At 45.3% G+C, this 57671-nt stretch carries 50 protein-coding genes (1 of these 50 running past the window's edge); 20 read left to right on the top strand and 30 right to left on the bottom strand.

Features of this window, described 5'->3' with window-relative positions:
• The 6 genes from NL643_RS02150 to hrpB all read right to left on the bottom strand — a co-directional run.
• Window positions 1-129, bottom strand: partial view of a P-II family nitrogen regulator gene (locus NL643_RS02150; protein ID WP_005396729.1) — the start only. 210 nt of this gene lie to the left of the window's left edge; the window shows 129 of its 339 coding nt (coding positions 1-129); its start codon is at window positions 127-129; its stop codon lies beyond the left edge, outside the window.
• Between the two features lie 188 nt (window positions 130-317).
• Window positions 318-686 carry a YacL family protein gene (locus NL643_RS02145; RefSeq protein WP_012841428.1) on the bottom strand — a complete coding sequence of 123 codons (369 nt, stop codon included), beginning with the start codon at window positions 684-686 and terminating at the stop codon, window positions 318-320.
• Window positions 687-785: 99 nt separating this feature from the next.
• The gene (acnB, locus tag NL643_RS02140; RefSeq protein WP_253643831.1) at window positions 786-3383 is read right to left on the bottom strand and encodes a bifunctional aconitate hydratase 2/2-methylisocitrate dehydratase; all 2598 of its coding nucleotides are present in this window, start codon (window positions 3381-3383) and stop codon (window positions 786-788) included.
• Window positions 3384-3651: 268 nt separating this feature from the next.
• Window positions 3652-5982: a patatin-like phospholipase family protein gene (locus tag NL643_RS02135; protein WP_109169475.1), complete on the bottom strand. Its 2331-nt coding sequence runs from the start codon at window positions 5980-5982 to the stop codon at window positions 3652-3654.
• 122 nt (window positions 5983-6104) lie between these two features.
• Window positions 6105-8477, bottom strand: coding sequence for a penicillin-binding protein 1B (gene mrcB, locus NL643_RS02130; RefSeq protein ID WP_253643830.1), 2373 nt, complete (start codon window positions 8475-8477; stop codon window positions 6105-6107).
• A complete protein-coding gene (gene hrpB, locus NL643_RS02125; RefSeq protein ID WP_253643829.1) occupies window positions 8470-10938 on the bottom strand; it encodes an ATP-dependent helicase HrpB in 2469 nt (822 codons plus the stop codon). The genes mrcB and hrpB overlap by 8 nt, the downstream gene beginning before the upstream one ends.
• A 66-nt stretch (window positions 10939-11004) precedes the next feature.
• On the opposite strand from hrpB, the gene sfsA reads away from it, so the two are divergent.
• The 7 genes from sfsA to panC all read left to right on the top strand — a co-directional run bounded on the left by sfsA (window position 11005) and on the right by panC (window position 16951).
• Window positions 11005-11721, top strand: coding sequence for a DNA/RNA nuclease SfsA (gene sfsA / locus NL643_RS02120; RefSeq protein WP_253643828.1), 717 nt, complete (start codon window positions 11005-11007; stop codon window positions 11719-11721).
• Between the two features lie 136 nt (window positions 11722-11857).
• Window positions 11858-12304, top strand: coding sequence for an RNA polymerase-binding protein DksA (dksA, locus tag NL643_RS02115; protein WP_005386584.1), 447 nt, complete (start codon window positions 11858-11860; stop codon window positions 12302-12304).
• Window positions 12305-12400: 96 nt separating this feature from the next.
• Window positions 12401-13264, top strand: coding sequence for a tRNA glutamyl-Q(34) synthetase GluQRS (gene gluQRS, locus NL643_RS02110; RefSeq protein WP_203343400.1), 864 nt, complete (start codon window positions 12401-12403; stop codon window positions 13262-13264).
• A gap of 101 nt (window positions 13265-13365) precedes the next feature.
• A complete protein-coding gene (gene pcnB / locus NL643_RS02105) occupies window positions 13366-14733 on the top strand; it encodes a polynucleotide adenylyltransferase PcnB (RefSeq protein ID WP_046875073.1) in 1368 nt (455 codons plus the stop codon).
• Window positions 14730-15215, top strand: a complete 486-nt coding sequence (folK, locus tag NL643_RS02100) for a 2-amino-4-hydroxy-6-hydroxymethyldihydropteridine diphosphokinase (protein ID WP_048625962.1) — start codon at window positions 14730-14732, stop codon at window positions 15213-15215. The genes pcnB and folK overlap by 4 nt, the downstream gene beginning before the upstream one ends.
• Before the next feature lie 24 nt (window positions 15216-15239).
• Window positions 15240-16034, top strand: a complete 795-nt coding sequence (gene panB, locus NL643_RS02095) for a 3-methyl-2-oxobutanoate hydroxymethyltransferase (RefSeq protein WP_005396718.1) — start codon at window positions 15240-15242, stop codon at window positions 16032-16034.
• A gap of 11 nt (window positions 16035-16045) precedes the next feature.
• The gene (gene panC / locus NL643_RS02090; protein ID WP_005396717.1) at window positions 16046-16951 is read left to right on the top strand and encodes a pantoate--beta-alanine ligase; all 906 of its coding nucleotides are present in this window, start codon (window positions 16046-16048) and stop codon (window positions 16949-16951) included.
• Between the two features lie 55 nt (window positions 16952-17006).
• Here the strand turns inward: panC and NL643_RS02085 are convergent, their stop codons facing one another.
• From NL643_RS02085 to NL643_RS02070, 4 genes are all read right to left on the bottom strand, one after another.
• Entirely contained in the window at window positions 17007-17936 is a 930-nt protein-coding gene (locus NL643_RS02085) for a Kdo(2)-lipid IV(A) acyltransferase (RefSeq protein ID WP_253643827.1), read from the bottom strand.
• Between the two features lie 127 nt (window positions 17937-18063).
• Window positions 18064-18834: an ABC transporter permease gene (locus tag NL643_RS02080; protein WP_253643826.1), complete on the bottom strand. Its 771-nt coding sequence runs from the start codon at window positions 18832-18834 to the stop codon at window positions 18064-18066.
• A complete protein-coding gene (locus NL643_RS02075) occupies window positions 18835-19752 on the bottom strand; it encodes an ABC transporter ATP-binding protein (RefSeq protein ID WP_047008973.1) in 918 nt (305 codons plus the stop codon). It abuts the gene before it with no gap.
• Between the two features lie 252 nt (window positions 19753-20004).
• Window positions 20005-21675, bottom strand: coding sequence for a SulP family inorganic anion transporter (locus tag NL643_RS02070; RefSeq protein WP_114323662.1), 1671 nt, complete (start codon window positions 21673-21675; stop codon window positions 20005-20007).
• 277 nt (window positions 21676-21952) lie between these two features.
• On the opposite strand from NL643_RS02070, the gene can reads away from it, so the two are divergent.
• Window positions 21953-22621, top strand: a complete 669-nt coding sequence (can, locus tag NL643_RS02065; protein WP_005379996.1) for a carbonate dehydratase — start codon at window positions 21953-21955, stop codon at window positions 22619-22621.
• Between the two features lie 77 nt (window positions 22622-22698).
• On the opposite strand, the gene hpt is transcribed toward can, so the two are convergent.
• Window positions 22699-23229: a hypoxanthine phosphoribosyltransferase gene (hpt, locus tag NL643_RS02060; protein ID WP_005379995.1), complete on the bottom strand. Its 531-nt coding sequence runs from the start codon at window positions 23227-23229 to the stop codon at window positions 22699-22701.
• Window positions 23230-23547: 318 nt separating this feature from the next.
• Here hpt and opaR point away from each other — a divergent pair, with 318 nt between their 5' ends.
• Entirely contained in the window at window positions 23548-24162 is a 615-nt protein-coding gene (gene opaR, locus NL643_RS02055) for a transcriptional regulator OpaR (RefSeq protein WP_031780576.1), read from the top strand.
• Window positions 24163-24308: 146 nt separating this feature from the next.
• Here the strand turns inward: opaR and lpdA are convergent, their stop codons facing one another.
• From lpdA to ampD, 5 genes are all read right to left on the bottom strand, one after another.
• Window positions 24309-25736, bottom strand: coding sequence for a dihydrolipoyl dehydrogenase (gene lpdA, locus NL643_RS02050; protein ID WP_005379993.1), 1428 nt, complete (start codon window positions 25734-25736; stop codon window positions 24309-24311).
• 267 nt (window positions 25737-26003) lie between these two features.
• Entirely contained in the window at window positions 26004-27896 is a 1893-nt protein-coding gene (gene aceF / locus NL643_RS02045; protein ID WP_253643825.1) for a pyruvate dehydrogenase complex dihydrolipoyllysine-residue acetyltransferase, read from the bottom strand.
• A 19-nt stretch (window positions 27897-27915) separates the two neighbouring features.
• Entirely contained in the window at window positions 27916-30579 is a 2664-nt protein-coding gene (gene aceE / locus NL643_RS02040) for a pyruvate dehydrogenase (acetyl-transferring), homodimeric type (protein WP_005396679.1), read from the bottom strand.
• A 48-nt stretch (window positions 30580-30627) separates the two neighbouring features.
• Window positions 30628-31395, bottom strand: a complete 768-nt coding sequence (gene pdhR, locus NL643_RS02035; RefSeq protein WP_005396680.1) for a pyruvate dehydrogenase complex transcriptional repressor PdhR — start codon at window positions 31393-31395, stop codon at window positions 30628-30630.
• Between the two features lie 406 nt (window positions 31396-31801).
• Window positions 31802-32353, bottom strand: coding sequence for a 1,6-anhydro-N-acetylmuramyl-L-alanine amidase AmpD (gene ampD / locus NL643_RS02030; protein WP_253643824.1), 552 nt, complete (start codon window positions 32351-32353; stop codon window positions 31802-31804).
• Window positions 32354-32445: 92 nt separating this feature from the next.
• Here ampD and nadC point away from each other — a divergent pair, with 92 nt between their 5' ends.
• The 8 genes from nadC (at window position 32446) to yacG (ending at window position 39668) form a co-directional block, all read left to right on the top strand.
• Window positions 32446-33333, top strand: a complete 888-nt coding sequence (nadC, locus tag NL643_RS02025) for a carboxylating nicotinate-nucleotide diphosphorylase (RefSeq protein ID WP_151515107.1) — start codon at window positions 32446-32448, stop codon at window positions 33331-33333.
• A 261-nt stretch (window positions 33334-33594) separates the two neighbouring features.
• Entirely contained in the window at window positions 33595-34053 is a 459-nt protein-coding gene (locus tag NL643_RS02020; protein ID WP_047008977.1) for a pilin, read from the top strand.
• A gap of 14 nt (window positions 34054-34067) precedes the next feature.
• Window positions 34068-35753, top strand: a complete 1686-nt coding sequence (gene pilB, locus NL643_RS02015; protein ID WP_253643823.1) for a type IV-A pilus assembly ATPase PilB — start codon at window positions 34068-34070, stop codon at window positions 35751-35753.
• 23 nt (window positions 35754-35776) lie between these two features.
• Entirely contained in the window at window positions 35777-37000 is a 1224-nt protein-coding gene (locus NL643_RS02010) for a type II secretion system F family protein (RefSeq protein ID WP_074191781.1), read from the top strand.
• 64 nt (window positions 37001-37064) lie between these two features.
• On the top strand, window positions 37065-37934 hold the full coding sequence (locus tag NL643_RS02005; RefSeq protein WP_253643822.1) for an A24 family peptidase: 870 nt from the start codon (window positions 37065-37067) through the stop codon (window positions 37932-37934).
• A complete protein-coding gene (gene coaE / locus NL643_RS02000; protein WP_253643821.1) occupies window positions 37935-38549 on the top strand; it encodes a dephospho-CoA kinase in 615 nt (204 codons plus the stop codon).
• Window positions 38550-38576: 27 nt separating this feature from the next.
• Window positions 38577-39317 carry a cell division protein ZapD gene (gene zapD / locus NL643_RS01995; protein WP_012841416.1) on the top strand — a complete coding sequence of 247 codons (741 nt, stop codon included), beginning with the start codon at window positions 38577-38579 and terminating at the stop codon, window positions 39315-39317.
• Between the two features lie 156 nt (window positions 39318-39473).
• Window positions 39474-39668 carry a DNA gyrase inhibitor YacG gene (gene yacG / locus NL643_RS01990; protein WP_005396692.1) on the top strand — a complete coding sequence of 65 codons (195 nt, stop codon included), beginning with the start codon at window positions 39474-39476 and terminating at the stop codon, window positions 39666-39668.
• 666 nt (window positions 39669-40334) lie between these two features.
• On the opposite strand, the gene rplS is transcribed toward yacG, so the two are convergent.
• From rplS to ffh, 5 genes are all read right to left on the bottom strand, one after another.
• On the bottom strand, window positions 40335-40688 hold the full coding sequence (gene rplS / locus NL643_RS01985; protein ID WP_005379971.1) for a 50S ribosomal protein L19: 354 nt from the start codon (window positions 40686-40688) through the stop codon (window positions 40335-40337).
• Between the two features lie 41 nt (window positions 40689-40729).
• Window positions 40730-41473, bottom strand: coding sequence for a tRNA (guanosine(37)-N1)-methyltransferase TrmD (gene trmD, locus NL643_RS01980; RefSeq protein WP_085342646.1), 744 nt, complete (start codon window positions 41471-41473; stop codon window positions 40730-40732).
• 27 nt (window positions 41474-41500) lie between these two features.
• Entirely contained in the window at window positions 41501-42049 is a 549-nt protein-coding gene (gene rimM / locus NL643_RS01975) for a ribosome maturation factor RimM (protein WP_005379964.1), read from the bottom strand.
• Between the two features lie 29 nt (window positions 42050-42078).
• Window positions 42079-42327: a 30S ribosomal protein S16 gene (rpsP, locus tag NL643_RS01970; RefSeq protein ID WP_005379962.1), complete on the bottom strand. Its 249-nt coding sequence runs from the start codon at window positions 42325-42327 to the stop codon at window positions 42079-42081.
• Window positions 42328-42536: 209 nt separating this feature from the next.
• Window positions 42537-43919, bottom strand: coding sequence for a signal recognition particle protein (ffh, locus tag NL643_RS01965; protein ID WP_253643820.1), 1383 nt, complete (start codon window positions 43917-43919; stop codon window positions 42537-42539).
• A gap of 224 nt (window positions 43920-44143) precedes the next feature.
• Here ffh and NL643_RS01960 point away from each other — a divergent pair, with 224 nt between their 5' ends.
• Both NL643_RS01960 and NL643_RS01955 read left to right on the top strand, forming a co-directional pair.
• On the top strand, window positions 44144-44938 hold the full coding sequence (locus NL643_RS01960) for an inner membrane protein YpjD (protein WP_005396694.1): 795 nt from the start codon (window positions 44144-44146) through the stop codon (window positions 44936-44938).
• A 124-nt stretch (window positions 44939-45062) separates the two neighbouring features.
• Window positions 45063-46331, top strand: coding sequence for an HlyC/CorC family transporter (locus tag NL643_RS01955; RefSeq protein WP_005396696.1), 1269 nt, complete (start codon window positions 45063-45065; stop codon window positions 46329-46331).
• A gap of 103 nt (window positions 46332-46434) precedes the next feature.
• Here the strand turns inward: NL643_RS01955 and luxS are convergent, their stop codons facing one another.
• From luxS to NL643_RS01910, 9 genes are all read right to left on the bottom strand, one after another.
• Window positions 46435-46953, bottom strand: a complete 519-nt coding sequence (gene luxS / locus NL643_RS01950) for an S-ribosylhomocysteine lyase (protein ID WP_048625973.1) — start codon at window positions 46951-46953, stop codon at window positions 46435-46437.
• A gap of 84 nt (window positions 46954-47037) precedes the next feature.
• The gene (locus NL643_RS01945) at window positions 47038-47643 is read right to left on the bottom strand and encodes a hypothetical protein (protein ID WP_170903315.1); all 606 of its coding nucleotides are present in this window, start codon (window positions 47641-47643) and stop codon (window positions 47038-47040) included.
• A gap of 24 nt (window positions 47644-47667) precedes the next feature.
• On the bottom strand, window positions 47668-49236 hold the full coding sequence (gene gshA, locus NL643_RS01940; RefSeq protein WP_046875082.1) for a glutamate--cysteine ligase: 1569 nt from the start codon (window positions 49234-49236) through the stop codon (window positions 47668-47670).
• A 156-nt stretch (window positions 49237-49392) separates the two neighbouring features.
• The gene (locus tag NL643_RS01935) at window positions 49393-52236 is read right to left on the bottom strand and encodes a pitrilysin family protein (RefSeq protein WP_104974814.1); all 2844 of its coding nucleotides are present in this window, start codon (window positions 52234-52236) and stop codon (window positions 49393-49395) included.
• Between the two features lie 9 nt (window positions 52237-52245).
• The gene (locus tag NL643_RS01930; protein WP_005396704.1) at window positions 52246-52707 is read right to left on the bottom strand and encodes a YqaA family protein; all 462 of its coding nucleotides are present in this window, start codon (window positions 52705-52707) and stop codon (window positions 52246-52248) included.
• A complete protein-coding gene (locus NL643_RS01925; RefSeq protein ID WP_253643819.1) occupies window positions 52701-53651 on the bottom strand; it encodes an NADP-dependent oxidoreductase in 951 nt (316 codons plus the stop codon). The genes NL643_RS01930 and NL643_RS01925 overlap by 7 nt, the downstream gene beginning before the upstream one ends.
• A 123-nt stretch (window positions 53652-53774) precedes the next feature.
• Window positions 53775-54905: a sodium ion-translocating decarboxylase subunit beta gene (locus tag NL643_RS01920; RefSeq protein ID WP_005396706.1), complete on the bottom strand. Its 1131-nt coding sequence runs from the start codon at window positions 54903-54905 to the stop codon at window positions 53775-53777.
• Between the two features lie 9 nt (window positions 54906-54914).
• Complete coding sequence (oadA, locus tag NL643_RS01915) at window positions 54915-56699, bottom strand: sodium-extruding oxaloacetate decarboxylase subunit alpha (RefSeq protein ID WP_203346923.1); 1785 nt, start codon at window positions 56697-56699, stop codon at window positions 54915-54917.
• Between the two features lie 31 nt (window positions 56700-56730).
• Entirely contained in the window at window positions 56731-56988 is a 258-nt protein-coding gene (locus NL643_RS01910) for an oxaloacetate decarboxylase subunit gamma (RefSeq protein ID WP_005379932.1), read from the bottom strand.
• 541 nt (window positions 56989-57529) lie between these two features.
• Here NL643_RS01910 and NL643_RS01905 point away from each other — a divergent pair.
• Window positions 57530-57671: DUF4277 domain-containing protein (locus tag NL643_RS01905; RefSeq protein WP_253643918.1), on the top strand; the 142-nt coding region annotated here is incomplete at its 3' end.

Below are 57671 nucleotides of genomic sequence, written 5' to 3'. Positions count from 1 at the left end.
CGTGTGGCCTTTTTGACGACCAAACCCTTTAACTTCTGATACCGTCATCCCTTCGATACCGACGTTAGCCAATGCTTCTCGCACATCGTCTAATTTAAACGGCTTAATAATGGCATTGATTATTTTCATTCAATTCTCTCCGAAGCTTTCATCCTGAAACACTTCTAATAATCCAATCTACGTGCCAAGTTTTTAAGTCATTGAATAATAAAAACTAACGTCAATTTACATATCTATAAACAAAAAGGGCGCACCATATCGGTGCGCCCTTTTCACAAATTTAAAGCAACAGAAGGAAAGTTACCCAAAACTGTGCACTAAATGTTCAAAAAGTCTTTCCATCGCTCGATAAGAATCATGAAGTCCTCTATTCCACAGCTTGCTGTACTTTCTGCATTGTAGAAATCGAATTCACTTTCCATCTCAACATCATGGTCATGGGCCAATGCGTTTTCTTGCACTAGGACTTCATCGCCCTGAATCATCAAGCTAATTTCTGTACCTGTTAGGTTATGCTCTTGAGAAGGCGCTGAAAATGACTGCTCAATTAGCTTTTCAACCTGAGCAATCTTCATAGGATCTTTGCCAATTTCTTCTTGTAGCCAGCGCCCAACAATCTCATGCCCCATGCTGCATTTTACGTAGTACTCGCCCATCAACGTGTTACGGATGAATTCAAATTCCATCGAGATTGCCTTTTCGTATCAATTTGGTGCGGAGTATAGCGAATTGCGCCCATAAAAAAAGCACCTCGTTTGAGGTGCTTTTTAATTGTGCAGTTAAACTTATGCAGGCTCTTGGAAGATCACTTCATCCGCTTTCTTGGTGTACTGATCCATTTTATGGAAGTTCAAGTAGCGGTAAGTATCTGTAGCGGTTGCATCAATTTGCTTCGCATACTCCAAGTACTCTTCTTTAGTTGGAATCTTACCAAGGATTGCACCTACGGCAGCTAGTTCCGCAGACGACAGGTAAACATTCGCACCAGTACCTAGACGGTTCGGGAAGTTACGCGTTGAGGTCGACATCACTGTTGATTTGTCTGCAACACGCGCTTGGTTACCCATACACAGTGAACATCCTGGTGTTTCGATTCGAACCCCAGCACGGCCAAAGATACCGTAATAACCCTCTTCCGTTAGCTGATCCTTGTCCATCTTCGTTGGCGGAGCGATCCATAGACGAGTTGCAAGCTGTCCGTTGAACTTATCTAGCAGCTTACCAGCAGCGCGGAAGTGACCGATGTTCGTCATACAAGAACCGATGAACACTTCATCAATCGCTGTGCCTTGTACTTCAGACAACAAGCGAGCGTCATCCGGATCATTCGGTGCACATAGTACTGGCTCATTGATTTCAGCCATATCGATTTCAATAACATGTGCGTATTCAGCGTCTTTATCAGCTTGCATCAGCTCAGGATTTGCTAGCCACTCTTCCATCGCTGTAATACGACGTTCGATAGTACGGCGGTCACCATAACCTTCAGAGATCATCCACTTCAGCATTACAATGTTAGAGTTTAGGTACTCTTCGATCGACTCTTGCGACAGTTTCACAGTACAACCTGCCGCCGAACGCTCTGCAGATGCATCAGAAAGCTCAAATGCTTGCTCAACAGTTAGCGTTTCTAGGCCTTCAATCTCAAGGATACGGCCAGAGAATTCGTTGATCTTGCCCGCTTTTTCTACCGTTAGTAGACCTTGCTGAATCGCGTAGTAAGGGATGGCATGAACAAGGTCACGCAGTGTGATACCCGGTTGCATTTCACCTTTAAAACGAACCAAGATTGACTCTGGCATGTCTAGCGGCATAACGCCTGTCGCAGCTGCAAAGGCAACCAAGCCCGAGCCGGCTGGGAATGAAATACCTAGAGGGAAACGAGTATGCGAGTCACCACCCGTACCGACAGTATCCGGCAGTAGCATACGGTTTAGCCATGAGTGGATAATACCGTCACCAGGACGAAGAGATACACCACCGCGGTTCATAATAAAGTCCGGAAGTGTGTGGTGCGTGTTTACGTCTACTGGTTTTGGGTACGCAGAGGTGTGACAGAAAGACTGCATGACAAGGTCAGCAGAGAAGCCGAGACAAGCCAAGTCTTTAAGTTCATCACGAGTCATAGGGCCAGTAGTATCTTGCGAGCCTACTGTCGTCATCTTCGGCTCACAGTAGGTACCAGGGCGAATGCCTTCTACGCCACACGCTTTACCAACCATTTTCTGTGCAAGCGTGTAACCCTTGCCAGAATCTGCAATTTCACCAGGTTTACGGAATACATCCGAAGGCTCAAGACCTAGCGATTGACGCGCTTTGTCTGTCAAACCACGACCGATGATCAATGGGATACGACCGCCAGCACGAACTTCATCAATCAGTACTTCCGTTTTCAGCGAGAACTCAGCTAAAACTTCACCTGTTTCGTGATTACAAACTTTACCTTCATATGGGTAAACATCGATAACATCGCCCATGTTGAGCTTAGTCACGTCGACTTCGATTGGTAGTGCGCCCGCATCTTCCATTGTGTTGAAGAAGATAGGTGCAATTTTACCACCAAGCACATAACCACCAGCACGTTTGTTTGGAACGTAAGGGATATCATCTCCCATAAACCAAAGTACTGAGTTGGTTGCAGATTTACGTGAAGAACCAGTACCAACAACATCACCAACGTAAACCAATTGGTGACCTTTTTCTTTCAATTCTTCAATTTGCTTGATCGGACCAATATTGCCCGGTTGATCAGGATTGATGCCTTCACGCTCGTTCTTCAGCATCGCAAGTGCGTGCACTGGGATATCAGGACGAGACCAAGCATCAGGTGCAGGTGAAAGGTCATCCGTGTTCGTTTCACCTGTTACTTTAAATACAGTTAGAGTGACTTTTTCTTCAAGCTTAGGCTTAGAAAGGAACCACTCAGCATCAGCCCATGACTGAAGTACTTTCTGTGCATGCGCATTGCCTGCTTTTGCTTTCTCTTCTACATCATAGAAAGCATCAAACATCAGAAGTGTATGAGACAGTGCTTCTACAGCAATCTCTGCCTGTGCTTCGTCATCAAGTAGCTCAACTAGCGGCTCGATGTTGTAACCACCTTGCATAGTGCCTAGCAGTTCAGCCGCTTTTTCACGACTCACTAATGGTGATTTAACTTCACCTTTTGCTACTGCTGTTAGGAAACCCGCTTTAACATAAGCGGCTTCATCTACACCTGGTGGGATGCGGTTTTCAAGTAGGTCAAGAATGAACTCTTCTTCACCTTGCGGGGGATTTTTCAGAAGTTCTACAAGTCCAGCAACTTGTTCTGCGTCTAGCGGTTTAGGAACAACTCCTTCAGCAGCACGCTCTTCGACGTGTTTACGGTAGGCTTCAAGCACGACTTTTTCCTCTCATTGCGGTTCCTCCTCTATTATTACTATTGTTAAAGTAAAGGAGTGAACATCCTTGGAAACTTGGCTCTCCATTGCCCTTGTTTTCATTCAATTATGATTGAGAAACAGCGCCGTAGAGGCCAAACTGTGGGCAAAATAATAGCAAATTTAACCTTAAATTAAAATCTTATCATTTTGACCAACATAGCAACTTACGACTAAAGTTCTGCTAATTTTGACCAAATATGCCAAGTTTTTGCTTTCTTATACCCGGTTAATTAAACGACGTTCCTACGATCAAATACACAGCATCCATATCCTGCTCAGTACGACCATAAGCCAGCATAATTGGCCCGATTGGTGAGTCAACACCAAAGAAAATAGAGCCAGCATTGTAAAGTGGCGCTTCATTCAGCTTCAGATCATTATCTGACCAAACTCCACCGTATTCCACTGATGCACCGAGGTAGACTGGCGCTTCAAATAGTCCAAAGTCATTGTCGAACCATTTGTATCGGTACACCAGGCTACTAAAAAACAGGTTCTGTCCAATCAAGCTATTTCTTGGGATGCCAGATAGGTTTAAAAAGCCGCCTAACTCTCTCGGATCAAGTGGAACCGATGAATTTTTACTTTCTACAAAGCTATATTCTGCATGTCCGACTAAAGTATGACGCTGATGACTGACCGCACCTTTGAATCGCGCGGAGATTTCATACACAGTATCTTCAATCATCTTTTCCGTGTCGAGCAGAGTGATGCCTTCCGGACTCTTGTCATGAGATACGAAATATTCAAGATCGACCAGCAGTCCGCGAGTAGGAAATGCAAAATCATCAAGCGTATCGAGTCGATAGCTCGCAAATATACCTTTGCGCTCGAAGTCTAGCTGCCCTGCCGAGGCCAAGGTAGACAGCTCAATATCTCCTGTAGAGTAACGAGCACCAAGGCGCAACTCTTGCCATAACGTAGGTTGAATGCCAATAGCCAGTTCTGAAGCAAAGTCATTATAGGAAACGGGTAAGAAGTCGTTAACTGAGCTGAGGTCCGGGTTTTCAAACTCGCTAAAAGGTAAGTTTCTATCTTCACTGCTGTATCCAACACGGCCAGCAACAAAAAGCGTTTGGCTAGATAAAACAGGCGAATACAACTCAGCTTCTATCAGCTTATCCGTGCCCATTTCTACGTTGAACGCCAACTCCGCACCATGCGAATTTAAATTAGTAAAATTGGTCGACATACCGATGCCGTATTGGCTATCCGTATCGAAGTCATCTTCAAGGAAAAATCGAAAGTTAACGTAATTTGGCCCCCACGACTTTTCGTTAACATCAAAAACCAACAATGTTTTACCATCAACATCTTCAAAGTGATAAGTGATTAACTCAAAACGATCCAACGCATAGAGATTTTCAACGGCTTTTTCTATTTCAGCCGTTGGAATACGACGACCTGTTTTCAATTGAATACGGTTAGTAAGTAATACATCGCTGTAGTGGGTGTTATTCACTATCACAATGTCATCAACAATGCGTTTATCACCGTAAACCAGCGTCTTACGTACCTCTTGCTTGTGATCGATGTACTTTTGGTATTCTGCGTTCGATAAACTTAGACCAAGCAGCTTATCTTCAAGCTGCTTGGTAATATCGTAACCCGCTTGAAAAGCCCAAGGCATTTTGTCGAACTCGACCGTTTCCATGGTGCCCACATTGGGACGAATATAAATATCTTGAGGTTCAAGCTCGTCCACTTGCTGTTGCGTACTGCGACGGACTAGGTAATTAGAAAGTTGATCCGCTACAGTAAACAGCCCAGTAAACTCATCTTCGGTTTTGTAGTCGGTGCTAATATCAACAGCAATAACAACATCTGCCCCCATAGCGCGAGCCACATCGACAGGCATGTTATTGACCACGCCGCCATCGACAAGCATATGGCCATTGAGCTTATAGGGAGGGAGCGCTCCTGGTACAGACATACTGGCCATCATGGCGTCCACGAGGTAACCATTGCCAAGAACCACTTCCTCTAGCGCAAGAATATCTGTCGCCACAGAGCGATAAGGAATGGCAAGATCATCAAAAGAATCGAATCGCCCTAAGTTCCCTGTAGTCTCTCGCAATACGCGCAACATGTTCTGGCCTTGCACGACACCCGTTGGGGCACGAACCTCACCAAATCTTAAGCCGAGGTCAGTGTTAATTTGATAGCGGTCTTCATACTCTTTATCACGAACTCGGCGTTGACTGCGGTCGACACGATCTCGATAACCACTGCTCCAATCGACGGTGTAGATAAAACTTTCAATTTCATCAGCGCTCATCCCCGTAGCATAGAGACCACCGACATAAGCGCCCATACTGGTGCCCGTTACGATATCGACCGGGATCTGCATCTCTTCTAACGCTTTGAGGACGCCGATATGCGCAGCGCCTTTTGCTCCGCCACCGGCGAGCACAACTGCCACCTTTGGACGAGGCTCCACGTCATCCGTTTTTGCTAGAGAGTTGGCGAGGGAAACTGAAGGAGTGGTGATCAAAAAGGCACTAACCCAAAGCGCGAAATGGCGAGTCGACGGGCTTGATAACAGCTTTTTGAACATTCACTTCTTCCTTTGTTGAATTTCTTATCAAGTAGGGCGTGCTAGCAGCACCGCACTAACACGCCCTAATATGTACTAAGAATTGACCAGAGAGACAAGCTAATGTTGTTGATTTGGCGATGCTACCAATCAAATAAGCTGTTAAGCCAGTTTGATTTCTTCTCACACTGCTGCTTTATTTGACCCGTTTTATCCCAAACTGGCAGTTTATAATCACTACGACAGTTCATTTCTAAACCACCATCTGATGTCGGCTTAAATCCTAACGTGGTGATCTCTCTTGGCCATGGAAGCTCTAAACGCTCAGGAATGCGTTGCTTCAAATACTCTGCGTACACTCGTAATGCACCGCTCGATCCCGTTAGATGAACCGGTTTGTTATCGTCGCGGCCTAGCCAAATTGTCGTCACTTCACGGCCATCAACACCGACAAACCAGCTATCGCGGTTATCGTTACTGGTACCCGTTTTTCCTGCCAGTGCAGCCCAACCAAACTGGCTTTGCAAGAAGCGGCCTGTACCTTGAGCAACCCCCTGCTTCATCGCGTAGGTCGTTAGCCATGCTGCTTGCTCATCCACGGCTCTTGATGAACGAGGCAAGGATTGATATAGCACGTTGCCTTCCATATCCATCACTGAGCGCAGAGCAGTCAGTTTCGCACGTTTGCCTGAGTTCGTCAGTGTCTGATACATCTGCGCGACTTCAAACGGCGTCAAAGAAAACGAGCCCAAAAACATCGAAGGCACTGGGCGGATTTCGTCTTTGTTGACGCCCAAACGTTCTAAAGTATCGGATACTTCTGGGATACCAAGCGCCATGCCTAAGCGCACAGTTGGCACGTTGAGCGACTTCGCTAAAGCAATATAAAGTGGCACATCACCACGGTATTTTCGGTCGTAGTTGCGCGGTGTCCATACATTACCTTTACTGCTTTTCAGGCTTAGCGGCGTGTCGTGCAGCGTCGTGCCTAGGTTATATTTTTCCGGCTGTTCTAGAGCCGTCAAGTAAATCGCTGGTTTAACTAGAGAACCAATTGGACGACTGGCATTGAGCGCGCGGTTAAAACCTTCATAACCAACACGTTTACCGCCAACCATGGCACGGATTTCACCACTATGACGATCAACCGCAACAGCGGCAGCTTCCAATTCTTTACCGCCTCGTTTAGCTAGCTCCGGGATCTTTTTCGCGATGGCTTGCTCCATTTTGCTTTGCGATACCGGATCCAGAGACGTAAACACGCGCAGTCCGGTTTCCGCTTTAAATCGCTCCCCCACTTTTTCTTTCAATTCAATGCTCAATTGTTGGAAATAAGCGGGCTGACGGCTCGCAATACGTGGTTTGCTCTGCGTATCAAGCGAACGACTGACGGCTTGCTCATACTGCTCAGATGTCAGCATGTTTTGCTGCATCAACAAACGTAATACAAGATCGCGGCGCTCTTTCGTGCGCTCAGGATAACGAATTGGATTGTAGTAAGACGGTCCTTTTACCATCCCAACTAACATCGCCAGTTGATCGATTCGCAGCTCTCGGATCGGTTGTCCAAAGTAATAACGCGATGCCAAGCCAAACCCGTGGATCGCTTCACCACCACTTTGCCCTAGATACACTTCGTTAAGGTAGGCTTCCAAAATACGATCTTTGCTGTAACGGTAATCCAAAATTAACGCAATATACGCTTCTCTAACTTTGCGCCACAGCGTCTTATCACGGGTCAAAAACAGGTTTTTCGCCAACTGCTGAGTTAGCGTACTACCGCCTTGAACAGTACGACCCGCTTTAATGTTTGCAACCATTGCTCGTGCAATCGCGAGTGGAGACACCCCATCGTGTTGATAAAAATCCCGGTCTTCGGTCGCAAGCAGTGCATCAACTAAAATTTCTGGGAACTGATCACGACGCAAGAACAGACGCTGCTCATCTTGATCTTTCTCCAGCATACCCAACATCTTAGGCTCTAAGCGTAAGTAACCAAGATCGCCTCGGGACTCTAAAGACTGAATACGCTGTAAGCCAGAATCTGAAAAATGGAGCATCACGTGACGATCCGGTTCAGGACCATCGGCAAATTCAAATGGACGACGGATCAGCTCAATACGAGTGGAAGAAGAAGAGTACTCACCAGGATAGCGAGGCTGACTTACCTTACGGTAATTCAGTACATCCAGCTCGTTACGAAGTTCTTGAATGGTGATATTTTCACCCGGATTTAAGTTCAAGATGCGAGCATAAACCACCGTTGGCAGTTCAAACAGCTGGCCTTCAAAGCGCTCTTTCACAACACTATCTAAATAAATACCCACAAACAGCAAAACAGCGGCAAGCGCAACACCGGCTTTCCAGCTAAATGACCACAAAACTTTCAGCCACGAACGTTTCTCGTTAGCCGGCTTTTTACTCGGTGTGCGTCGAGTCGGTTTTGTCGTTCCTTTATTGGTTGTACTTTTCTTCGCTGGCGCTTTTTTCGCGCTAGGCTTCTTGCTGTTAGTCATTATTCAATTGTCTTTTTGTTTTAGTAGTTGCTACATGATTGGCAGGATCATCTGGCCAAACGTGTTTTGGGTAGCGCCCTTTCATCTCTTTTTGAACGTCTTTATAGCTTCCATTCCAGAAAGCCGCCAAGTCAGACGTCACTTGCAATGGACGTTGTGCCGGTGAAAGCAGTTCAAGCACCAAACGCTTGCGACCAAGTGCTACCGTAGGAGAGCCACTCTCACCAAATACCTCTTGCATACGCACCGATAATTTCGGCTCATGGCCATACTGGTAACGGATACGCTTCTTTGAACCTGTCGGCAGTTGGTAATGCTCTGGTAACCATTCATCCAGTTGTTGATTGAGTGGCCATCCTAATCGAGCGTTCAGCGCTTCGACCAAGTTTATCTTGCTCAAATCGTTAACCGAACTGACGGACGTCATGTACGGCTCTAACCACTCTTCTAATGAATCCAACAAACTGGCTTCATCAAACATTGGCCATGATTGCTCGGGTAACCATTCCACCGCACAACGAATCCGAGCCAACAAGCTCTCCGCTGCCAGTGTCCAGTTTAGACTCTGTAAGCCCTGGCGGCGGACATACGTGAGTAAAGCTTGTGTCATTTTTTCTTTGCCAGGGCTTGGCAAAGGCTCGCGTTCAACCACCAGCTGACCGAGTTTTGTTTGTCGCTCAGCCATTAGACGCCCTCTTTTTTCATCCCAGTCTACAACTTCTTCAGACGAAAATAGCGCTTCAAAGGTCGCTCGCAATATATTGACATCCAATTCACATGCCGAATGAATTTGACTGGAGTTAGAATGAGAACGCATTAAGTCAACGGCAACCAAATAGTCACAGCCACCTAGCATGTCTTCCTGACGACATTCTGCACCATGACCATTAGCCAAAGTAAATCGCCCAAATTGATTTGTGCGCTGCTGCGCAATGCGATCTGGAAATGCCAAACTTAACACCAGCGGTAATGCTTCTTCATCCACGCCTTTCAGGTCAAATACCGTATCCAATTTGTACGCTAGAGATTGAGCACGCTTGAACAACAGCGACTTTTTTGGATGAGTACCAACAAGCCAACGATGCAAGCTATGAGCGATATTGGTAACGTTTCTCTCTGGCTCTTCAATCAGTGCGACCGCCGCCAAAGCAGCATTTAACATCTTATCACTGTAAGATTGCGCTTTAATTAGCATCGCAGCCGCACGAGGCTCAACGCCTAGTTCATGCGCCTGTTTTCCTTCGGACGTTAATTGCCCTTTTTCCGTCAGTAGTCCCAATGACACCAATAGCTGCTTCGCTTGTTCCAATGACGCATTAGCAGGAACATCAAGCCACTTGAGATCGTGGATATCACTCGCTCCCCAAAAGGCCAGCTCCATGACTAAGCTCGATAGATCGGAATGCAAAATTTCAGGTTGGGGAACCAGCGGTTGCTGCTTGAACTGACTTTCAGAATAAAGACGAACACAAATGCCCTCTTCGATCCGCCCTGCTCGTCCTGCACGCTGAATCGCTGAAGACTGTGCAATGCGTGTTTGCTCTAAGCGTGTTAAACCGTTTTTCAAATCAAACCGGGCAATACGCTCTAACCCAGAATCAACCACAAGGCGAATGCCTTCAATCGTCAGTGAAGTTTCTGCGATGTTGGTCGCGAGTACGACTTTACGCTTGCCGTGTTCTGCCGGCGTGATGGCTTTTTGTTGCTCAGTAAAGCTCAGTTGCCCATAAAGCGGACACACTTCAATATCATCCGCCAAATGAGATAAACGTTCTTCGACTTGTTTAATGGCCCCAACGCCCGGTAGGAAAGCCAACAAAGAGCCGGACTCTTTGTTCATAAGACTTTCTATTGTTTTTGCCATACTCGTAGGTAAATGATCATTCACACCTAACGGTTGGTAACGCATGTCTACGTCGAAACTGCGTCCTTCTGATTCAATGTAACTGGCTTCCGGCAACAACGACTGTAAGGCTTGTTGATCAAGCGTTGCCGACATTACCACCAGCTTGAGATCGTCTCGCAATGCCTCTTGAACTTCTAAACTGAATGCCAAAGCGGTATCGGCATGAATGCTGCGTTCATGAAACTCATCAAAGATCAGCAGTTCAACACCATCCAGTTCAGGGTCAGTTTGGATCATCCGAGTCATGATCCCTTCGGTTACGATCTCCAGCTGCGTTGCAGAACTTACCTTTGCCTCGCCACGAACTCGATAACCCACGCGTTGCCCTACTTGCTCTCCCAATTGCTCAGCAAGATAACGGGCAATGTTACGCGCCGCGAGTCGTCTTGGCTCAAGCATGATGATTTTTCCAGCAACCGAATGATTTAAGAGTAACTGCAAAGGGAAGTAAGTCGACTTACCGGCACCAGGCGCCGCTTTTAAGATCACTTGATGTTGATTTTTGACCGCCGTCAGCAACTCAGGCATCACGGCTTCAATCGGCAATTGTGACAAAGGAAATACCTTGTGGTGTAATGGTGGCAACATTGTACATAAAAAAATTTTTGTCTAAATAAGCAAATGCATTTCACACCCACTTTAGAGTCCGCCACTCTACTCAAACGCTATAAACGCTTTCTTGCCGATATCGAACTCGATACCGGTGAAGTTCGTACTATCCACTGCGCAAACACTGGCGCTATGACAGGTTGTGCGACACCGGGAAACAAAGTTTGGTTTTCCACTTCCGACAACCCGAAACGAAAATACCCCAATAGTTGGGAGTTGAGTGAAACCGAACAAGGCCACCGTATTTGTATCAATACCGCGCGCGCCAACCAATTAGCCGTTGAGGCTATTGAAAATAATGTCATTTCAGAGCTTTGTGGTTATGACACACTTCAAACTGAGGTGAAATACGGTAATGAAAATAGCCGAATTGATATCTTGCTCAGCGCAGACAACAAGCCAAAGTGCTATATAGAAGTGAAAAGCGTCACTCTTCTTGATGAGACCGACTCTACTGGACAAGGATACTTCCCAGATGCGGTCACGACTCGGGGACAAAAGCACCTGAGAGAGCTCACAGAAATGGCACAAAATGGAAGTAGAGCCATACTTTTATTCACTGTTTTACATTCAGGTATTGAAAAAGTATCCGCGGCGCACCATATAGACGCGAAATATTCACTATTACTCAAACAAGCACAAGACGCTGGAGTGGAAGTTCTCTGCTACAAAGCTGAACTGAGCGATACTGGAATGAAGCTGATTTCCGCTATTGATTTTATCAATTAAGAGAAAAAATGATGTCGTCTTCACATTGACGATAACTTTGCGATTCAGTATTTGCTTGCACCGCCTCTTTTTGCTATAGATACCCGCCTTAAATTGACTGCGTAGCAGTTGACTAGGTGTAAGTAGGAGATGCTGTATGCCAGAATCAAAGAAGAAAACGATAGGCATCCTAGCCATTGCCGGCGTGGAGCCATATCAGGAAAAACCTGGTGAAGAGTACATGTCACCAGAGCAGGTTGAACACTTTACGAAAATCTTAACAGCTTGGCGCGACCAGCTGAGAGCTGAAGTGGATCGTACCGTTCACCACATGCAGGACGAAGCAGCAAACTTCCCAGATCCAGTTGACCGCGCCTCTCAAGAGGAAGAGTTCAGCCTAGAACTGCGTAACCGCGACCGCGAACGCCGTTTGATCAAGAAGATTGAAAAGACTTTGGATAAAATCAAAGAAGACGATTTTGGCTTCTGTGAGTCTTGTGGCGTAGAGATTGGCGTTCGCCGTCTTGAAGCACGTCCAACCGCTGACCTATGTATTGACTGTAAAACACTTGCAGAAATCAAAGAGAAGCAAATGCAAGGTTAATCAACCAAGCATTATGATTATTGAAGGGAGCTCAGGCTCCCTTTTTGTTTTGACTACCTTTTCATTCCATTTGTTTACTAAATTCGAGATACACGCATGACACGCTATGTAGGTCGATTCGCCCCATCTCCTTCTGGTCCTTTACATTTTGGTTCACTGATTGCCGCTCTTGGCAGCTATTTTCAAGCGAAAGCACACAACGGAACCTGGTTAGTACGTATTGAGGACTTGGACCCACCAAGAGAAATGCCAGGTGCGGCGCAACTTATCCTAGATGCGCTCAAAGCCTACCAGCTGCATTGGGATGGAGAGGTGGTATACCAGAGTGAACGTCATGACCTTTACCAAGCCCAAATAAACACATGGCTCGAAAATGGTGAGGCCTATTATTGCCAATGTACTCGAAAGCAAATTAAAGAGCATGGCGGGTTTTATCCTGGCACTTGCCGCGATAAAAACTTGAAAGACGGCGCGATTCGCCTAAAAATGACCAAGCCTGTCGCTCATTTCTTCGATCAGAAGCGTGGAACAATTAAGATTCCAGAGCAACTCGTTAATGAAGATTTCATTATTAAACGTCGAGATGGATTATTTGCTTATAATCTTGCGGTAGTATTGGACGACATCGACCAAGGCGTCACAGAAGTCGTGCGTGGTGCAGACTTAATCGAGCCAACAGGGCGTCAAATCAGTCTGTACCAGATACTTGGGCAGCCTGAAGTCAGCTACTTGCATTTACCATTGGCGATGGACAACAACGGCAATAAACTGTCGAAACAAAATCACGCGACGGCTATTGATATAGAAACACCAAAGCCTACTCTATTACGCGCCATGACATTTTTGGGTTTCGAGATACCGGAAGCCATAAGAGCGGCCAACATAGAAGAGATTCTTCGTTGGGGCAGCGAAAACTGGCGCTTGGAACAGCTTCCAACAGAGATCGAGATCACAGCGTGATTCTCAAATGGCATTGTGTAGGCTATCATTAGCCGCAAATTAGGCCCTAGAGGCGCAAAAACTAACCAAAGCAAGATTGGACTAAACCCAGTTATTGCCAGATGCACATGAATACAAACGACTATACACCAAGCGAACCTGCCACTATTCCAGAGCTCGCTCTCAATGTAATAACTCGTGAAGAGCACAACATTTCGCGTAAGCAGATCAGTGATAATGCACTGAAGGTACTGTACCGCCTAAATGGTGCTGGTTTCGATGCTTTTCTTGTGGGTGGCGGGGTTCGAGACTTACTGCTTGGACAGAAACCAAAAGATTTTGACATTGCGACCAACGCAACGCCGGAACAGATCAAACAGCTATTTCGTAACTGCCGTTTGATTGGTCGCCGCTTCCGCTTGGCTCATATTATGTTTGGCCGAGATATCATTGAAGTAGCGACATTCCGCGGTCACCACCAAGAGCAAAAGAATAAGAGCATCTCTCAGCAATCGAAAGAAGGAATGCTGCTGCGGGACAATGTCTACGGCACCATCGATGAAGATGCTGAGCGCCGTGATTTCACGATTAACTCGATGTACTACAACATCGCGGATTACTCGATTCACGACTACGCACGTGGTATTGAGGATTTAGAAGATCGCCTCATTCGACTGATTGGCGATCCAGAAACACGCTACCGTGAAGACCCAGTACGTATGTTGCGTGCGGTTCGCTTCGCAGTAAAACTGGACTTTGATATTGAAGAAGACACCGCGGCGCCAATCGAACACATGGCACCGTTGCTCGGTGACATTCCGTCAGCGCGTCTTTTTGAAGAGTCACTCAAGTTATTGCAATCCGGTCATGGCTTAGAAACCTACCACCTACTGCGTGAGTACAACTTATTCCAACAGCTCTTCCCGACGATTGCAGCGCACTTCACGGAAGATTACTCCTCTCACACTGAGCAAATGTTGGATCTTGTCCTAGATTCTACCGACATGCGCATCGAAGATGGTAAACGTATCAACCCTGCATTTATGTTTGCTGCAATGCTGTGGTACCCACTGTGTGCGAAAGCCGATGAACTGATGGAAGAGCGCAACCTAGGCCATTACGACGCTATTATGGAAGCGAGTAACATCATTCTTGATGAACAAGTTCGTACAATTGCCATTCCAAGACGCCACACCGCAACCATTCGCGAGATTTGGCAGCTGCAGCTGCGCCTTCCTCGACGTAACGGTAAACGTGCATTCCGCCTGATGGAGCTCAATAAATTTAGAGCTGGCTTTGATTTTCTTGAAATGCGCGGTGAAATTGAAGGTGGTGACACTCAGAAGCTTGCCAAGTGGTGGGAAACTTTCCAAAATGCAGGCCGAGAAATGCGTCAAGCAATGGCTGCCGACCTAGACGGTCAATCACCGAAGAGTGGTCAGCGCCGCCGTAAAACCTATCGCAAGAAAAAGAGTAAGCCTAAGTCATGATCACAGCGTACATTGCGGTAGGCAGTAACTTGGCTGATCCTGTCAGCCAAGCGAAGCAAGCGATTGAAGCGTTAAAAACGCTGCCTAAATCAGAATTTGTTCAGGCTTCTTCGCTATACAGCAGCACGCCAATGGGACCACAAAACCAACCGGATTACATTAATGCGGTTGTGTCGATTAACACCAGTTTGACGCCTCTTGAATTGCTCGATTGCACACAAGCCATTGAGCAAGAACAAGGGCGTGTCCGTAAAGACGAACGTTGGGGACCAAGAACCTTGGACCTCGACATTGTGCTTTATGGCAATGAGGTGATTAATTCCGAGAGGCTGATCGTTCCTCATTATGGAATGAAAGAGCGTGAATTCGTACTCTACCCTCTTGCGGAAATTGCACCAAGTTTACAACTCCCCGATGGGACCGAGGTCTCTGAACTACTGGAACAAGTAGATAGAAACGGCCTCAGTATCTGGCAGTCATAGCCAACTCCTAGTAAGGATAAAACCATGAAAAAAATGACCATCAACGACCTAATCAAGTGGAAGCAAGAAGGTCGTAAATTTGCTACTTCAACCGCTTATGATGCGAGCTTTGCCCAACTGTTTGAAAGCCAAGAAATGCCAGTACTTCTTGTTGGTGATTCTCTAGGTATGGTTTTGCAAGGTCACAACGATACTCTGCCAGTAACGGTCGATGATATCGCTTACCATACTCGTTGCGTACGCGCAGGTAGCCCAAATTGTTTGTTGATGGCTGACATGCCATTCATGAGCTACACCACGCCAGAGCAAGCTTGCGAAAATGCGGCTACACTGATGCGTGCTGGTGCCAATATGGTGAAAATTGAAGGTGGTGACTGGCTAGTCGACACTGTAAAAATGCTCACTGAACGCTCGGTTCCAGTTTGTGCTCACCTTGGTTTAACTCCTCAAGCCGTGAATATTTTTGGTGGTTACAAAGTCCAAGGTCGCGATCAAGAAAAAGCGGACCGCATGGTGAAAGATGCGTTAGCACTGCAAGAAGCAGGCGCTCAAATCGTCTTACTAGAGTGCGTGCCTGCTGAGCTTGCTGAGCGTATTACGCAAGTGCTCGACGTCCCTGTTATCGGTATTGGAGCTGGTAACGTGACAGATGGTCAAATTCTCGTGATGCATGATATGTTCGGTATCTCTGCCAACTACATGCCGAAATTCTCCAAAAACTTTCTTGCTGAAACAGGTGATATGCGCAAAGCCGTTGCTAAATACATTGAAGATGTAGCCAACGGTGTATTCCCAGACGACGCTCATACCATTGCCTAGAGGATAAATGCATGCAAACTTTTGCGGAAATCTCAGCAGTTCGTGAACACCTTAAAACCTTTAAACGTGAAGGTCGTAAAATTGCGTTTGTCCCAACCATGGGCAACCTTCACGAAGGTCACTTAACTTTAGTGCGTAAAGCACGCGAATACGCTGATATCGTTGTCGTAAGCATCTTTGTTAATCCGATGCAGTTTGATCGTGCAGACGATTTAAATAATTACCCGCGTACGCTAGAGGAAGACTTAAGCAAGTTAACCTCTGAAGGGGTCGATGTGGTATTTACGCCGACACCAGAAGTTATCTATCCTGAAGGGCTTGATAAACAAACGTTTGTTGATGTTCCGGGTCTATCGACTATTTTAGAAGGGGCTTCACGCCCTGGTCATTTCCGTGGCGTCACAACCATCGTAAACAAGCTATTTAACATCGTTCAGCCAGATGTGGCCTGTTTTGGTGAGAAAGATTTTCAACAACTTGCTGTTATCCGCAAGATGGTTGTCGATCTTGCGATGGACATTGAAATCATTGGTGTACCAACCGTACGTGAAATGGACGGTTTAGCTATGAGCTCTCGCAATGGCTTACTCACGCTGGATGAGCGTCAGCGTGCGCCAGTACTTGCTCGTACAATGCGTTGGATCAGCAGTGCCATTCGCGGTGGCCGTGATGACTACGCATCGATCATCGAAGATGCGAGCGACCAACTTCGAGCTGCAGGTTTGCACCCTGATGAGATCTTCATTCGTGATGCTCGTACTTTACAAGTGATCACGCCAGAAACGACACAAGCCGTCATTCTGATGTCTGCGTTCTTAGGCAAAGCGCGTCTTATCGATAACCAAACGGTAGATATGGTTGTCGAAGCGAAGGAAGAAGCAGAGTCTAGTAATACAAACTCAGAGAGCGCAGAGTAAGCTCTGAGCCATCAAGACGTAAAAAGGTCGACTCTTAGTCGACCTTTTTTATTTTCTACGTATAGACGCAATCTAACCCTTCAGGGCGTGTTTTAAACCGCTTGTGCAGCCACATCCACGCTGGAATATCACGTTTTATCATTTTCTCAAGCTCTTGGTTCAAGATACTTGCCGCTTTAATCGCATTACGCCTCTCGAAACGCTCACTGATATCTTTCCCAATATACAACGTGTAATGGTGATTCTTGCTCACTGTGACGCCAGATATGACCGCGCACTTTGTTGCGTCTATAAGCACACTAGAGCCCATGGTACTCGCGGCTTGTTCAACAGCAAAGAACGGCGCAAAAACAGAATGGCTGACGCCATAATCATGGTCGGGCAAATACCAAAGTCGATGACCATTTTTCAGAACTTTGAGCATTGATTTAACGTCTTTTCGATCAATCATTTGATGCCCAAAACGAGTTCGACCTCGATGTTGAATAAACTCATAAGCAGGATTCGAATTTGGGCGATAAACGCCATAACCTTTGGCAAACTGGCTAAAAATACGAGCGGTTATCTCCAAGTTTAAATGGTGACTGCACACCACCAACACACCACGGCCATTCTTTTCCTCAGCGAGTAAACGATCTTTTCCAACAATAGAGGTTATCCGACGTATCCGCCAATCTGGCCAAAACCAGGCTATGCCCGTTTCGATGATCGCCATTCCCGTATATTGAAAGTTTTTTCGTACTACGTCCTTACATTGCCAATCCGTAAAATCAGGGAAACACAGCTGGAGATTACGCAGAGCGATCTTGTGTCGGCGCTTCATTACATGCATCGCAATACAACCGATGCCTCTACCTAAAACTTTCAACACCACGTAAGGGAGTAGATTTACAGTGACCGCTAGAGAGCCAAATGCTAGCCAAACAGACCAATATTTGGGCTTAAGTAACTGATAGGAGAAAGGCGGCGGCGGGACAATATTCATAGGATCACTCATTTATTACAAATGATTGAAACCTATCATGATAAAAACTGAATGATTGTATGGGTATGTATTGTTATGCATGCCAAAGAGCAGCATGATTCGCTGCTCTTTGTTGTGTGGGAGAGTCTTAGCTTCTTAGCCCAATACCTTTCGTTACTAAGTAATGAGCAACGGCATACAGCGCTATCACAAACACCGCAAGCACACTGAATGAGGTGACAATACCTACATCCGATACGCCTAAAAAACCATAACGGAACGCATTCACCATGTAGACGATTGGGTTAATCTTAGAGACACCTTGCCAAAATTCAGGCAGTAAGCTGATGGAATAAAAAACACCACCCAAGTAGGTTAACGGGGTCAACACAAATGTAGGAATGATCGAAATATCATCAAACGTTTTTGCATAGACTGCATTGATCAGCCCGCCTAGAGCAAATACAACGGATGTCATGAAGACGGTCGCAACAATAATACCCCAGTGTTCAACTTGCAGATCCACAAACAATAGAGACACACAGGTAACAATAGCGCCAACTAACAAACCTCGAGTCACACCGCCCATTACGTATCCAGCAATAATCACGTAATTTGGCACCGGTGCCACCAGCAGCTCTTCAATGTTCTTCTGTAGCTTTGCACTAAAGAACGAAGACGCCACATTCGAGTATGAATTGGTGATCACCGACATCATGATCAAACCTGGAACTATGTACTCCATGTAGCTAAAGCCGCTCATCTCACCGATTCGAGAGCCAACAAGATTACCGAAAATAATGAAATACAGTGTCATTGTGATAGCTGGCGGTACTAAAGTTTGCACCCAAATACGCGTAAAACGGGTGATCTCTTTGCTCAGCAAGCTACGAAATGCCGTCCAATATAAACCGTACATTTACTTACTCCCTTCTCTTACAATGCTGACAAACAACTCTTCCAGTCGGTTGGCTTTGTTACGCATTGAAAGAACTCTAATACCATGCTCTGTTAACTGACTGAACACTGAGTTCAATCCTTGGCTTTTATCTAGCTCTATCTCTAAAGAGCCATCAACAATACTTTGTCGATTGACGCCTTCAAGCTCAGGTACCTCGCCTTCAGATTCAATGTCTAGGATAAATGTCTCGACACTTAACTTACCTAGCAACGCCTTCATGGTGGTGTTTTCAATCAACTCACCCCGGTTGATAATGCCGATATTTCGACACAGCATCTCCGCTTCTTCTAGGTAGTGCGTCGTCAAAATAATCGTAATCCCTTGCTCTTGGTTGATCTCTTTCAGAAATTCCCACATTGAGCGGCGTAGTTCAATGTCCACCCCAGCCGTTGGTTCATCCAAAATGAGCAACTGCGGCTCGTGCATCAAAGCTCGGGCGATCATCAAACGGCGCTTCATTCCGCCAGATAAATTACGGGCACGCTCTTTACGTTTTTCCCATAAATCGAGTTTTTTCAGGTACTTTTCAGCTCGTTCTTTGGCTAATACTTTAGACACACCGTAATAGCCCGCTTGCTGCATCACGATTTGTTCAACAGTTTCAAACTGATTGAAGTTGAACTCTTGTGGCACCAAGCCTAAATTCTGTTTGGCCAACTCAAGGTCGGTATCAATGTCATAACCGAAAACTTTCGTCGTTCCAGAAGTTTTGTTCACTAAGGAGGAGATGATGCCGATCGTGGTCGATTTTCCTGCACCATTGGGACCCAGAAGCGCGTAGAAGTCACCTTTTTTCACTTGGAGACTAATACCTTTTAACGCCTCAAAGCCACCTGCATACGTCTTGCGCAGCTGTTCAATTTCTAATGCGTACATAAGGTCTTGATTGCCGTTTGTTTGTGATTACTAATACCGACTCGATGTTTATCAGCGGTTTACTACGAAATCGCCTTGGGTATTGTACTGGAGGTCCATCAGTTTATCGTTGAATAACGATGATTACAATTAAACCTTTCGATAATGTTGGAAATATAGTCCCTATCAACGTAAAGGTTATCTGCAAGTAAGGAAAAGTTAGGGAATAAAAAACGCAACAGAACGCTGTTGCGTTTTTAACGATCAGAGTGATTACGCCGTTATACGCTGATACTGGTCCGCCTCGACATGTGCTACCGCCGCATTTAATGCTTCATAACGGAATTGGTACATATTGTCATTTGGGACAAGATCAATGACGTGGAACTTTTCTAGCTGTTCTCGCGTGCGCTCATTTGGACACAACAAATACACGGCACAATTAGCATCAAGCGCATCTTTAATCGCGTTTTCTAACGCTAAACCGACGGTGACATCAATCATAGGTACATCGGTAAGATCGAGAATCATCACATCATAATCCGAAATACTGGAGTGCTGGCGTGAAATTGCCTTAGAAACACTGAAGATCATTGGACCCGAAAGATAAAAGAACAGTACTTTGCCATTGGCGCGATCAAGCAAGCCACGCTCGCTGTCAGTTAGCGGCACATCGTCTTCATCCGCGTCGCTGATCGCTTTCACTTGTCTCGCCTGCTCTCGGCTCAGACGCTCAATGATAATAATGTTGGAAATAAAGACGCCCAAGCCCACGGCAACGATAAGATCAACGAACACTGTGAGCAACATAACGCCATACATTACCGCCATTCCGGAAAAGCTAACCTTGTGTGCTCGTTGAATAAAACTCCAATCCAAAATGTTAAAGCCGACATATACTGCAATGCCAGCCAACACAGCCATTGGGATCGGCTCCGTTAATCCACCTGCAACCAATACGACCAATGCAAGCATAAGTGCACGAATCACACCGGACAATGGCGAACGAGCCCCAACTTGAATGTTAGTCACCGTGCCCATCGTTGCGCCCGCGCCAGGTAGAGCACCGAACAAGCCTGAGATCATGTTGGCAAGACCTTGGCCTCGCAGTTCTTTGTCTGAGTCGTGCTCTTTACGAGTCAAGGAGTCACCGATAACCGCCGTTAACAAAGTGTCGATACAACCTAAGGTGCCGAGCACCAACGCATCAATAACCATCTCAACAAACATATCTGGATCAATATGAGGTGCAACGAGAGAAGGCAATCCTGCCGGGATTTCACCGATACGACGAATGTCTTCCGTATCGAAGAACATCACAGACAATAAAGTCACCGCAACCAACGCCACGAGTTGCGCTGGTACATATTTTCGATATTGCTTAGGGAAGAAAAAGAGAATCCCCAAAGTCAGTAGACCTAAAAACAGTTCACTGAACTTGAGGTTAGAAATGGTCTCCGGCAAAGCAGATAATGTTCCGAGCACTCCTCCTGAAGGAGCAGCATGCCCCATCAAAGGTGATAGCTGCAAAATGATAAGAATCACGCCAATCCCTGACATAAAGCCCGAAATCACGCTATAAGGCATCAAGGTAACGTATTTACCCAGTTTTAACGTCCCTAATAGGATTTGGAACGCACCAGCCATCATAACAACCGTGAAGGTCATGGCCATGCCCGTTTCTGGATACTTCGCCATCATACTGGTTAACACAGCGGTCATGATTACCGTCATTGGCCCTGTTGGTTCTGATATTAACGTATTAGAACCACCAAACAACGAAGCAAACAAACCGACCATTATTGCGCCCCAGAGGCCTGCTTCTGCCCCTGCACCGGATGCAACACCGAACGCTAACGCCAAAGGAAGAGAGATAATCGCTGTGGTTACCCCGCCAAATACATCCCCTTTGAAATTAATATCTTCAAAACGACTACCGAACACTGCTGATTTCCCTGCATTCAATTTTAAAAAGTAAAATGTCATTACTTTAACGAGCCAGGCGAAAATTTAAACCATAAATAGATTAAGGCTAAATTCACACCACAAATAATTAGGCCTAATTTTACGTTTTTATTGATGAAAACTAGTCAGATGAGTCCTGTCTGACGAATATTTAACGAGATCGAAATTGTAACATTGTGTATAGTTACAACACTGATCGCTTGCATGTTCATATAAGCGGCAGCGCTTTTGTCTTTTAAGGGAAGTAGTTTGCAAGATGCCGGAAATTAAACAGTTATTTGAAAACAATTCAAAATGGTCTCAAGAGATCAAATCTGATCGACCTGAATACTTCGCAAAACTCGCAGAGGGTCAAAAGCCCGATTTTCTTTGGATTGGCTGTTCTGATAGCCGTGTCCCTGCCGAGCGACTAACCGGACTATACTCGGGTGAACTATTCGTTCATCGGAATGTTGCAAACCAAGTCATCCATACTGATCTCAACTGTCTGTCCGTCGTTCAATACGCCGTAGACGTTCTTAAGGTTAAGCACATCATTGTCTGTGGACACTATGGCTGTGGTGGCGTAAACGCTGCCATTGATAACCCTAAGCTAGGTCTTATTAATAATTGGCTGTTACATATCAGAGATATCTATTTCAAACACCGCACTTACCTAGATCAAATGCCGCAGCAAGATCGAGCAGATAAACTAGGCGAGCTTAATGTCGCAGAGCAAGTGTACAACTTGGGTAACTCAACCATCCTGCAAAACGCTTGGGAGCGTGGGCAAGATGTTGAAATTCATGGCGTGGTATACGGAATTGAAGATGGTCGTTTAGAGTACTTAGGCATTCGTTCTAACTCTAAGGAAACCGTAGAAGCGTCTTATCAGAAAGCCCTTTCGACGATTCTAAATACAGACAATAAGCTGCTTTGTCGCTAAGCTACATCTAAAAGTTGAACAAAAAACGCCCATCTGAGATGGGCGTTTTTTTGTATTTTTAATGCTGCTCTCAATGATTATTCTTGAGGTACAACTTTACCGATGTATGGTAAGTGGCGGTATTTCTGCGCGTAATCAATACCCACACCAACGACAAACTCATCTGGGATTTCAAAACCAATCCAATCCACAGGAACATTCACTTCACGACGAGATGGTTTATCTAGGAGCGTACAAATCGCGATAGACTTCGGCTCACGCAGCGATAAGATCTCACGGATTTTATTTAGTGTGTTACCTGTATCAATGATGTCTTCAACAAGCAAAATGTCTTTGCCTTTGATGTCATCATCCAAATCTTTCAAGATACGAACGTCACGTGAACTTTCCATTGTGTTGCCGTAGCTTGACGCTGTCATAAAATCAACTTGGTGAGTCAGTTCGATAGCACGTGCCAAGTCTGCCATAAATACAAATGAGCCACGCAATAAGCCTACCAACACAAGATCTTCACTACCTTGATAACGCTCTGTAATTTGTTTGCCTAATTCACGAACTCGTTCCTGAACTTCTTGCTCAGAAATCATGACTTCTATTGTATGTTTCATACTGTGCTCAATCTAATTTGTGGGTTGAGGTAAGTCGCACGCAAACGATCACCTAATCTTACGGCGTGTAGTGTATCACCACGTTCATTGGGTTGAAAGTCACATCCTGTTGCCAAAAAATCTTGGAAGAAGGTCTTAGTTTTATAAAGTTCATAGCTAATTTTATCAATAATAATTACATTACTGTATATAAATTGTTCTACAGATGTTGACCTTGTTGATATGCACCATTACACTCATCACTGCTTTAAGCAACTATTAAAATAATCAATTAGGGGGTTACCCCCAATATCAACTCAAATGGCAAGGAAAATGGATATGGACTCAATTGCAAAGAGACCTAGAACTAGGCTTTCCCCGATCAAACGTAAGCAACAGTTAATGGAAATCGCATTGGAAGTGTTTGCGCGCCGCGGCATCGGTCGTGGTGGTCACGCAGATATCGCAGAAATTGCTCAAGTTTCTGTGGCGACCGTTTTTAACTACTTCCCGACTCGTGAAGACTTAGTTGATGAAGTACTCAACCACGTCGTACGTCAGTTCTCGAACTTCCTATCGGATAACATCGACTTAGACTTACACGCACGTGAAAACATCGCCAATATTACTAATGCAATGATCGAGCTTGTCAGTCAAGACTGTCACTGGCTAAAAGTTTGGTTCGAGTGGAGTGCTTCAACACGTGATGAAGTATGGCCATTGTTTGTTTCAACTAACCGTACTAACCAGTTGCTGGTACAAAACATGTTCATTAAAGCGATTGAACGCGGCGAAGTGTGTGACCAGCACGATTCAGAACACTTGGCAAACTTGTTCCACGGTATTTGTTACTCACTGTTTGTCCAAGCGAACCGTGCAAAAAGTGAAGCGGAACTTAAGCACCTTGTTAGTTCATACTTAGACATGCTTTGCATTTACAACCGTGAACACTAAAGCTTAACTCGCAATATATGTCAGCCCACCGTTTGGTGGGCTTTTTATTGTCAGCTGTCAGCTGAACACACGTTTTATATTCCTAACTAACAAGCATAAAAAAACCGCTGCAATGCAGCGGTTTCTATCATTCAGTCAGAAAAAGCTTACTTCTTCTTAACTGCTTTTTTGTTTGGCAGGTCAGTGATTGAACCTTCAAATACTTCAGCAGCTAGACCTACAGACTCATGTAGAGTTGGGTGAGCGTGGATAGTCAGAGCGATATCTTCTGCATCACAGCCCATCTCAATTGCAAGGCCGATTTCACCAAGTAGTTCACCACCGTTAGTACCAACGATAGCACCACCGATTACGCGGTGAGTTTCTTTGTCGAAGATTAGCTTAGTCATACCGTCTGCACAGTCAGATGCGATTGCACGACCTGATGCTGCCCATGGGAATGTCGCCACTTCGTACTTGATGCCTTCTTCTTTCGCTTCTTTTTCAGTCTTACCAACCCAAGCTACTTCTGGCTCAGTGTACGCGATTGAAGGGATAACTTTAGGGTCGAAGTAGTGCTTCTTACCAGAGATAACTTCAGCTGCTACGTGACCTTCATGCACACCTTTGTGAGCAAGCATTGGTTGACCAACGATATCACCGATCGCGAAGATGTGAGGAACGTTAGTACGCATTTGCTTATCAACGTTGATGAAGCCACGCTCGTCAATTTCTAGACCCGCTTTTTCACCGTCGATTAGCTTACCATTTGGTACACGACCGATAGCAACTAGAACCGCATCGTAACGCTCAGCTTCAGCTGGCGCTTTCTTGCCTTCCATTGAAACGTAGATACCGTCTTCTTTTGCTTCAACTGCTGTTACTTTCGTTTCTAGCATTAGCTTGAACTTGTCTTTGATACGCTTAGTAAATACTTTCACGATATCTTTGTCTGCTGCAGGAATTACCTGGTCAAACATTTCAACAACTTCAACTTTAGAACCTAGAGAGTGGTAAACCGTACCCATTTCTAGACCGATGATACCACCACCCATGATAAGCAGTTTTTCTGGCACTTCTTTTAGTTCAAGAGCGTCAGTAGAGTCCCAAATACGTGGGTCTTCATGCGGGATAAATGGCAGTTTGATTGGACGAGAACCAGCCGCAACGATTGCGTTGTCAAAGTTAACAACTGTTGGCTCACCTTCGCCTTCTACAAGGATAGAGTTAGGGCCAGTGAACTTACCGTAACCGTTAACTACTGTTACGTTACGCATCTTAGCCATGCCGCTTAGGCCGCCAGTTAGTTGGTTAACAACTTTTTCTTTCCAGATGCGGATTTTGCTGATGTCTGTTTGAGGCTCACCGAACACAACGCCGTGGTCAGCCATCGCTTTCGCTTCTTCAATTACTTTAGAAACGTGAAGCAGTGCTTTAGATGGGATACAACCCACGTTCAGACATACACCGCCAAGCGTGCTGTAACGTTCAACTAGTACAGTTTCAAGACCTAAGTCCGCACAACGGAATGCAGCGGAGTAACCAGCAGGACCAGAACCAAGTACAACAACTTGGGCTTTAATTTCTTTGCTCATTTTGACCTCTTGTAGTCATTATCCCTAACAGGCTGAGTGGGTATCGATTTTTTATGTTTAAGAGAGATTTGTTTTAAACAGTTATTTTCAGACCGCTAACAGTTTACAGAGATGTTAATGGTGTGAAAAGTAAATCAATTTAGCCTGTGAGCTAGACAACAATTCGATTGTGAAAACCCTGAACGAAGCAAGGCTGATAACCAAATTGTCGGTAATTATGATTAGCAGAGGCGGCTAAGTCGCCGCCTCTCATTCATCTAATTTCTATTACAGAACTAGACGACGAATGTCAGATAGACATGAGTTTAGGTAAGTGATGAAGCGCGCACCTTCAGCACCATCGATCACACGGTGGTCGTATGATAGAGATAGTGGAAGTTGTAGACGCGGTTCGAACTCTTTACCGTTCCATACCGGTTTCATTTCTGACTTAGACACACCTAGGATACCAACTTCTGGCGCGTTTACGATTGGAGTAAACGCCGTACCGCCGATACCGCCTAGGCTAGAGATAGTGAAACAGCCACCTTGCATGTCAGCAGCAGTTAGCTTACCTGCACGTGCTTTCTTAGAAACAGCCATTAGCTCTTCAGATAGCTCGTAGATGCCTTTCTTGTTCACGTCTTTAAATACCGGAACAACAAGACCGTTTGGTGTATCTACCGCGATACCAACATTCACGTATTTCTTCAGAATTAGGCTCTCACCGTCTTCTGATAGAGAAGAGTTGAACGCTGGGAACGCTTCAAGCGCTTTAGCTACCGCTTTCATGATGAACACAAGTGGCGTGATCTTCATGCCAGTGTCTTTCTTCGCTTCAATCGCGTTTTGCTCTTTACGGAATGCTTCAAGAGCCGTGATGTCTGCGTTATCCCACTGTGTAACGTGCGGGATCATTACCCAGTTACGGTGTAGGTTTGCACCAGAGATCTTCTTAATGCGAGATAGCGGTTGAACTTCTGTCTCACCAAACTTGCTGAAGTCCACTTTTGGCCATGGTAGTAGACCAAGAGCCGCGCCGTCGCCTTTACCAGATGCTGCTGCACCTGCGCCAGACTCAAGACGCTTAAGTGCATCTTTCACGTAAGCTTGAACGTCTTCTTTTAGGATACGGCTCTTACGACCAGAACCTTTAACCTTAGAAAGGTTAACGCCAAATTCACGCGCTAGACGACGAACAACTGGAGACGCGTGAGCGTACTCATCGTTTTCTTTGAAATCGCCAGTCGCTGCTGGAGCTGCTGCCGCTGGAGCTTCTGCTTTAGGAGCCGGAGCTGCAGGTGCTGCCGCTTGAGCTGGAGCTGCTGCAGGAGCAGGTGCTGCGCCCGCCACTTCGAATACCATGATTAGTGAGCCAGTAGACACCTTGTCGCCAGCTGCAATCTTGATTTCTTTAACCGTACCAGCAAATGGTGCAGGAACTTCCATAGAAGCTTTGTCACCTTCAACAGTGATTAGAGATTGCTCTTCTTCCACTGTGTCGCCAACTGCAACCATGATCTCAGTAACTTCAACTTCGTCGCCGCCGATATCTGGAACGTTCACTTCTTTTGCCGCAGACGCTGCTGGAGCTGCTGCCGCAGGAGCTGCCGCTGGTGCTGGTGCTGCTGGAGCGCCTGAACCTGCTGTTTCGAATACCATGATAAGTGAGCCAGTCGATACTTTATCGCCAGCTGCAACTTTGATCTCTTTTAGAGTCCCTGCGAATGGCGCTGGAACTTCCATAGAAGCTTTGTCGCCTTCAACAGTTAGAAGAGATTGCTCTTCTTCGATGCTGTCGCCAACGGCAACCATGATTTCAGTAACTTCTACTTCATCACCACCGATGTCTGGTACGTGAACTTCTTTTAGTTCTGCCGCTGCTGCTGGAGCTGGAGCTGCTGCTGGAGCTGCTTCTGCCGCAGGAGCAGGTGCAGCGTCAGCTGCACCCTCGGCTTCGAAAATCATGATTAGAGAACCAGTAGAAACCTTGTCGCCTTCTGCAACTTTGATTTCTTTAACGATACCCGCTTGAGAAGCAGGAACTTCCATAGAAGCTTTATCGCCTTCAACTGTGATCAGAGACTGCTCTTCTTCAACCTTGTCGCCAACGCTTACAAGAATCTCAGTAACTTCAACCTCATCCGCACCGATGTCTGGTACATTAATTTCGATTGCCATTTCTTATCTACCTTCTTAATTAAGCGTATAGCGGGTTTGTTTTCTCTGTGTCGATGTCGAATTTCTTAATTGCTTCTGCAACTACAGATTTCTCAACTTCGCCACGTTTCGCTAGTTCAGTTAGCGCTGCTACTACTACGTAACCTGCGTTCACTTCGAAGTGACGACGTAGGTTTTCACGGCTGTCTGAACGACCGAAGCCATCAGTACCAAGAACTTTGAAAGACTCAGCAGGAATGTATGCACGAACCTGCTCTGCGTAGTTCTTCATGTAGTCAGTTGCTGCGATAGCAGGCTCAGTACCCATTACTGTTTGGATGTAAGGTACTTTCGCTTCCGCTTCTGGGTGAAGCATGTTGAAACGCTCTGCATCTTGGCCATCGCGAGTTAGTTCGTTGAATGACGTTACAGAGTAAACATCAGAAGCAACACCGTAATCTTCGCTTAGGATTTGAGCTGCTTTACGTACTTCATTCATGATAGTACCAGAGCTCATCAGCTGAACTTTCGCTTTGTCGCCCGTGTAAGTTTCTAGCTTGTAGATACCTTTACGGATGCCTTCTTCAGCGCCTTCTGGCATTGCTGGCATTGCGTAGTTTTCGTTCATTAGCGTTAGGTAGTAGAACACGTTTTCTTGTTCTGGACCGTACATGCGACGGATACCGTCTTGCATGATTACTGCTACTTCGTACGCGAATGTTGGGTCGTAAGAAATACAGTTAGGAACCGTACCCGCCAAAATGTGCGAGTGGCCGTCTTCGTGCTGTAGACCTTCACCGTTCAACGTTGTACGACCCGCAGTTGCACCTAGTAGGAAACCACGTGCTTGTTGGTCACCAGCCATCCACGCCATGTCGCCAACACGTTGGAAGCCGAACATTGAGTAGTAGATGTAGAACGGAATCATTGGTAGGTCGTTTGTCGAGTATGAAGTCGCAGCAGCAACCCATGAAGACATAGCACCTAGCTCGTTGATACCTTCTTGTAGAACCTGACCTGAAGTCGCTTCTTTGTAGTAAGAAACAACGCCACGGTCTTCTGGTGTGTAAGTTTGGCCGTGCGGGTTGTAGATACCGATTTGACGGAACAGACCTTCCATACCGAATGTACGCGCTTCGTCAGCAATGATAGGAACGATGTTCTTACCAATGTTCTTGTTCTTAAGTAGAACGTTTAGTGCACGTACGAATGCCATAGTAGAAGAGATATCACGCTTCTGTTCTTCTAGTAGTGGCTTGAATTCTTCTAGCTCAGGAACGATGAATTCTTGAGTGAATTTTGGTAGACGCTGTGGTGTGTAGCCGTGTAGCGCTTTACGACGAGCGTGTAGGTATTCGTACTCTTTTGAACCTTCTTCAAGTTTCAGGTACGGAAGTTCTTTCACAGCTTCGTCAGTTAGGATGTCTTGAAGACCTAGACGATCACGTAGGTGTAGTACGTGAGTCATGTCCATCTTCTTAACTTGGTGCGCGATGTTCTTACCTTCAGCCGCTTCACCCATGCCGTAACCTTTAACAGTCTTAGCTAGGATTACTGTTGGACGACCTTTAGTTTCTGCCGCGTTTTTGTATGCCGCGTATAGCTTAGAAGACTCGTGACCACCACGCTTAAGTGCGAAGATTTCGTCATCAGTCATGTCAGCAACAAGTGCCGCTGTCTCTGGGTACTTACCAAAGAAGTGCTCACGTACGTACGCGCCATCTTTTGATTTGAATGTTTGGTAGTCGCCATCGATCGTTTCGTTCATAAGCTGTAGAAGCTTACCAGAAGTATCTTTAGCTAGTAGTGAATCCCAGTTGTTACCCCAGATTACTTTCACTACGTTCCAACCAGCACCTTTGAACAGACCTTCAAGTTCTTGAATGATCTTACCGTTACCCATTACAGGGCCATCTAGACGCTGTAGGTTACAGTTGATTAGGAAACATAGGTTGTCTAGTTTCTCACGCGCAGCGAAAGAGATAGCACCACGTGATTCTGGCTCATCCATCTCACCGTCACCTAGGAACGCGTAAACGCGCTGCTCTGAAGTATCTTTAAGACCACGGCCTTCTAGGTACTTAAGGAAACGAGCTTGGTAGATAGAAGCGATTGGACCTAGGCCCATCGATACTGTCGGGAACTGCCAGAATTCAGGCATCAGTTTAGGGTGCGGGTATGAAGGAATACCTTTGCCGTCTACTTCTTGACGGAAGTTGTCTAGCTGCTCTTCAGTTAGACGACCTTCAACGAATGCACGTGAGTAGATACCTGGTGAAATGTGACCTTGGTAGTAAACTAGGTCGCCACCGTCCTTCTCGTTTGGCGCACGGAAGAAGTGGTTGAAACATGTCTCGTAGAACGCAGCAGAAGACTGGAAAGACGCCATGTGGCCGCCTAGCTCTAGGTCTTTCTTAGATGCACGTAGAACGATCATGATAGCGTTCCAACGAATAATTGAGCGAATACGACGCTCAAGTGTTGTGTCACCTGGGTATGCTGGTTCTTGGTCTGCAGGAATCGTGTTGATGTAGTTAGTTGTGATACCTGTTGGCATATCAACACCGTCTAGACGTGCTTTATCTAGAACTTGCTCTAATAAGAATTGAGCACGCTCTAGACCTTCTTCACGTACAACTGACTCAAGCGCTTGTAGCCATTCTTGAGTTTCCAGTGCATCTACGTCATGCTTCATATCAGACATGGCGATCTATCCTTCTGTTGGTTGGATCTACTTATTTAAGTAACGCTCTTACGAGTCGTTACCCTGCTGAATTCGACGTAGAGAACGCTCTCGTCGAGACTCTTCTCGAGTCAAATCCAACAATGTTTCTTCGATGTAAGCCAAGTGCGAGTGGGACATTTCTCGCGCCTTTTCAGGCTGACCAGAAACAATCGCATCCACGATATTGGCTCGGTGTTTACTGACTTTCTCGACCGCTTCTGGGCGGCGACGTAGTAATTTAAAATTTTGTAGAATATTTTGCTCAAGCAAAGGCGCTAAGCTTCGAACAATGTGCAACAAAACCACGTTGTGCGCGGCTTCTGTCAAAGCGATCAAAAATTGCATCACTTCCGCAGATTCAGCTTCGATATCGTTGTTTGCTTGCTCTTGGCTAATGCGCTCAAGGCAACCTTGAATACGCGCAAAATCTTCTTCGGTACCACGTAAAGCTGCAAAGTAAGCTGAAATTCCTTCCATTGCATGACGAGACTCAAGCACATCAAGCTGGGTTTCAGAATGACTAGACAACAAATTCAACAAGGGATCTGAAAAGCTCTTCCAGATATTCTCACTTACGAATGTTCCGCCACCTTGGCGACGAGTTAACAAACGCTTCGCTTCTAAGCGTTGAATGGCTTCTCGGACTGAAGGACGAGACACATCGAACTGTCTTGCCAGTTCACGCTCTGGAGGCAGTTGTTGCCCCGGAGACAATGTTCCTTCCACTATCAACCTTTCTAACTCTTGTTCTATAACATCAGAGAGTTTTGGCTGACGAATCCTTTGATAAGCCATAATTTATTGTTCTTCTACTCTTGCAGGTAATTGGTAATACCAATTTTAAGTTGGTGCAGAAATTAACATAATTAAAACGCCACTGTCCAGCCGAAAATTGACCTAAATCATAGAACGAGCTTACTTCCAACACTCTGATAACAATCGACTGTTAAAACAGCAATAGAATTGGTATGACCAATTACATAAAGCATACAAATGGGAAGTCGACGTGCTAGCAATTTTGGAAAAGAAATACAGAAAATGACAAAATTATCAGTCTATTTCTTCACCAAAATGGCGTATACGAGCGTAAAAATGTAGTTAACTTTTAACAATCATTAATATTTCTGGTATCAAAAAAAGGCATACCTGATCGTATGCCTTATTTATTTCGCTTTTTTTGAATTTACACTTTCGCTACAAATCAACGCTGTATAAGCTGTCTATATTTCACCCAATCAAAGCTTAGACCAGGATCGCTTTTTCTCAAGGGCGCAATATATTGATGACCGGTAATTCGTGGCAGGGTGATGTGGGGATAAGACTGCATAATTACCTCAGTGATCTCTGCAAGTGATTGATATTGCGCTTCTGTGTAGGCAGTAAATTCTGTCCCTTCAAGCTCGATACCAATGGAATAGTCATTACAACGCTCCCTGCCCGCGAAACTGGATTGACCGGCATGCCATGCTCTATCGAGAAAAGAAACAAATTGAACGACCTCGCCGTTTCTCTTAATCAAGCAATGTGCAGAAACGCCCATTTTGTGAATAACTTCAAAAAATGGATGTGCGTTTGGGTCTAGCTTGCCAGTGAAGAAGTCCTCTATATATGGTCCACCAAACTGCCCAGGAGGCAAACTGATGTTGTGTACCACCAGTAGAGAGATGTCGTTTGTATCAGAGCGGGCATCAAAAAATGGTGACGGAACATGCTTTGCCTGTGTCAGCCAGCCATTCTCGATAATTGGGCGCATATCAACCTCTCTACTTTGCAAATTAACTGCTGAAATTATTGACACCGGAGAGTATCATCCGTTGCCATCTCCCTTTCAAGACAAGATTTGCGATGAAGAACACACACAACATTCAAGAACGCCTAGAATACCTTAAACAACAACTCCCTTTAGAGATCACTCGCTCTGTCGCTGATACCTTAAAAGAAGATCTAGGTGGCAGTGTCGACGTAGATAACGACATTACTGCATCTTTGATCCCTGCCGAGGCAGTTAATACCGCAACGATTATTACTCGCGAGCATGGTGTGTTCTGTGGTCAAGCATGGGCTGATGAAGTTTTTAAACAGCTCGGTGGTAAGGTCAGCATTGAATGGCACGTAAAGGACGGCGATAAAGTCGAACCTAACCAAACCCTTTGTACGCTGACAGGCCCTGCTCGTGACTTGTTAACTGGTGAGCGTAACGCAATGAACTTCATCCAAACGCTGTCTGGCTGCGCAACAGTTACCGCAGAGTACGCTGAAAAGATCGCGCATACTGAGTGTCGTCTACTAGACACACGCAAAACCATTCCTGGTCTGCGTAGCGCACTAAAATACGCCGTGACCTGCGGTGGTGGCTTTAACCATCGCATCGGTGTGTTCGACGCTTACCTTATTAAAGAAAACCACATTATTGCTTGTGGTGGTATTACTCAAGCGATCCAAAAAGCGAAAGAGCTCAACCCAGGCAAACCGGTAGAAGTAGAAACGGAAAGCTTAGAAGAGTTGAAACAAGCGATAGACGCCGGTGCCGACATCATCATGCTAGATAACTTCACAAAAGAAATGATGCGTGAAGCCGTAGCGATTAACGCAGGTCGTGCCGCTTTAGAGAACTCCGGCAACATTACGCTAGAGACCATCGCAGAATACGCAGAAACCGGTGTCGATTACATTTCGGTAGGCGCGTTGACTAAGCATCTAAAAGCGATGGATCTTTCGATGCGCTTCAAATAACAAAAGCAACAAATCTCAAATTACTTCAACTAACTCAGTGGGTTGTGAGTAATTCATCATTAAAAAGGGCCAATTGGCCCTTTCTTTTTATCCACTAAAAAATAGTACTACTCGCAAAACTCTGCATGCGATATGCAACTTTTCACCAAAGAGTTTTATCTCACTCGAGAGCCCATCTCTTCCCCATTTTCAACCCACCTTAACTCTCCATAATCTTTCGCTAATGCAAGAGCATTATTAATTTTTAGGAAAGGGTTAAAAATGAAAAACAGTAAACAGAAAAAACAACAGGGTTTTACTCTGATTGAATTGATGATTGTGGTAGCAGTTATCGGTGTTTTAGCAGCGATTGCAATTCCTCAATATCAAAAATATGTAGCGAAATCAGAAGTCGCATCCGCATTAGCTACATTAACTGGTGTAAAAACTAACGTTGAAGCTTACGCTGTAGAAAATGGTGCTTTTCCGGATGGTTCAACAGCTAACCAAACAGAAGCAGATCTAGGTGTACCGAGCACAATCCCTTCAGGTGTTATCGCATTTTCAACTGCTAGTTCAGCTGGTGGCACTATCAAGTTCACGTTCAATGCCTCAGGCGTAAGTAACCTTATCACTAGCAAAAACTTTGAGTTGGTTCGTGCTTCTGATGGTACTTGGACATGTCAAGGCTCCTCAGCTAGCCCTGTTACAGACGATTTGTTACCAAAAAACTGTCGCTAGTGTCGCTAGTATAGATGCTAACCAACCTCTCAACCATTCTTCGCCAAAAAGGGTTACTGACGTTTTCCCAAGAAGAATCGTTAATAGAGCAAGTCAAAGCTTCTGGCATTTCAATGCCGGAAGCTTTACTCAGTTCTGGATTATTAACATCAAGCGAGCTAGCTGATCACTTAAGTTCTCTCTTTGGTTTAAATCAGCCCGAGTTATCTCAGTACGAGTATGCTTCGCTTTGTCAACAGCTCGGTCTACGTGAATTAATCACTCGACATAACGCACTCCCACTCCAGCGTACGCCTTCAACGTTGTTATTAGCCGTTGCCGACCCCACGAACCAGCAAGCAGAAGATGACTTTCGTTTTGCGACTGGTTTACAGATTGAATTGGTGTTGGCGGATTTTCGTCAACTCAGCGCGGCAATTCGACGCTTATATGGTCGTTCATTGAGTCATGAGAAGTCCGGGTTAAAAGAGATCAACCAAGAAGAGTTAGCCAATCTGGTTGACGTGGGCGCAGATGAAATCGACAACATTGAAGACTTGAGCCAAGACGAATCTCCTGTTAGCCGTTACATAAACCAAATTCTGTTGGACGCTGTGCGCAAAGGCGCATCCGATATCCACTTTGAGCCTTATGAAAAGATGTACCGCGTTCGCTTACGCTGTGATGGCATCTTAATTGAAACACAGCAGCCACCAAGCCACTTAAGTCGCCGCTTATCCGCTCGTATCAAAATCCTCTCTAAGCTTGATATTGCAGAGCGACGTTTACCACAAGATGGGCGTATTAAGCTCAAGTTGAATCAAGACACCGCAATTGATATGCGTGTATCCACGCTACCTACTCTATTTGGAGAGAAAATTGTACTACGACTGCTCGACAGCAGCTCTGCGTCATTGGATATCGACAAGCTTGGTTATAGCAAACAACAAAAACAATTGTACTTGGATGCGCTGCGTCGCCCACAAGGCATGATTCTGATGACAGGGCCAACCGGGAGCGGAAAAACCGTTTCTCTGTACACTGGATTGAGTATTCTCAATAAGCCAGAAATCAACATTTCCACAGCAGAAGACCCGGTAGAAATTAACTTATCGGGCATTAACCAAGTACAAGTACAACCCAAGATCGGCTTTGGCTTCGCAGAGGCGTTACGCTCTTTTCTTCGTCAAGACCCCGATGTGGTCATGGTCGGTGAGATTCGTGACTTAGACACTGCGGAAATCGCCATAAAAGCATCGCAAACCGGTCACTTAGTACTTTCAACCTTGCATACCAATTCTGCGGCTGAAACGGTTATTCGTTTATCAAACATGGGCGTAGAAAGCTTTAACTTGGCCTCATCTCTTAGTTTGATTATTGCCCAGCGCTTAGCCCGTAAACTGTGCTCGCACTGCAAACAATCACAAGAGCTTACCGTTCAGCTACAACATCTCGGAATTCAAGCAAGCGACAACATTTTTAAAGCCAATCCCGATGGATGCAATGAGTGTACCCATGGTTATTCCGGCCGAACGGGGATTTATGAAGTGATGCGCTTTGATGAATTTCTTTCCGAAGCGCTTATTAAAGGCGCGTCGGTACATGAACTAGAAAAACTCGCCATCGCAAATGGTATGAGCACGTTACAAATGTCGGGCATAGAAAAACTCAAACAAGGGATCACAAGTTTTAGTGAACTACAGCGCGTACTTTATTTTTAATCCTTTAATCAGCAGTCACCTCTATGAAAACCACTACACCACAACTTAAAAACTTCCGCTGGAAAGGCATCAACAGTTCAGGCAAAAAGACGTCTGGACAAACTCTCGCGATGACAGAAATTGAAGTACGCGAGCGTCTAGACGCACAACACATCAAGATCAAGAAGTTAAAGAAAAGCAGTATCTCGTTTCTAACTAAACTCAGCCATCGCGTGAAAGGCAGAGACATCACGGTGTTTACCCGGCAAATTTCGACGATGTTGATAACCGGTGTCCCCTTAGTTCAGGCTTTAAAATTGGTCTCAGAAAACCACAAAAAAGCAGAGATGAAATCCATTTTGATGAGCGTGACACGCGCCGTTGAAGCGGGTACGCCCATGTCAAAAGCCATGCGCACTGCAAGTGAACACTTTGACCCACTCTATACCGACCTTATCGCCACAGGTGAGCAATCCGGTAACTTAGCAGAAGTATTCGAGCGCTTAGCCACCTACCGAGAAAAAAATGAACAACTCCGTGCGAAAGTGATCAAAGCCCTGATTTACCCAGCCATGGTAGTGCTAGTAGCGTTAGGCGTCTCGTTTATCATGCTCACCAAAGTCATTCCCGAGTTTGAAAAAATGTTTGTTGGTTTTGGTGCTGACTTACCTTGGTTTACCAGGCAAGTATTAGATCTTTCCGCCTGGACACAAAACTGGAGTCCGTTTATCGCACTAGGCTCCATTAGTTTATTCATCTCGGCGAGAATCCTCTCTAAGCGTTCAGATTCTTTTCGCTTAATGCTCAACCGCTCTGTGCTTAAATTTCCTGTTCTGGGCCCTGTATTATCAAAAGCTGCTATCGCCAAATTTAGTCGAACACTCGCCACAAGCTTTACAGCGGGTATTCCAATTCTAACCAGTTTAAAAACCACATCAAAAACCTCAGGAAACTTACACTATCAACTCGCCATAGAAGAAGTTTACCGTGATACCGCCGCAGGTATGCCAATGTATGTTGCCATGCGTAACTGTAATGTGTTTCCTGAATTAGTGTTACAAATGGTCATGATCGGTGAAGAGTCTGGTCGACTTGACGATATGCTCAATAAAGTTGCAACGATCTACGAGTTTGAAGTCGATAACACCGTCGACAACCTTAGTAAAATTCTAGAGCCGCTAATTATCGTTTTTTTAGGCATCGTTGTTGGCGGATTAGTGACAGCAATGTACTTGCCAATCTTTAACTTAATGAGTGTATTGGGCTAGAATGAGCTGTTAACTCCTTTAAAACAGCATCTTGCTGATTTCACTCATCGCTCAAGAGACAAATATGGAAGTATTCCAGTACTACCCTTGGCTATTCGTTGTGTTTGCCACCATCTTCGGTCTGATCGTGGGTAGCTTCCTCAATGTGGTTATTTATCGACTACCTAAAATCATGGAACTAGAATGGCGACGCGAATGTGCCGAGTCATTTCCTGAATACAAAATAGAACCTCCTAAAGAAGTGCTGACCTTGAGCGTCCCACACTCCTCCTGTCAGAAGTGCGCAACGCCGATACGTATTCGAGACAACATCCCTGTGATTAGCTGGCTGCTTTTAAAAGGCAAATGCCACAACTGTCAGACAGCCATTAGCGCACGCTATCCACTGATTGAACTGCTCACTGCGTTCTGCTCAGGCTTTGTCGCTTACCACTTTGGTTTTAGTTACTTTACCGTTACCCTACTCTTTTTCACTTTTATCTTAATCGCCGCAACATTTATCGATCTCGATACTATGTTGTTACCTGACCAATTAACATTACCATTAACTTGGGCTGGCATTGCCTTAGCATTAGTCGAAATAAGTCCTGTTACTCTACAAGATTCTGTCATTGGTGCTATTGCTGGTTACCTATGTCTCTGGTCCGTTTACTGGGGCTTTAAGCTACTTACTGGTAAAGAAGGAATGGGATATGGTGATTTTAAGCTACTAGCAGCACTAGGGGCTTGGCTGGGCTGGCAGTCACTGCCGATGATCATTCTACTTTCTTCTGTGGTTGGCATCGTATTTGGCATCATTCAACTACGCTTGCAAAAACAGGGAATTGAAAAAGCTTTTCCTTTCGGTCCTTACTTAGCAATTGCTGGTTGGATAAGCTTAATTTGGGGCGACCAGATTTTAAACTGGTACTTTACTTCAGTTCTAGGAGTGTAAATGGCTTTGGTTATTGGTTTAACAGGTGGTATCGCTAGCGGTAAAACAACCGTCGCGAATCTGTTCAAACAACAATTTAAAATCGATATCGTCGATGCCGACATTGTTGCAAGAGAAGTCGTCGAGCCAGGCACTCCCGGCCTAAACGCGATTATTGAACATTTTGGTCACAATATCGTTCGTGAAGACCAAACTTTAGATCGCGCAAAGCTGAGAGAGAAAATCTTTTCAAACTCAGATGAAAAAGCATGGCTCAACGCACTGTTGCACCCGATAATTCGTGAAAAGATGATCGAAGATTTGCAGCAAGTCACCTCAGAGTATGCGTTACTTGTGGTGCCGTTGCTCGTAGAAAACAAGCTAGACAGTTTGTGTGATCGAGTTCTTGTCGTCGATGTAGAACCGAATACACAGATATCTCGCACGATGAAACGAGACAATGTGAGTGAAGAACAAGCTCACGCTATCCTTGCCTCTCAAGCATCAAGAGAGCAAAGACTCGCGCTTGCAGACGATGTGGTTAAGAATAATCCAAGTGACCCAGATCTTTTGCTTCAAATCACAGATTTGCACGAAAAGTACCTAGCCATGTGTAAGAAAAATCTGCGAAAATAGGAACGAAACTCACAAAGGCTTATGTCGATGACCACGCACAAATTTGAACATCCGTTAAATGAGAAAACTCGTATTTATCTAAGAGTGGAGTCTCTGCTGCGTCAGGCTCACTTGGCCTCTGGGTTTAGCGAAAATCACCAGTACCAACTGTTTTTCCGTGCGTTATTCGATATGGTTGAGATCTTCGAACAGATCCAGCTGAAAAGTGAACTGGCCAAAGATTTAGAGAAGCAACGGCTGTCGTACCGCCATTGGCTAAATGTTGATGGCGTCGATCAAGACGCATTAAATACCCTACTACAAGAGATAGATGTCGTTCATAGCCAACTGATGGGTGCAGAGCGTTTTGGTCAAGCACTAAAAGAAGATCGCTTCTTAAGCTCTATCCGCCAACGCTTTAATCTGCCGGGTGGTTCATGTTGTTTTGATTTGCCAGCGTTACATTACTGGCTTCACCTACCCATTGAACGTAAAAAGCATGATGCACAGCAGTGGCAAGTAAGCTTAAAGCCCTTATCTGATGCGCTTTCGCTATGGTTGAAACTCACCAGAGAGACCGGACATTTCAAAGCTCAAATCGGTCGTGCGGGTTTCTTCCAAAGTGACGCTGATGAAGCCAATATTCTAAGGCTCCACATCCCAATGGAATATGGCGTTTATCCTATGATTTCTGGCCATAAAAACCGCTTTGCGATCAAGTTTATGTCGTTTGAAAACGGTCAAGCGTGCACACAAGATATTGAGTTTGAACTTGCTGTGTGCAGCTAAGACGACACTAAGCCTCCCCCACAATCTAAAATTCAACGCTTTGTTACGCTTATATTGGATAAAATTTCATAGCAGCAATAGCGCGTTGAATAAGCCATCTTGAATTCATTTAGGTATACTACCCTTTAACACCAATTAGTAATGGGACGCTCAACTATGTCTAAAATTACCATCGTTCAATGCCCACAATGTGGCGCCGACGTAGAATGGGGAGAACAAAGTCCTCATCGCCCTTTCTGCAGTAAACAATGCCAAATGATTGATTTTGGTGAATGGGCAGATGAAGAAAACACCATCCCAGGCGCCCCCGATATGTCCGACAGTGATGGCTGGTCTGAAGACCAGTATTAATTGAGGCACTAGGGTAAAGGAATATCCTAGGCTCCTTCTTGGGGAGTCTGAATCACGCTCTTTCGTCGCTGTCCAGAGTGACGAATTTTAACCGCGGAGCCCTGTAATCTTTGGTCATCATTTGCCGTCATTCCGAGGAGCCATAGCGACATCAGGAATCTACTCACTGTAAGGACGCAGCTAAAGCTGACGACTTAAACACTTACATGCTCGACTAGTAGATTCTGAATCACGCTCCTTCGTCGCTGTTCAGAATGACGAATTTTAACCGCGGTACCCTGTAATATTTGACCATCATTTCCCGTCATTCCGAGGAGCCATAACGACATCAGGAATCTACTCACAGCAAGGATGAAGCTAACAACTTAAACACTTGCATTCTCGGCTAGTAGATTCTGAACCACACTCCTTCGTCGCTGTCCAGAGTGATGAATTTTAACCATTGCGGTCTGCAATCGGTATTCATTCACCCCTTTTCAACTCTGACTATTTTGATGATCTAGCAAAGCTATTTTTATTCGAGCAAGGCGGAAGCGTGGAGAGCATGCCAGTGCATGAGCATCGACAGTACAGGTCGGGTGAAAAGAAACGAGCAAGCTAATTACACAAATAAAAAAACGGAGCCCTAAAAGGACTCCGTTTAAGATGAGAACGCTAGTTATAGCATTACTTCTTAGCAAGTTTCTCTTTGATACGAGCAGACTTACCAGAACGCTCACGTAGGTAGTACAACTTGGCACGACGTACTGCACCACGGCGTTTAACTTCGATGCTATCAACGATTGGAGAGTGTGTTTGGAACGTACGCTCAACACCTTCACCGTTAGAGATCTTACGTACAGTGAAAGCAGAGTGTAGACCACGGTTACGGATTGCGATTACGACGCCTTCGAAAGCCTGTAGACGCTCACGGTCACCTTCTTTTACCTTAACTTGAACTACAACAGTGTCACCTGGTGCAAATTTAGGTAGGTCTGATTTCATTTGCTCTTCTTCAAGAGCTTTGATGATGTTACTCATTTTTTAAATTCCTAGAATAAACTGATACTAAATAAATTAGGTTACTTTGCGTTATGTTCACTAATGAACTCAGCAAGTAATTGTTCCTGTTCGTCAGTCAGAGCTAGGTTTTCCAGGAGCTCTGGTCTTCTAAGCCAAGTTCGGCCCAGCGACTGTTTTAGTCGCCATTGACGAATGTCCTTGTGATTGCCTGACATCAGTACCGCTGGTACTTCTTTGTCATCCAACACTTCTGGACGCGTATAGTGAGGGCAATCTAACAAGCCATTTGCAAAAGAGTCTTCTTCTGCTGACGCGAAATCCCCTAGTACACCCGGAACAAACCGAGAGACAGAATCGATTAACGTCATGGCTGGTATCTCACCACCCGTCATCACAAAATCACCAATCGACCATTCTTCGTCGACTTCAGATTGAATGATGCGCTCATCTATCCCTTCGTAACGACCACAAATCAGAAGCAAGTTCTCATTTGTTGCCAGTTCTTCTACTCCTTTCTGGTCGAGCTTGCGACCTTGAGGAGAAAGGTAGATGACTTTCGTCTTGCCCGGTGAGGCTGCTTTCGCGGTATGAATGGCATCGCGCAAAGGCTGAACCATCATTAACATACCAGGGCCACCACCGTAAGGTCGGTCATCGACTGTGCGATGTTTGTCGTGAGTGAAATCTCTAGGATTCCAAGTCTCAATCGACAAAAGACCTTTTTTAACCGCTTGACCTGTTACTCCAAAATCAGTAACAGAACGGAACATTTCTGGAAAAAGGCTAATAACGCCAACCCACATGTTTATCTCGCTCTGTAATTTTGGAGATTAGAATCCAGGATCCCAGTCAACTTCGATCCGTTGAGCTTCGCGATCAACATTAATGATCACTTGCTCTTCAAGGAACGGGATTAATCGTTCCTTCTGCCCGAAAGCATCTTTAAGATTTGCTTTAACAACCAGAACATCGTTTGAGCCAGTTTCTAGCATGTCAGTAACGACACCTAGATCGTAACCTTTAGTGGTTACAACTTGCATCCCAAACAATTCGCGCCAGTAGAACTCATCTTCTGACAATTCAGGAAGTACCGCAGGGTCAATAGCAATTTCAAAGTTCGTCATTAGATGCGCGTCTTCACGAACATCCATGCCTTCCAGCTTAGCCACCATACCTTTGTTATGGCGCTTCCAGCTTTCTACTTTGTACTCAACCCACTTACCCTTTTGGTTAATGTACCAAGGGCTGTAATCGAAAATGCTTTCAGCATTGTCTGTGTAGGAAAAAACCTTAAGCCAACCTCGAATGCCGTAAGTAGCACCAAACTTGCCTACAACAATCTTTTCGTTGCTCATTGTTTCTTTACCTTTCATCGACATAAACTAGTTTCTACTTTTCAAGTAAAAAATTAAGCCGCTTTTTGAGCGTCTTTAACTAGCTTAGCAACGCGGTCAGATACAGACGCGCCTTGACCAACCCAGTGGTTAACGCGGTCTAGGTCTAGACGTAGACCTTCTTCTTGACCTTTAGCAGTTGGGTTAAAGAAACCAACTTTCTCGATGAAACGGCCAGTTGCAGCGTTGCGGCTGTCCGCTACTACGATTTGATAAAATGGACGCTTTTTAGCGCCGTGACGTGCCAAACGAATGGTTACCATGTCGTCCTCTTTGCTTTCTCAAAAATAAAATTAACCCCAAAAACCATTCAAGAAATTAAATAGTTTGGGGTCTCGTGCCAAAATAAAGCTCCGGAATTTTACTCTTCTCCCGGAGCAATGCAAGGAGTTTAGTTACTTTTTCACCAACATAAATTGAATTTAAAGTTTGTGACGTACCTAACACCCTGAATCTATGCGTGATCGATTAATTAACGACCAAATGGGTTGAAGCCACCGCCTCCACCCATGCCGCCCATCATGCCTTGCATGTTGCGCATCATGCCTTTCATGCCACCTTTTTGCATCTTTTTCATCATCTTCTGCATTTGGGTGAACTGTTTTAGTAAGCGGTTTACGTCTTGAACCTGCACACCAGAACCAGCCGCAATACGTTTCTTGCGTGAGCCTTTGATAATCTCTGGGCGTTGACGTTCTTTCATTGTCATGGAGCTGATGATCGCTTCCATCTGCTTGAACATCTTGTCATCGACTTTGTCTTTCACATTGTCTGGTAGCTGAGACATGCCTGGAAGCTTATCCATCATGCCCATCATGCCGCCCATGTTTTGCATCTGGCCTAGCTGTTCACGGAAATCTTCAAGGTCGAAACCTTTCTTCTCTTTGAACTTCTTCGCCAGCTTTTCTGCTTTTTCTTGGTCAACGTTGCGTTGTAGGTCTTCAATTAAAGACAGAACGTCACCCATACCAAGAATACGTGAAGCAACACGATCTGGATGGAACGGTTCTAGCGCGTCAGTTTTTTCACCGACACCCAAGAATTTGATTGGTTTGCCCGTTACATGGCGTACTGACAGTGCCGCACCACCACGAGCATCACCATCAACCTTAGTTAGAACCACACCAGTAAGAGGTAGCGCATCGCCAAAGGCTTTTGCTGTATTTGCTGCGTCTTGACCCGTCATAGCGTCAACAACAAATAGCGTTTCTACTGGGTTGATAGCTGCGTGAAGATTTTTGATCTCCCCCATCATCTCTTCATCAATCGCCAAGCGACCTGCGGTATCGACAATCAATACGTCGTAGAATTTTTTCTTCGCATGGTCAATCGCTGCATTGGCGATATCAATAGGCTTCTGGTCTGGTGATGATGGGAAGAAGTCAACACCGATGTCTGATGCCAGCGTTTCAAGCTGCTTGATTGCCGCAGGGCGGTAAACGTCGGCAGACACAACCAAGACTTTCTTCTTGTCACGTTCTTTTAAAAGCTTAGATAGCTTACCTACCGATGTGGTTTTACCCGCACCTTGTAGACCCGCCATAAGAAGCACAGCAGGTGGTTGAGCGGCAAGGTTTAGCGCCTCATTCGACTCACCCATTACGGCTTCAAGTTCTGTTTGAACGATCTTGATAAATTCCTGACCTGGAGTCAGAGATTTAGAAACTTCTACACCTACCGCTTTTTCTTTAACGCGGTTAACAAATTCACGAACAACCGGAAGCGCAACGTCAGCTTCAAGTAAGGCCATTCGTACTTCACGTAGGGTCTCTTTAATGTTGTCTTCGGTCAGACGACCTTTGCCACTGATATTTTTCAGCGTTTTGGATAATCGATCCGTTAAATTCTCAAACATCTTTGTCTCTTCGCTAAAATGGCGATTAATTAGTGTGAGTATACATTAGCCAAGGTCTGAGTCATACCCGTACCGCTGCTCTATTCTTGTCTCTATTTCTATATGGTGCGGTAACTTATTAATTTCAATATCTCATCTCTCACGATTGATGTCGGATATAACGTAGCCCCAAAGTGTAATGCAAGGTATAATTTCCTCATTGTGCACAATAATATTTAGGATTCATGGATAGCTTAATAGCCATCGCGGCCGCCATACTTTATGTTTTGGCGATTGCGACCATCATACCCGGACTCTCACAGCAGTCAGGAATCAAAGCAAAAACAGTGTTTGCTAGTGCTGCCTGTGCGCTTGTTTTTCATGCGTGGATTTTGAGTGATCTGATTTTTGATGGTTCAGGTCAAAACCTTAGTATTCTAAACGTAGCCTCTTTGATCAGTTTTATTATTTCTCTGGTCATGAGCCTTGCTATGTTGAAAAATCGGTTGTGGTTTTTATTGCCTGTCGTTTATAGCTTTGCTGCCATCAATTTATCTGCTGCCACATTTTTGCCAAGCACGTTTATCAAGCACCTAGAGAATGACCCTAAGCTACTCATTCACATTTCTTTTGCGCTGTTCTCATACGCAACTTTAACTATCGGTGCACTCTACGCACTTCAGCTGGCTTGGTTGGATCACAAACTGAAAACAAAAAAATCTTTGGCGATTAACCCAAACCTGCCGCCTTTATTAATGGTAGAGCGTCAGCTATTCAAAATCATTTTGATCGGTAACTTATTGTTAACTGGTACGCTCATTACTGGCTTTGTCTTTGTGCAGGATATGTTTGCTCAAGGTAAAGCGCATAAAGGCATTCTTTCTTTCATCGCTTGGATTGTGTACTCAATACTGCTTTGGGGTCATTATCAAAAAGGTTGGCGTGGTAGAAAAGTTACTTGGTTCGCTGTCGCAGGGGCAACGCTGTTAACTCTGGCGTATTTTGGCAGTCGCTTTGTGAAAGAAATCATCTTGAATTAAGGAGCTCTAGGGCTCCTATCCTTTATATTTTAGGCTAGATAAAATACAGTACGCCTTAACCCTTTGACTTAACGGACTTACTCAACCGTTATATAACCCAATACTTACAAGGAACAGCAACGTTTTGGACGACATCTCTACGGGTATCTTGTTTGCGCTACTCGCGTGTCTTATCGTCATATCAGGTTACTTTTCCGGCTCAGAAACAGGGATGATGTCTCTGAACCGTTATCGCTTAAAGCACTTAGCCAAAAATGGGCATAAAGGCGCTAAGCGAGTCGAAAGGCTATTAGACCGTCCAGATCGTTTGATTGGTCTTATTCTTATCGGCAACAACCTCGTTAATATTCTCGCGTCCGCCATCGCGACCATTATTGGTATGCGTTTGTATGGTGATTTAGGTGTCGCTATCGCAACCGGTGCACTGACTATGGTTGTATTGGTTTTTGCTGAAGTTACCCCAAAAACAATTGCAGCGCTGTACCCTGAACGCGTGTCTTACGCGAGCAGTATCCTACTGACCATATTGATGAAGTTACTATCGCCTTTGGTGATGCTCGTTAACTTTATTACGAATGGCTTTATTCGTTTACTTGGCGTAAAAGCCGATCACTCAGTAGAAGACCATCTTAGTTCCGATGAGCTGCGTACCGTAGTAAACGAAGCTGGCGGATTGATCCCTCGCCGACACCAAGACATGTTGGTATCTATTTTGGATCTTGAGCACGTCACTGTGAACGACATCATGGTGCCACGCAATGAGATTACCGGTATCGATATTAATGATGACTGGAAATCCATCGTTCGTCAGCTTACCCACTCACCGCATGGACGCATTGTTTTTTATCGTGACCAAATTGATGAAGTGGTTGGCATGCTGCGCCTGCGTGAAGCTTACCGCCTGATGCTGGAAAAAAACGAGTTCAATAAAGAGACGCTATTACGTGCCGCGGATGAAGTCTATTACATCCCGGAAGGTACGCCACTAAACGTGCAAATGTTAAAGTTCCAACGCAACAAACAGCGTATTGGTCTGATTGTTGATGAGTATGGCGACATTATTGGCTTGGTGACATTGGAAGATATTCTGGAAGAGATCATTGGCGAATTCACGACCTCGATTTCTCCAAGCCTTTCTGATGAAATCAGTCCTCAAGGTGACGGAAGCTTCCTCATTGAAGGCAGCACCAATATCCGAGATATCAACAAAGGCCTGAAATGGGACTTACCAACGGATGGCCCAAGAACGTTAAACGGTCTTATTTTGGAGCACCTGGAAGATATTCCAGAGAGCCATTTAAGCGTGAGAGTGGCTGGTCATCCAATGGAGCTTGTTGAGATTGAAGAAAACCGCATCAAGCTCGTTCGTGTTTATCCTAAAAAGAAAAAATAGCCCCTATCTACAACTCACGATAAGAAATAAAAAGAAAGGAGCCTGATCATGTCAGGCTCTTTTTAGTTTTGGATAAATATGCTTCTTGATAAGTTTTTAGCAACTAGTCGATGCGCAGCTCTTTTAGCATCGATTCAGGCAAAGCAAGTTCATCATTTTTGTTCACCGATACACCAGCATCCAAAATGCTCTTCGCGATTTGTTGTGCTTCTTCTAAAGAGTGCATCGCTGCCGTACCACATTGGTATTCGTTGAGTTCAGGGATCTTGCTCTGGCTTTCTACCTTTAGTACGTCTTCCATTGCCGCAATCCAAGCATCCGCGACTTGCTGCTCTGATGGAGTGCCGATCAGGCTCATGTAAAAGCCGGTGCGGCAACCCATAGGCGAAATATCGATGATCTCAACAGAATCGCTGTTTAGGTGATTGCGCATAAAACCTGCATAAAGGTGCTCTAGTGTATGGATACCTTTTTCAGAAAGGATGTCTTTGTTTGGCGCGGTAAAGCGTAAATCGAAGACAGTAATCGTGTCCCCTTTTGGGGTCTGCATGGTCTTCGCCACTCGCACTGCCGGTGCATTCATGCGAGTGTGGTCCACGGTAAAACTATCGAGTAAAGGCATTACATCTCTCCTGATTGTAACTCCAATACCTCTCGGTACTGGATAAATGTCATTCATCCCTTCAGCACATAAACAGGCTGTGGGTTAAAAGAACCAGCTGCTGTTGTCTTCCAATTCCTGACGACATTGCTTCAGCTGCCAGCCATAAGTTTTTGCAGTTTGTTCAACACGTCGAGCGACTTTGATCAAACTAGGCTTTCGCTTATAAGTACCTCGCTTGTACCCACCTCGACCTTCATGATAAGCCAGATATTGACTGTATGGGTCCCATAACGAAATCCCTAGTTGGCGCCTCGTTTCGTGAGTATACCAACCGACAAACATCATTGAATCATCAAAGTTGGTACGAGAACCGCCCTGACCCGTCGCATCTTGGAAATCTTCCCAAGCAGGATCTTGAGCTTGAGCGTAACCATACGCACTGCTAACTCGTCCCCAAGGGATAAATCCCAATAAATAGTCTTTGGGTGGTTTCGCATCGTGCCGAAAGCTGCTTTCTTGTTTAATGATAGCCATAGCGACATGAATGGGGGTTCCCCACTTTTCTTCCATATCTTTGGCATCATCATACCAGCCGGATTTCTCTCGAAATATCTCACATAAATTATTCTGCTGCTTTGGCGGTGCCGTGGCACAACCTGCAAGTAACATGCTTCCGAGTACCGATACTACTAACGGTTTAATGTTCAATCCCACCCAACCTTTACCTATTCACTACTGCTTCAGATAAGCAAAGTAATCTTCCAAAAAATCATCAAAAGATAGCGTGTCACTTTGTTCCGCTTGCTTTTGCTTTTCTACTGACGACGCCACTTCCGTTTCCATCGTATCTTGTGAGTAGTACTGATAACCGTGAGCTAGATTTTCCTCGCGGTACTTCATGCCAAGCGCACAGCCGACTTTACCTAACCCACCAAGCTCTTTCGTCAGCTCTAATAGTTGACCTGAAATCGTTAGTTCTGGGTTATCAATCCATGTCTCGAGTTTATTACACACATCTTGGTATGCACTGCCACCAGCAGCCATATCCATTTGCTGTGCTATCTGACGCAGCTCGACAAACACGCGATGCGCCCAATCTTGCAGAGATAGACGTTCACCTTGGCAACCAATTTGCAGCATTAGCCCTTTTTCACGACCAGAAACAATGACTTTGTTCCAGTTGTCGCGCCAACACTCTAATTCACAGTTGTCCATTGGATCCGAGTCTGACAAGGCCGCCCAAGTCAGGAAGAGATCAAGGAATCGTACTTGCTCTTCATCCAAACCCACTGCGCTGAATGGGTTAACGTCTAGAGAGCGAACTTCAATGTACTCAACCCCACCGCGTCGTAACGCATCTGAAGGCTTCTCACCACTTTTCGACACGCGTTTCGGGCGAATTGGAGCGTATAGCTCGTTCTCAATTTGTAAAATATTGGAATTAAGCTGGCGGTATTCACCGTCCACTTTGACGCCTATTTTCGCAAACTCTTCTGATGGGTGACGAATCGCATCGCTCAAACCATCCAGATACTGATCAATGCTGTTAAAGCCAATTTTCAGTACACTTTGCGCACTATTGGTGTAGCCCAGATCGCTCAAACGCAAAGACGTCGATTTCGGCAAATACAAAGTGCCGCCAATTTTTTCGAATGGCAGATCGGTTTCACGACCTTGAATAAAAGAGCCGCATAACGCTGGCGATGCACCGAAGAAATACGGAATCATCCAACCAAAACGGTAATAGTTACGGATCAGCGCAAAGTAGGCATCAGACTTAGCATCTTGGCGGGCTTGTTCATCTTGCTCGCCGTATAGCGCATCCCAAAATGTCTCAGGGAACGAGAAGTTAAAATGCACACCTGAGATGATTTGCATCAGGCTGCCATAGCGGCGTTTTAGGCCTTCTCGGTACAGGGTTTTCATTTTTGCTGCATTCGAAGAGCCGTACTGAGCAAGCTGAATATCCTCTTCCGAGCCAACATAACATGGCATAGAAAGAGGCCACATCTTTTCTTCACCCATTTTTGTCTGGGTGAAGTGATGGATATCTTTCAGTTGTGCCATCAGTTCTGGAATTTCATGTGACACAGGAGTAATGAACTCTAACAATGATTCAGAAAAATCAGTCGTGATCCATTGGTTTGTGAACGCTGAGCCTAACCCCTCTGGATGAGGTGTTGTTGCTAGATGTCCATCCTGACGATAGCGCAAAGTTTCTCGCTCAACACCGCGTCCAAACTGCTTAAATACTTCGGGGTTTGATGCAACTTTTTTTAGTCGCGCAGCAAAATCAGTCAAAATGAGGTTCGCTTATATTGGGAGCAGGACACTTATCACAAAGGACAAGCGTAAGCTAAGTTATTGATATTTAATGCATCTAGATAAATAACCCACGAAAAGTCGCTTATCTAGATGAATAGCGGAGAAACGTTTCTCCGCTATTAAATGTGTACTCTATCGAATGATTTCAAGCTCTTCTACGTCTTTCCCCAACTTTTCTAATTGAGGACGCAGTGATTTAGCATCACCAACGACGATAATTTGATAGTCATTTGGATCAAACCACTTTTGAGCCAGTGCATTCAAAGTCTGCTTATCGACTTTTTCTACGATAGCGTTTCTTTGCTGCAAGTAATCTTGATCGAGGTTGTACTTAAGAATATCACTGATGAGTTCCGCTTTTTGTGTTGGCGTTTCATATTTCAGTGCATCTTTTTGACCGACCGCTTGACGCATAAATTTCATCTCTTCATCAGTAATTCCTGACTGCGAGTATTCATTTAGCTCATTTTCCATCTCAATGATAGAAGCAACCGTTGCATCCGCTCGCACTTGCGCGGTGAAAACAACCGAGCCAGTTTCTGGATTTCCAGAGAAGTAGCCGTAAGCGCCGTATGTGTAACCCTTGTCTTCACGTAGGTTTTGGTTAATGCGACTATTGAAGTTTCCAGCTAAGTTGAAGTTTGCCAGTTGGCTTAGGTAAAAATCGCCCGTTGCATCGTAAGGCATACCCTGACGAACCATCATGACCACACTTTGTGGTGCACCTGGTTTATCAACAAGATGGATCTTTTGCTCACCTAATGCAGCGATGCTTTGCGGTGCATACAATGGCGCAGCTTCATCCTGCCAGTTTTTCCAGAACGTCAGTTGCTGTTCAATTTCCTGTTGATCAATGTCACCAACAACGACGATTTGCGCACTTTGTGGCGTGTAATGCTTCGAGTAGAATTCACGGACATCATCCAACGTTAGTGCACTGACACCTGCTTGCGTGCCGTCTTTTGGTCGAGCAAAGACCGAATCCCCATAGAGCACTTGGCGAGTCGCTTGTGATGCCATCCAACTTGGGTTTTGATGCTCATACACAAGGCCTTCTAGCGCTTGCATCTTCACACGCTCAAAGTCTGCTTGCTTGAATGCAGGAGACAGCAACATCTCTTCGACAATTTTCAACGTCGGCTCTAAGTTCTTTTCTAAAGCAGAAACGCTGATGTTTGTTGTGTAGCCCGTTGCATTCACGGAGATGACACTACCTAGTTTATCGAGCTCAGCTTGAATCTCTTCGACACTACGTTTCGTTGTGCCTTCTTGCAACATCGCGGCGGTCAATTGGGCAAGACCTTCTTTGCCCTTTTCAACAAAACGTGTTCCCGCAGGTAAACTAAACTGCATCATGACCGTTGGTGTTTCATCGCTAACCGCGCCAAGCAACTCCGAGCCATTATTAAAATGAAGCTCGTACAACTCAGGCATCGTCGCTTTCACTGGCTCCCCTACAGGCGGTTGCACAGAGCGATCGAAGTTATCGGTCGCACGACGATACGCCAATTGATCATCAGTGATCTTCTCGTATTCTGGTAGCGTACGTTTTGGCGTCACAAAGGTCGCTGGTTTTACGACAAGGTCAGTTTTTCCTTTTGGTACCACGCTTAGGGTCACTTTGTTCTTACCTTGGATAAAATCCGTATACGCTTTTTCTACCGATGCAGGCGTCACTGCGCGGATCTGCTCAAGCTGTTGCTCAAGACGGTCTGGATCGCCGAAGAATGTCTCGTTGGATGCTAACTGCGTTACTTTGCCTTTAACGCTTTCTAATGCAAAGATAGCATCCGCTTCCGCCTTACCCTTCAATTGTTCAAGGCGATCTTCTGTCACGCCTTTTTCAGCAAACTGATTGAGTGACTGTAAAAGCTCGTCGTACAGTTTTGATAGATCGCCTTTGTCCCCTGAATCACCCATTGCATAAACGTAAAAGTTACACGCCAGTTCTGCACAGTCATGGAATGAGCCCGCATCGACGGCTTTTTGAGTCTTGACTAAGTCTTGGTAGAGCACGCTGTTTGTACCGCCACCTAGCACTTCAGATAGCGTATCGAGAGACGCTTGGCTTTCTTCGCCGTTGTAAGTTGTTGGCCACGCGATCATCACCATCGGTTGTTGAATGCGATCTTCTAGCGTGATGTATTTGTCTTCTTGCAGTTTTGCAGGTTGTTTCGGCGCATTTTCAACCTCTGGCCCACGAGGAATCGAACCGAAGTACTTATTTACCCACTCAAGAGTTTGTTCAACGTCTAAGTCCCCACCGATCGTGATAGTCGCATTGTTTGGGCCATACCAACGTAAGAAAAACGCTTTGAGATCGTTCACATCAACACGATCAAGATCTTCAACATAACCAATGGTTTGCCACGAATACGGATGACCTTCAGGATATAGCGCTTCAGACATGCGCTCCCAAATTAAGCCATAAGGACGATTATCGTAACGCTGAGCTCGCTCATTTTTTACAGTAGAACGCTGAATTTCAAATTTGCGTTGAGAAACCGCATCCAGCAAAAAGCCCATACGGTCAGACTCTAACCACAGCATTTTCTCTAGCTGGTTAGCCGGGACAGTTTCAAAGTAGTTAGTACGATCACGGTTTGTCGTACCATTTAACGTACCTCCAGCCTCTGTGATGATTCTGAAGTGCTCTTGGTCACCAACGTTCTCTGAACCTTGGAACATCATGTGCTCAAAGAAATGCGCAAAACCAGACTTACCCACCTCTTCACGAGCCGAGCCAACATGGTAAGTCACATCCACATGGACCAATGGGTCGGAATCTTCAGGAGCTAAGATCACCGTTAAGCCATTATCGAGTTTATACTTTTGGTATGGAATCTTAACTTTGCCTTCTTCCGCTTTCGACGACTCAACGAAAGTTACCCCTTCCGGCAGTGATGAAACTGGCGTATTTGATACACAGCCCGTGATCACCAAAAGTGAACACGCGCTAACCCAAAACATCTTCATGTACTTTCCTTAAAATAATCCGAGATAGATGGCCGCAAGTAAGCTATACCTAGCAGCCTTTCCTAAAAATATTAAAATCACGCAAGGCAGAAACTTCATTCTCAGCCACCCTGCGGCTAAACACAGCGGGTCTCCAATCACGGGTAACCAGCTAAAAAATAATCCCCAATAGCCATACTTTGACAGCCACTTTAATGCGGTATGACCGTGCTTTTCTTCTTGCGCTTTGTTAGGAATCCACAAGCCAAGCCAATAATTTGTTAAGCCACCAAGCGTATTGCCGATAGTGGCGACCATAATAATTGACGAAACGGAATATTGATTTAATGAGAGAGTGGCAACTAAGCCCGCCTCAGAGCCACCAGGTAACAAAGTGGCACTGAGAAAACCGGTCATGAAAAGCACCCATAATGCTGAATCTGAAAACCAAAGCGCTAAACTTTCAAAGCTCGTATTAAATGCTTCTAGCATGTCATATCAAGCAACACCTTGCCTCTGGTTCTTCCTGATTCAACTTGCTGGTGAGCAGCAATCACATCACTCATCGGATGAACCTGTTGAATTTCAGTCTTCAGTAAACCAACGCCAACCATGTACAACAAGGTATCTAATTGCGCTGGATCTGGCTCAACCAACATGCCGTTAGCCTCAAAGCCTAGGAGTTTGGCTTTTTCACAAATCAGCTCAGCTGTGATGGTTGGAACGGTTATGACTCTCGCACCGTCTTTCAGGCATTTAAGCGCATCTAACGCGGCATCTCCACCTACTAAATCAATCAAAACATCAACGTCTTCAACACGTTCTGACACTGGTGCAAATTGATAGTTCACTGCGTGAGCGCCAAGGGTAGCCAGGTAGTCTAAATTTCGTTCACTGCAGGTTGTAAAGACTTCCGCTTTAGTCGCGACCGCGATTTGTACCGCTAGGTGTCCAACGCCACCGGCTCCTGCGAGGATAAGTACGCGATCGTTTTCTGTCACATTGGCTTTGCTGAGTGCTTGTGCCGCAGTTTGGCCAGCCAACGGTAATGCTGCGGCAGCCTCTAAAGTAACTGAACTGGGAACATGACTTAACTCAGCTTCTGGAACACATACGTACTGACTGTACCCACCTCCTCGGACTGGAAAACCGATAAATCCAGCCACCTCATCACCATCATTAAAACGCGACGCTCCCTCTCCACAAGACACCACTTTTCCTGAGATGTCGTAACCTGGCACCCAAGGTAAATTATCCTTGTTCTGCGCAGCTGCCCAACCGAGTCCGGCTCGAGTTTTAACGTCAATAGGATTTACGCCTGAAAAAGCGACTTTTACTAAGACTTCACCAGGCTGTGGTGATGGTGTAGAAGCATGTTGAATCGCGAGTACGTTGGCATCACCAAATTCAGTGATAACGATCTGTTTGTGTTCCATAAACCATTCCCTGCAAGAAAACAAAAAGGGATGCGAGAGCATCCCTTTGACTATAAACCATTTTGTTCACCGAAGTTAATCGTGATTTTGTAAATTGGTTGATCATTCCATTTTCGGTAATGACTAGCCGACAAGTGCTAGCAAGATACCAGCGGCCACTGCTGAGCCCAATACACCTGCAACGTTTGGTCCCATCGCATGCATCAACAAGAAGTTTTGCGGGTTAGCTTGTAAGCCGACCTTGTTCACCACACGCGCGGCCATTGGTACCGCAGAAACGCCAGCCGCACCAATAAGTGGGTTGATGTCTTCTTTTGAGAACTTGTTCAGCAACTTAGCCATTAGCACACCAGCCCCCGTACCAATACTAAACGCAACCGCACCAAGCCCTAGAATGCCTAATGTTTCTAAGTTCAGGAATTGATCCGCTTGCAGCTTCGAGCCAACCCCTAAGCCCAAGAAGATCGTCACGATGTTGATCAGCTCATTTTGTGCGGTTTTCGATAGACGATCGACCACACCCGCTTCACGCATTAAGTTACCAAGACAGAACATACCGACAAGAGGCGTTGCTGAAGGTAGGAAAAGAATCGTCATGAGTAATACTGCCATCGGGAACAATACCTTTTCCCATTTACCCACGTGACGCAGTTGCGCCATTTGAATCTCACGTTCTTCCTTAGTGGTTAGCGCCTTCATGATTGGCGGCTGAATGATTGGCACTAAAGCCATGTAGCTGTACGCGGCTACAGCAATCGCACCAAGCAGGTCTGGTGATAACTTACTTGCTAAGAAAATCGCCGTTGGGCCATCCGCACCACCGATGATGGCGATAGACGATGCATCCGCCATGGAGAACTCCATACCAGGTACATAGTTGAGCAAAATAGCGCCAAACAGTGTCGCAAAAATACCAAACTGAGCTGCCGCACCTAGCCACAACGTTTTTGGGTTTGCGATCAAAGCACCAAAGTCGGTCATCGCACCCACACCCATGAAGATCAACAACGGGAACACACCCGATTCAATCCCAATGTAGTAAACGTAGTAGAGCAAGCCGCCAGGCTCAGTAAAGCCAGCATTTGGAATATTCGCCAAGATAGCACCAAAACCAATCGGCAATAACAGTAAAGGTTCAAAGCCTTTTTTGATTGCCAAAAACAGCAAGGTACAACCAACCAGCATCATACAGATTTGGCCGAACTCGAAGTTAGCGATCCCTGTTTCTGCCCAAAGGGTTAACAATCCGTCCATGATACTCCCTTACGCCAGGCTCAACAGAGGCGCACCTACTGTGACAGCATCGCCTTCTTTAACGTTCAACTCTTGGACAACACCACCACGCGCCGCACGCACTTCTGTTTCCATCTTCATTGCTTCAAGAATCAGTAGTACATCGCCTTCAGCCACTTCAGCGCCAGGCTGAACATTCACTTTAAAGATGTTACCGGCAAGAGGAGCAGGCACCGCTTCAGCAGATACGCTAGAAGGAGCGCTAGGTGCCGTCGGTTTTGCAGGCGCCGTAGAAGGAGCGACAGAGGTTAGCTCGCCTTGAGGACCAACTTCCACCTCATACACCTGTCCGTCAACACGTACGCTATAAGTTTCTACGCCGCCAGTTGCTGGTTGCGCCTCAGGTACGGCAGGCTTCGCGGCTTCTAGCGTTGGTGCAGGTTCAAATGCTTCTGGGTTATCACGATTCTTAAGGAACTTGAGACCAACTTGAGGGAAAAGCGCATAAGTAAGTACATCATCAACACGCTCACTTGCTAGCTTAATACCTTCTGATTTCGCTTTCTCCATCAGATCAACAGTAAGCGTCTCCATTTCAGGCTCAAGCAAATCGGCAGGACGACAAGTAATAGGTTCTTTGCCATCAAGTACTTTAGCTTGCAGCTCTGCATTTAACTCGGCTGGCGCTTGACCGTATTCGCCTTTCAATAGACCAGCGGTTTCCTTAGTAATGCTCTTATAGCGTTCGCCAGTAAGCACGTTAATCACCGCTTGCGTTCCGACGATCTGCGAAGTTGGAGTCACCAATGGAATGAAACCAAGATCTTCGCGAACACGAGGGATCTCTTCTAAGACTTCATCAATGCGATCCGCCGCGCCCTGTTCTTTCAACTGGCCTTCCATGTTAGTCAGCATGCCGCCAGGCACTTGAGCAATCAGGATGCGAGAGTCTACACCTTTCAACTGACCTTCCCACTTCGCGTACTTCTTACGTACTTCACGGAAATACGCGGCGATAGGTTCTAGTTGTTCGAGCTTCAAATTCGTATCTCGCTCGGTTCCTTCTAGCATCGCGACTACCGTTTCCGTCGGTGTGTGACCATAGGTACAACTCATTGAAGAAATCGCTGTATCGAGAATATCAATACCAGCTTCAACTGCTTTTACCGCTGTCGCAGTAGACAAGCCTGTCGTCGCGTGACAATGAAGTGCTAATGGCACATCACAAGACGCTTTGATACGCGTAATAAGCTCTTCCGCTTCATAAGGCTTGAGTAAGCCAGACATATCTTTAATACACAGTGAATGACAACCTAAATCCTCTAGGCGTTTTGCCAAGTCAACCCAAGTGTCTGCGTTATGTACAGGGCTTGTTGTGTAAGACAGCGTACCTTGAGCATGTGCGCCAACATCGACCGTTGCTTTTACGGCCTTCTGGAAGTTTCGCACGTCATTCATTGCATCAAAGATACGGAAAACGTCCATACCGTTAGCATGCGCGCGTTCAACGAACTTCTCTACTACGTCGTCGGCATAATGGCGGTATCCTAAAAGGTTTTGACCACGCAGTAGCATTTGCATTGGTGTATTAGGCATCGCTTTTTTTAGTTCACGTAAACGCTCCCAAGGGTCTTCCCCTAAGAATCGAATACAAGAATCAAACGTTGCGCCACCCCAAGTCTCTAGAGACCAGTAACCAACCTTATCCAACTCAGCTGCGATAGGCAGCATATCCTCAATACGCATACGCGTAGCAAATAGTGATTGATGGGCATCACGAAGGACCACATCTGTAATAGCTAGTGGTTTAGACATGCTCTTAAACTCCTTTTTAATCCTGGTTCGGCTACTTCGCGAATGAGGCGCGATGTTTATGAATCGCAGCCGAGATCGCCGCCACTACTTGTGGACTAACAGCTGAAGAGGTTGATTGAATATTAGTATTTGTTTTTGGTGCTGCGATCGGCTCTGGTACTTCTTCTGGTACCAATTTCGACATTAGCCGAACGAGATAAACAAGAATAGTGAGGAAAATAAATACGACCGCCATCCCCGTTAGCATCAGGGTGGCCGCATCTACTAGCAGGCTTCCTATATTAGTCATGTTGCTTCCTTTCTTTGTCATCCTGACAACGTGCAGGACTTTAATAGCGTCAAATCCCGACCAATGGATTATCTCGATTGGTTAAATTTTGTCAATTTTGTTTAAGGAAGGTTTGTAATAATCCTGATAAATGATTATTTATTCACTACCCAGATCACAGTTCATGACAAAATAATTACTGCGAATCTTCTATCTCCTTACGAACAGAGTAAAGGAGGACATAAATAAAAACTGCGATTTGGATTTCAAAACCAAATCGAGATTTACACATAAAAACTAATAAAAACAAAAGGATGCCACTTTACAACAATTAATAAACAAATAAAAAACAAAGAAGTTACATTTGAACAATTGAAGTGAAAGAAACGGAAATTAATATACGGGAGAGATAGTAAGGATGGATTCACAACCGTCATTCCGCAGCCAATTTCAGAATTAAAACAATGTGATCCAGTGATCGTTTACAAATGTTAGTGCGACAGACCTCTTGACCGCGATCCCCAGTTTTGATCTATTACTGTTATTTAACGGTCACTTTATTATGTCTGCTGCTCAACCTGTCATTAAACGCCTAGATCACTTAGGGCTGATCGCTGCTTTCTGCCATGAAATCGGCTTACCTGGTATTATTGATCGCGTCATTCCCAAGTACTCGGATCATAACGTTTCACATGGCGATGCGG

It is taken from the genome of Vibrio sp. Y42_MX_L11 (assembly GCF_024181785.1).
GTDB lineage: Bacteria > Pseudomonadota > Gammaproteobacteria > Enterobacterales > Vibrionaceae > Vibrio > Vibrio diabolicus.
The sequence above is the reverse complement of the archived record's forward strand: the minus strand, read 5'-3'. Positions and strand labels throughout refer to the sequence as shown.

What these genes read in the sequence shown, in the direction of transcription:
- yacG (WP_005396692.1), top strand. Translation starts at nt 39,474, where the DNA reads ATGTCTAAAATTACCATCGTTCAATGCCCACAATGTGGCGCCGACGTA.
- aceE (WP_005396679.1), bottom strand. Translation starts at nt 30,579, where the DNA reads ATGTCTGATATGAAGCATGACGTAGATGCACTGGAAACTCAAGAATGG.
- NL643_RS02080 (WP_253643826.1), bottom strand. Translation starts at nt 18,834, where the DNA reads ATGTACGGTTTATATTGGACGGCATTTCGTAGCTTGCTGAGCAAAGAG.
- NL643_RS02010 (WP_074191781.1), top strand. Translation starts at nt 35,777, where the DNA reads ATGAAAACCACTACACCACAACTTAAAAACTTCCGCTGGAAAGGCATC.
- NL643_RS01935 (WP_104974814.1), bottom strand. Translation starts at nt 52,236, where the DNA reads ATGAAGATGTTTTGGGTTAGCGCGTGTTCACTTTTGGTGATCACGGGC.
- NL643_RS02135 (WP_109169475.1), bottom strand. Translation starts at nt 5,982, where the DNA reads ATGTTCAAAAAGCTGTTATCAAGCCCGTCGACTCGCCATTTCGCGCTT.
- dksA (WP_005386584.1), top strand. Translation starts at nt 11,858, where the DNA reads ATGCCAGAATCAAAGAAGAAAACGATAGGCATCCTAGCCATTGCCGGC.
- hpt (WP_005379995.1), bottom strand. Translation starts at nt 23,229, where the DNA reads ATGAAACATACAATAGAAGTCATGATTTCTGAGCAAGAAGTTCAGGAA.
- pcnB (WP_046875073.1), top strand. Translation starts at nt 13,366, where the DNA reads ATGCACATGAATACAAACGACTATACACCAAGCGAACCTGCCACTATT.
- NL643_RS01925 (WP_253643819.1), bottom strand. Translation starts at nt 53,651, where the DNA reads ATGGAACACAAACAGATCGTTATCACTGAATTTGGTGATGCCAACGTA.
- NL643_RS02020 (WP_047008977.1), top strand. Translation starts at nt 33,595, where the DNA reads ATGAAAAACAGTAAACAGAAAAAACAACAGGGTTTTACTCTGATTGAA.
- mrcB (WP_253643830.1), bottom strand. Translation starts at nt 8,477, where the DNA reads ATGACTAACAGCAAGAAGCCTAGCGCGAAAAAAGCGCCAGCGAAGAAA.
- aceF (WP_253643825.1), bottom strand. Translation starts at nt 27,896, where the DNA reads ATGGCAATCGAAATTAATGTACCAGACATCGGTGCGGATGAGGTTGAA.
- coaE (WP_253643821.1), top strand. Translation starts at nt 37,935, where the DNA reads ATGGCTTTGGTTATTGGTTTAACAGGTGGTATCGCTAGCGGTAAAACA.
- NL643_RS01930 (WP_005396704.1), bottom strand. Translation starts at nt 52,707, where the DNA reads ATGCTAGAAGCATTTAATACGAGCTTTGAAAGTTTAGCGCTTTGGTTT.
- NL643_RS02005 (WP_253643822.1), top strand. Translation starts at nt 37,065, where the DNA reads ATGGAAGTATTCCAGTACTACCCTTGGCTATTCGTTGTGTTTGCCACC.
- NL643_RS02075 (WP_047008973.1), bottom strand. Translation starts at nt 19,752, where the DNA reads ATGTACGCATTAGAAATTGAACAGCTGCGCAAGACGTATGCAGGTGGC.
- NL643_RS02085 (WP_253643827.1), bottom strand. Translation starts at nt 17,936, where the DNA reads ATGAATATTGTCCCGCCGCCGCCTTTCTCCTATCAGTTACTTAAGCCC.
- rpsP (WP_005379962.1), bottom strand. Translation starts at nt 42,327, where the DNA reads ATGGTAACCATTCGTTTGGCACGTCACGGCGCTAAAAAGCGTCCATTT.
- rplS (WP_005379971.1), bottom strand. Translation starts at nt 40,688, where the DNA reads ATGAGTAACATCATCAAAGCTCTTGAAGAAGAGCAAATGAAATCAGAC.
- folK (WP_048625962.1), top strand. Translation starts at nt 14,730, where the DNA reads ATGATCACAGCGTACATTGCGGTAGGCAGTAACTTGGCTGATCCTGTC.
- can (WP_005379996.1), top strand. Translation starts at nt 21,953, where the DNA reads ATGCCGGAAATTAAACAGTTATTTGAAAACAATTCAAAATGGTCTCAA.
- ffh (WP_253643820.1), bottom strand. Translation starts at nt 43,919, where the DNA reads ATGTTTGAGAATTTAACGGATCGATTATCCAAAACGCTGAAAAATATC.
- nadC (WP_151515107.1), top strand. Translation starts at nt 32,446, where the DNA reads ATGAAGAACACACACAACATTCAAGAACGCCTAGAATACCTTAAACAA.
- oadA (WP_203346923.1), bottom strand. Translation starts at nt 56,699, where the DNA reads ATGTCTAAACCACTAGCTATTACAGATGTGGTCCTTCGTGATGCCCAT.
- trmD (WP_085342646.1), bottom strand. Translation starts at nt 41,473, where the DNA reads ATGTGGGTTGGCGTTATTAGCCTTTTTCCAGAAATGTTCCGTTCTGTT.
- gluQRS (WP_203343400.1), top strand. Translation starts at nt 12,401, where the DNA reads ATGACACGCTATGTAGGTCGATTCGCCCCATCTCCTTCTGGTCCTTTA.
- NL643_RS01960 (WP_005396694.1), top strand. Translation starts at nt 44,144, where the DNA reads ATGGATAGCTTAATAGCCATCGCGGCCGCCATACTTTATGTTTTGGCG.
- NL643_RS02145 (WP_012841428.1), bottom strand. Translation starts at nt 686, where the DNA reads ATGGAATTTGAATTCATCCGTAACACGTTGATGGGCGAGTACTACGTA.
- panC (WP_005396717.1), top strand. Translation starts at nt 16,046, where the DNA reads ATGCAAACTTTTGCGGAAATCTCAGCAGTTCGTGAACACCTTAAAACC.
- opaR (WP_031780576.1), top strand. Translation starts at nt 23,548, where the DNA reads ATGGACTCAATTGCAAAGAGACCTAGAACTAGGCTTTCCCCGATCAAA.
- sfsA (WP_253643828.1), top strand. Translation starts at nt 11,005, where the DNA reads ATGCATTTCACACCCACTTTAGAGTCCGCCACTCTACTCAAACGCTAT.
- pilB (WP_253643823.1), top strand. Translation starts at nt 34,068, where the DNA reads ATGCTAACCAACCTCTCAACCATTCTTCGCCAAAAAGGGTTACTGACG.
- NL643_RS01920 (WP_005396706.1), bottom strand. Translation starts at nt 54,905, where the DNA reads ATGGACGGATTGTTAACCCTTTGGGCAGAAACAGGGATCGCTAACTTC.
- pdhR (WP_005396680.1), bottom strand. Translation starts at nt 31,395, where the DNA reads ATGGCTTATCAAAGGATTCGTCAGCCAAAACTCTCTGATGTTATAGAA.
- panB (WP_005396718.1), top strand. Translation starts at nt 15,240, where the DNA reads ATGAAAAAAATGACCATCAACGACCTAATCAAGTGGAAGCAAGAAGGT.
- ampD (WP_253643824.1), bottom strand. Translation starts at nt 32,353, where the DNA reads ATGCGCCCAATTATCGAGAATGGCTGGCTGACACAGGCAAAGCATGTT.
- luxS (WP_048625973.1), bottom strand. Translation starts at nt 46,953, where the DNA reads ATGCCTTTACTCGATAGTTTTACCGTGGACCACACTCGCATGAATGCA.
- rimM (WP_005379964.1), bottom strand. Translation starts at nt 42,049, where the DNA reads ATGTCGATGAAAGGTAAAGAAACAATGAGCAACGAAAAGATTGTTGTA.
- zapD (WP_012841416.1), top strand. Translation starts at nt 38,577, where the DNA reads ATGACCACGCACAAATTTGAACATCCGTTAAATGAGAAAACTCGTATT.
- lpdA (WP_005379993.1), bottom strand. Translation starts at nt 25,736, where the DNA reads ATGAGCAAAGAAATTAAAGCCCAAGTTGTTGTACTTGGTTCTGGTCCT.
- NL643_RS01910 (WP_005379932.1), bottom strand. Translation starts at nt 56,988, where the DNA reads ATGACTAATATAGGAAGCCTGCTAGTAGATGCGGCCACCCTGATGCTA.